The sequence below is a fragment of the Mesorhizobium sp. B2-8-1 genome (assembly GCF_006440955.1).
Lineage (GTDB): Bacteria > Pseudomonadota > Alphaproteobacteria > Rhizobiales > Rhizobiaceae > Mesorhizobium.
This window is the reverse complement of sequence record NZ_VFTX01000001.1, coordinates 112,008-167,654: the sequence shown is the minus strand read 5'-3', so window position 1 is coordinate 167,654 and position 55,647 is coordinate 112,008. Positions and strand designations below refer to the sequence as shown.

Below are 55,647 nucleotides of genomic sequence, written 5' to 3'. Positions count from 1 at the left end.
CAAGACAGACCAAGCAGGCGGCGTCGCGCCGGACGGCCGAGGAGCGCTCGGCCGCAGCCAAGAAAGCCTCGGAGACGAAGGGCACTGCAGGCCGGTCCGCCGCCGCACGCAAGGCGGTCCGCACCAAGGGTGCTGCCGGAAGAAAGAAAGCAGCGCAGAAGGCCGCCAGCACGCGTGCGGGCCGAACCTAGAAGGTCGAAAACCCGCTACGCACTCTCTCCAGCCGGCTGGTGAGAGGTAGCTGGACCGCAGCCAGCGTCAAGCGATGCGCACTGTCGGCTGGGACAGTGCGATCGTGTGAGATACGGCCGTCCTTGTCTTTGTCTCGATCCGGCGGGAACAACGGCCCGTGTTCAAGGTTATGGAAAGCTACACCGGTGGTGGAGCTTTCATGACAACCTTAGGGAGACGAAAACATGGCGACTGCGAAGAAGGCGGCGACGAAAGGGCTGGAAGCCCTGTTCCTCGACGGGCTGAAGGATATTTATTACGCCGAAAAGAAAATACTAAAGGCGCTGCCCAAGATGGCCAAGGGTGCCGAGTCCGAGGAGGTCGCGGCGGCGTTCGAGAAACATCGCGTGGAAACCGAAGGCCAGGTCGACCGCCTCGAACAGGTGTTCGACCTGATGGACAAGCCAGCCCGCGGCAAGACCTGTCCGGCAATCGACGGCATTCTCGAAGAGGGGTCGGAGATTCTCGACGACTATAAGGGCGACCCAGCATTGGATGCAGGACTGGTCGGAGCGGCACAGGCGGTCGAGCACTATGAAATCGCACGCTACGGCACGTTGATCGCGTGGGCTGAACAGCTTGGCAAGAGCGACGCGGTCAAGCTCCTCAACGAGACGCTCAAAGAGGAAGTGGCAACCGATGAAGCGCTTACAGGCTTAGGCGAAGGCGGGGTCAATGAGCGCGCTCTTGAGAAAGCCGCTTAGCCGCGGGGCGGCCCGGCGCTAAGCGCCCGGCAGCCTTCCTGTCCAGAGCGGGATGCGTTCGAGTTGAACTGCGGGTCCTGCTCTGGATTTGGCTGCCGGGACCTCGACAAAACAGGTTGTTAAAATCATCGAACCTTACAGGAGGATCCGCGCAATGCCGGAAGACCTGTCTCGCGAGGAAGAGCAACGCGGTACCGGAAAGCTCATCACCTGGGGTGTCGTGATCGCCGCCGTGTTTTTTATTGGCCTCTTGGCCATATTCGTCCTCAAGCCGCTTATGACGGGATCTTAGGATCCTTTCGAGCCGCAGCGCGCTTGAGCCGCGCCGGAACGTGCTCGCAAGCAATTCGGTGACCGCAAACAATTCCGGCACGCTTTGCGACGCGGCGGTAATGCGATCGAATGTTCCCCCAAAGGAGTGCGAACCATGCCCCTGACGCTCAGCAGCCCCGCCTTTGCCGACGGCGGAGAGATCCCCGAAGCCTATACTCGTGACGGCAAGAACGTATCTCCGCCTCTGAAGTGGGCCGGGGTACCGGACGGCACAAAGAGCCTCGTCCTTGTCGTTCAGGATCCCGACGCGCCGAGCGGAATGTTCGGCCATTGGGGGGTGTTCAACATTTCGCCGGAGGTGCAGGAGTTGCCCGAAGCGGAAAGCGGCAGACCGGGTCCACAGGCCCTCAGGCAAGCGCGGAACGATTTCGGTAACGCCTATTACGACGGCCCCGAACCGCCTGTGGGCCACGGTGTCCATCACTATCACTTCCGGCTGGCGGCGCTCGACACGCCGAACCTTGCTATCCCCGCAAGCACGGGCGTGGCGCGTATCTGGCAGGAGGCGCAAAAACATTTGCTGGAGCAGGCAGAACTCGTCGGAACCTACGAACGTGGCCGATAATTGAAGGCAGTTTGATCCAGACGCCGTCGCCCACGCGCGGAACGGTTCTTCTCCTTGCCGGTTGTGAGGGAAAGGAGACGTCCCATGTTTGAAAGCGTCATGTGGTTGATCGTCGTCGCCGGCGGGCCATTGTTGCTGCTCGTATTGCTGGCCTACGTCATTGTCACTCGACGTCGTCGCGGTCCCGCAGAACGCAGAGAAAGCGATCGAGCCACCGATCGGCTCTATCATCAGGACAAGGATTGATTGTAGCTACTGTGGCCCACAGCAAACTCGATCAACGGTCCAAACATCCCTCGTACATGTCCCGAAGATCAAATTTCGGGCGAGGCACCCACGCCGGCCTGGCTACAAAGTGCCCCGCCACCCTGGCAGGCTTGTTCTTCAGGGCCGGTTTATTGCCCTGCCGCCGTCGCGCTCAGGGGCATAGTCGCCCGCGTTGACGTCAAAGCCGGTCCAGCCATCCGCCTCGTATGCCCTGCGGCGTTCCATCACGTCAACCGAGCTGGTCTGACCCAGAATGTCCTCGGCTTCCGGAACAAGCTCATCGTCCACCTTGGCCGTCACCAGCGTACCGCCACGACGTACGCCCTCCGCATAGACATTTGCATCGTTTTCGGAAACGCCCGAATCCGTCAGAGCGCCAATGATACCGCCCGCCGCACCACCAGCCACCGCGCCGGCAACCGCCCCGGTGGCGGTAGCGGCAAGCCATCCGGCCGCAACCACAGGTCCGACGCCCGGAACGGCCATGACGCCCAACCCTGTCAGCAAACCGCCGGCGCCACCGACCACGGCCCCTATCCCTGCGCCGCTCGCGGCATCTTCAGCGGCTTCGGAACGATCTCTCTCGTACCAGCCATCCGAGTTGTTGGCGATGATGCTGATATTGGAATGTGGCACTCCGGACGCTTCCAGTTCGCCGACCGCGTCGGCTGCGTCGTCATAGTTGTCGAACAGTGCAGTTACGGTTTTCATTTTGATATCTCCTGATCGTGCTCATTTGCTGTCGGCGACGACGTTGCCCTGATAGTCGAGCCCGACGGCGACACTTTGGCCTGACTTGGTCGCCTGGCCGCGCCAGATGCCTTGATCGTCCTTGGCAAGCTTCGACACATTGGAATAGCCGGCATCCTCGATGCGGCTCTTTGCCTGGGTCTCGGTGAAACTGTTTGCGCCGGGCACCAGGGCTGCGGCATTGGGCGTGTTCGTGGTTTTCACAGCGGGCGTTGTCGCTCCCGTGATGGAGTCCTGGCCGGCGGCGATCTTTTCGATCATCTGCCGATGCATCTTCAACGTATCGACCGTCTGCTGGGCGAACGTCTTGAGGGCCGCGTTGTCGCCGTCGCGGGCGTAGCTTTCAAACAGATTGACGGCATCGGCGTGCGCCTTGCGCTGCATGTCCACATAGGCCGGATCGATTGGCGGCTGTGCGTTCTGGAGCTTATCCAGATCCGCCTGGTGCTGCGCATCGAGCGCCGTCGGCATCTTCAACTTCTGTTCGCCGGCAATTGTTTCCAGCTTGGCGTTGGCCGCGCCGTGGTCCCGGATCATCGTCTGCGCGAAATTCTTGATGCTTTGATCCTGGGCCTTGTCCTGGGCAATCTTGCTCGAATCGATCTCGAACTTGCCGCCGACGGCGGCCTTGTCGACGAAATCCTGGGCGCTGTCGGCAGCAGCCAAAGCAGGCATTGCGATAAGCATGGAAGCAGCGGCGAGCGAGGCAAGAAGGTGTCGCGTTTTCATTGGCTTTGTCCTTGTCGATGCGCGAACTTACGATGCGCCCTAACAAGCCAGGATGGGCTTTGTTCCGGCGCCGTGCGATGCGCTGCAAGCGCCTTCGGACAGGCCCCACAGCCGGCCAGGAGACCTTCAACATCGGGACCGCGGCGCGGAACAAATCGGCGGCTGCGAGATTTGATTTTAAATGCGACCCATGAGCGTCAATCTGTCGACCGAGCGAACTTGCCGAATTGGGTTCCGAGGAGAGTTCATGGCCAAGATTTCAAATTCCACACCTGCCGCAGCCAGGGGAGAAGTTCAGGCCGGAGCCACACGGGACAAAACGCCCGGATTCGATCCTGCAGTTGCCCCGTTCGAGACCGACGCCGAGGCGGCGGACACGCAGAACCCGGTCACTGAAGCAGGTCCGCAGCGTTCTCTCCGGCCAAAATTCGAAAACGATGCCAGCTTCGCCAACGCGATGCGGCCGGTGGAGAACGAGCCCGAACTGCAGCCCCGCAGCAACTGGCCGCTAATGATGATTGCGGCCGTCGTGCTGATAGCGGCCGCGGTGTTCCTGGCAGCCAGCCTGCTGCGATAAGGCGCATCATCCTGAGTGCAGACAGCATCAGACAACCCTTGGCTGAGTTCGAGCACTTTCGCGCGGCCGTCCGCCTGGGTCGTCATCGATCCTGCCTCGCTCGTGGATGAAATTCGGGGGCGCCCTTCATGCCGGAAAGTTCCGTTGTCGAACACAGCAGCCGCGGCCGTGCAGGATCGGAGATGTCGAGCTTGTCCCAGGGAATACGGTACAGGCCGTCGCGACGGCGAAGCCGGAAGAAATCCAGCACCGCCGTACCGATGGTCGAGGCCGAGAGACGCTCGAAAGCGGCGTAGATACCGACATGGAATTCGGTAACGACGAAGTCGTCGCCGGCCGGTTCGGCTCGTATCTCCTCGATATAGCCGATGCTTTCGCCTTGCCGCGAGAGAACGCGTCGTCCGGCCAGATGCTCGAGGTTGACGGTGGACATCATCAAGCTCCCGGAATGCGTCCGATGACATGGTCGCGCAGCCAGTCCTGCCAGGCGAAGATCGAGGTTTCGCGCACATCGATATCGAACTGGATGTCGACGCCTATGTCCTGGACCTTCTTCCAGGCGATCCGGTGCGGCTTGCGATGGCGTTTGCCGCCCCACGCTGCCGCGAGTTGCGTCATCCAACGCCCTGGCCGTACGCCCAGGCGACGCGCCAAGGTGACGGAGCCGAGCTCGACCGCGATGATCCTCGGCGGCTTGCCCGGCCGCAACTCCGCCACCAGCCCGTCGATCTTGCCGATCTTGACCTGCTCGCGGTCGACGATCTGCTTGTCGAGGATGTCGCGCAGCAAATCCATCACGTGCCTCCGAATATCTGCAAGGGAATGGTCACCACGGCGAGCACGAAACCAAGCCCGATGATGAAGATCACCGCGGCATTCGAGACAATGCCGTTGCGGTGCTCGCCGACATAGCGCTTGTCGTTCAGCAGGAAAAGGAAAGGAATTACCGTCAGCGGCAGGCTGGCGGCGGTCAGCGCCATGGAAAAAATGGTGAGCTTCAGCGGATCGAGCCCAAGCATGATGGGGATGGCGGCCAGAAACAATGATACCGTGTAGACGGCACTGAAGCCAGGATCGTCGCGTGGCTTGAGGTTTTCGCCCCAGTTCCATCCAAACCCTTGCGCCACCAGATAAGCCTGTTGCAGCCCAACCTCGAGTGCGGCGCCGAAGCAAGCGATGGCGAGCGAGGCAACGAACAGGACGAACCCCCAGAAGCCGAATATCGGGATCAGCATCAACGGTAATTGATGATAGTCGTCGACCTGATCGATGCCGTGCGTTGCAAGCACGAGCGCGGCCACCATCAAGACGCCGATCGAAATGGTGCCGCCAAAGGCCATGCCCAGTCCGGCGATGGCCCGATTGGTTCCGAGATAGCTTCTGTCCCACTGGTCCTCGATCGCCCCCGAGGAATAGAACATGAACAGGTAAGGCGATATCGAAGCGCCAAGGATGCTGACCGCCATGAACCAGTAACTCGCCGCATCATGGGTCGGCAGTGTAGGCACCGCGCCGGACGCGACAGCTGTCCAATCGGGCTTCAGCATCACCGCTGCGACCACGAAGCACAGCGTCACGAGGCCGAGTATCGACACGCCTTTCTCGATCAGCCCGAACGTGCCTTTCCACAGCAACAGCCATGCCATCAAAGTCACGGGTAAAGCCCACCATTGGAAGCCAATGCCGGTGGCAAGTTCGAGCGCGATGGCAACACCACCGATCTCGGCGGACAGCACCATGAAATTGACCAGCAGGGCGGCAAGCAATGGCCATAGCGAAACGTTGAAGCCAAATCGTTCCCGGATCCCGTCAGAGATCGTGTGATGGCTCACGGCGGCAAACCGGCCGGCCATCTCGACCAGAAAAATGATGCAGATGGTGCCGAGAACCACCGCCCAGATCAGCTGAAACCCGAAGGTCGCACCTGCCTGGGCTGCCGTCGCCATCGATCCGACTTCCAGGAAGCCGCCAACACTGGTGACGATGCCCAGCGATATTTCCAGGAGCTTCTTCATGGCTTCGGCGCGAAATATCTGAAGTAAGCGGCGGCCAGGGAGCGCGTGGCCGTCCGAATATCTTCTTGAGCCTCCTGCACTTGCGGGCGGCGGTCCGCTTGCACTCCCGCCTGGGCGCGGTTCACCGCGATCGACAGGTCCTTGACCGCCTCCGCCAACGCAGCCTGCTCGGCAGGTTCAGCCGTAGTGGCCGATCGGATCTTCGCGTCGATATCGGCCAGTGTCGTGCCGGCCGATTGCAGCGTGCCCGAAGCATATTTGGAAGGGGCAGCTCCCGCCGCCCAGGCATCAAGCGTCATTGATACGGTCTGCGCCGTCGAGGCGGCAGTTCGGGATTGCTGTTCGATCTGGTCCGAGGACGAGCACGCGGTCGACATGGCCATGAGCAACAGCAGGCATGCGCTGTTGCGGCCAAGGCGACGACCGCTAAGAATTAGATCCGGCGTTGGACCCGCCACACGAATGACCTCCCCCACCAACGAAAACCATGTTCGGCGTAAGTTTTGATCTAGCGCGCCCGCCCTCCCCGTCAACCGAGGCAGGGACCAGCGCGAGCGGAACAAAGGATCGGTAGCCGGATTAACGAGGAGGCGGCGGGGCGGTTCGATTTCCATCCTGATCGTCGCGCCCCCAAATGATCGACTGGCAGGGAAGGATCCTCAATGCCCCGTCTCATTGCCTGGATAGCCATTGTGGTGATTGTGCTTGTCGCGGCTTGGATATGGTTCGGTCGCGATACATCGGGCAGCGGGGGCGGCAGCCAGCCGGCGCCTCACGCGATAGACCAGAACGGGTAGTTCAGTCTGGATGATCCTGCTCGGCGGCGCTCCGGGTGCGCTCGGCTTTGTACTCGTGGATCAGGCCCAGAATCTGAGCCTTGACCGTCTCGCGCGCCTCAGGTTGGACGAAAGGCATCAGCCGTTCGACAATTTCGCCGACCGTCTGCGGGAGATCCGCGGCGGAATCGGTGAGCTGGCTGCCATGTTCGTAGACATTGTCCGTCAGTTTCTTGTCGAGGTCGGATAGAAATCCCATCATCGCACTCCCCATCGCTGCCATGCCCGCTCGCTCAATGGCCAGCCCGGCAGAAATGTTCCGCACAAGGATGCTGGCATTGCGGACCGGCGGGATATCCGACGCCGGCGGCTGGAGGGGTGCTGCCGCGCGATCCGTGTCAACGCCATGTCGTCTGGCCCGGATCTCCTCGCCTGGCCTTCGACGGGATCAGTTTCCCGGCATTGGCCCGCAATCCCCTGACGAGCTCTTCCAGATAGGGAAGCAGTTCGAAAAGCAGGATCACGGCCATCACGCAGGCAATGTAGATCACCGGCAGCTGCTGCGATTTCCAGACAAGTTCGAAGCGCGCGGTTTCCGTCCCTGCCCCGAACAAGGCCAGGAACTGTCCCCAGTGGAGGGAAATGACGCTGACCAGCCCCATCAGCGGGATCATCTCCAGGAAGCTGTGAACGTGCTGCTCGATCGGCGTGACGGTGCGGGCGGTGGTGGCGTAGCTGACGTCCCACATCGCTGTCGCCTCGTGGACGAAGAAGGTAACGATCATGACGAGAATGATGAGAGCATTCACGTCAAGAAACATGGCGGCCAGCAAAGGTATTCCGACCTCGGCGAACATCAGAAGGTGGATCAACGATTCCTTGGCCCCTGTCGTCGATTCGATGTGAGAGGCGCGATGGCAGAGCCAGTCGGCAAATCCGGCGGCCAACCAGGCCGGCAGCAGGAAATACATCAAGATCAGCACGGTAGGATCTGACAGCATGACATCCTTTCGCGCGGAATCCCGTTCGAGGTCGCTACTGCTGCCCCGGCATTTCGGTGTTTTCCTGGGGACTTTTCCGGACGCCCGCGGCTGGCGAAGTATCCGTCGGCGCGTTACCGCCCCGGTTCTGTTCAGGCGCCCGCTTCAGTGGCGAGGTATGCCAGCCCATGTCGGCATAGAGAAAGCCTATGAGGAAGCCGATGATGATGATGGCGGCTATCACGAGCGAAAGCACTGCATTGCGTCGCACCATTGCCAGGCTCCCTTCCCAAGCCGAACAGCCGATCACGAAAATAGTTCCACGACCGGCCGCGATCGCTCCTCGGCCGCGTCGGCTTCGACACGCAAGATTCGACGCCAACTCTGCACGGAGCCGCGGGAACAATCGGTGACGGGCGAGGTTCGGTATCGGTTCTTCAAGGACGATCTCGATGAAACCTGCCGTAACCGACCGTATCGAAACAAAAAAATACAACCATCCCACAGGCGGATGGGGATCCCTGAGGTCATTGGTCCGCAAGGCATACGGCGAAGGCCTGCTGATGTCGGGCATATGGAGCACGCTGCTCAAGCAGAACAAAGCCGATGGCTACATGTGCGTTTCCTGTTCATGGGCCAAGCCGGCCGATCCGCGGCCCTTCGAGTTCTGCGAAAATGGCGCGAAGGCGACCATGTGGGATCAGACGAAGCTGCGTTGCGGCCCCGATTTCTTCGCACGACATACGGTCACCGAACTGCTCGACTGGCCGGATCGTGACCTCGAAAAACAGGGCAGGCTTACGGATCCCCTGCGCTACAATGCCGTAACCGACCGCTATGAACCGGTTTCCTGGGATGACGCGTTCCTCGAGATCGGGATGGAGCTTCGGCGGCTCGATCCGAAATCGGTCGTCTTCTACACATCCGGCCGGGCCTCGTTGGAGGCTTCGTTCATGTATCAGCTCTTTGCGCGTATCTATGGCTCATCGAACCTGCCCGATTCTTCCAACATGTGCCACGAATCGACCTCGGTCGGGCTGCCCGAATCGATCGGCTCGCCGGTTGGAACCGTGCAGCTCGAGGACTTCTCCCAGTGCGACATGATGTTCTTTTTTGGCCACAACACCGGGGTGACGGCGCCGCGGCTGCTGCATCCGCTGCAAGAGGCTCGTCAACGCGGGGTGCCGGTGTTCACCTTCAATCCCTTGCCGGAAAGGGGGCTGAAGCGCTTCAAGAATCCGCAAGATCCCCTTGAGATGCTGTCGCCGGGGCCCGGCACGAAGATGTCCAGCGACTTCTTCCAGGTCCGCAGCGGCGGCGATATCGCCGCCATGACCGGCATCGCCAAGGCGGTGCTGGCGCTCGACGACGCGGCACGGGAACACGGGAATCCGCGCGTCCTCGACGTCGATTTCATTGCCGAGCACACGGATGGTTTTGCCGAATTCGAGGCTTACCTGCGGGCAGCCAGGTGGGACGAAGTCGTCAGGCGCTCGGGAATAGCGCAGGCGGATCTCGAACATGTTGCCGAGGTCTACAGCCGCTCCAATGCGGTGATCGGCAATTACGGCATGGGTTTGACACAGCACCGGCACGGTACCGAGAACGTGCAGATGCTATGCAACCTGCTGCTCATGCGCGGCAACATGGGAAAGCCCGGCGCCGGCATTTCACCGCTGCGTGGCCATTCCAATGTCCAGGGCCAGCGCACTGTCGGCATATCCGAAAAGCCCGAGCTCGTCCCGCTCGACAAGTTCGCCCGGTTCTATGATTTCGAGCCGCCACGCGAGAAGGGTCTCGACACGGTCGAGGCCTGCGAGGGCGTCATCGCCGGCTCGGTGAACGGCTTCATCGGACTCGGCGGCAATTTCGTTCGCGCCGTTCCCGAAACCGGCCTGATCGAGAAAGCATGGCGTCGGCTTGGGCTGCATGTCGAAGTCGCCACCAAGCTCAACCGCAGCCATCTCCTGCCAGGGGCGGTGACCTATCTGCTGCCCTGCCTGTCGCGGCTGGAAAGGGACCATCAGGCGAGCGGTGACCAGACCGTTTCAATGGAGGACTCCACCGCCTGTATCCACGGCTCCTTCGGTTCGCGTCCGCCGGCTTCACCGCATCTGCTTTCCGAACCGAAGATCGTGGCGGAACTGGCCAAGGCCACCGTATCGGGGGTGAGTTCGATCCCGTGGGATAAATGGGTCGCCGATTATTCCCTTATCCGCGATGAGATCGAGCGTTGTTACCCGCAGCATTTTCGTGAGTTCAACAAGCGGTTCCTGACGCCGGGAGGCTTTCACCGCGATATCAAGGCCTCGAAACGGGTCTGGGAGACGCCGAACAAGAAAGCCAATTTCAAGCTGCCGACGACGCTTGAAACAGACCCGGACATCGATGTTTCGGGTCACAATGTGCTGACGCTGATAACGGTGCGCTCCAATGACCAGTTCAATACCACCGTCTATGGGTACAATGACAGACTGCGCGGCATACACGGCACACGCATGGTCCTGTTGATGAACGAGGCCGACATTCAGCGGTTCGGATTGAGCGCCGGGCAGGAAATCGATCTGGAAACCCATGCCGATGATGGCGTGGAGCGGCGGGTTCGAGGTTTGCGCATCACCCCCTACTCCGTGCCCGAAGGCAACTGCGCCGGTTATTATCCGGAACTCAATCCCCTGGTTCCTCTGTGGCACCGGGCCAAGAAGGCTCACGTCCCCGCCGTCAAATCGGTACCCGTCAGAATTGTTGCCAGGGAACCCAGAACGAGAAGCTCGGCGCGCCACTAAAGCAATCCAGGAAAAGTGTGTACGGCTTTCCGGGGAAAAGCGCGGTGCGCTTTCCCTTAGGAATTGCGCAAAAACAACAACACAGAGTGGTTAGCCGTTTCCGCAGACGATGAACTGCTCTATGGCGGTCCCAGTCTGGTGGGCTAGGCCGGTAGCTAGCCGCCAGCCGGCTTAGGGGATGCCGGCTGGGCCGGTTGGGTGCCTTGCTGATCTCCGCCGGTGGTGGTTTGTGGGGTGGGGTTCGTGTCGGTTGTGGGGTTTTTGTCGACCGGCTGACTGTTCGTATCCGCTTTGGATTTGTCGGGATCGGGATTGTTGCACCCGGCCAGACAGACCAGTGCCAGCATCAGCAACACGGCTCTCATATCGATACTCCTTCGGTGGGAGATGGCGAAGCAGCCTGCCAAGCTTCCATCCGGTCGAATCGCACCGAAAGCCCCTGCCTGGCCGCGCTTCTGGCCAACATGCGATCCAGTTCGGCATCTTCGATCGGGCTGCGCATCACCTCACGAATGGCCCTGCAAGCCAACTCCGTCGACACGAAATCATATCGCCTGCTCCTGGTCAGCACATATTGCTCGACCAGCATTTTCACACGCCGGAGCGCGATCTTGTCAGCATGTTGCATCATGTTCCTCCTGCACGCGCCGAACTGCGGGACCATCCGGTTGTTCCCGCCCGAATTCCGAAAATCCATCGCCCGGCCAAGAGCAGAAGTCAGACTCCCGACAGGCGCCGACCGGACGATATCGATCCACGGAACAATCATCTCCTCTGCTGGTTCGGCCGGCACGACGGAGGAAATCATGACGGATGCAAAACTCGCAGTGGTCACCGGCGCCTCGAGCGGCATAGGCAAGGAACTTGCGAAACTCTGCGCGAAGGATGGCTACAATCTCGTCGTTGCGGCTGATGAACCGGCAATCCAGCAGGCCGCCGAGGCACTCGGCTCACATAATATCGCAGTCGAAGCCGTCGAGGCCGATCTCGCGACCGTCGAAGGCGTGGATCGGCTGATCTCCCGAATTGGCGAGCGTGACATCGACCTGCTGTTTCTCAACGCTGGACGCGGGCTCGGCAATGGCTTCGTCGACCAGGACTGGGGGAAGATCCGGCGCATCATCGACACCAATATCACCGGAACGGTGTATCTCGCGCATGAACTCGGCGCCAAGATGGCTCGCCGCGGGCGCGGGCGCATTCTTTTCACCGGGTCGATCGCCGGTTTCATGCCCGGGACTTTCCAAGCCGTCTACAACGGCACCAAGGCATTCATCGATTCCTTCGCGATCGCCTTGCGTCACGAATTGCAGGACACCGGCGTCACGGTGACCGTGTTGATGCCCGGCGCCACGCAGACACGCTTCTTCGAACGCGCCGAGATGATGGACACCAAGGTCGGCACCGACGAGAAGGACAATCCGGCCGACGTTGCCAAGGCCGGCTCCGAAGCGATGATGACTGGCGAAGAACAGGTGGTCAGCGGCTGGAAGAACAAGCTGCAGGTCGCCGCTGCGCATGTCACGCCAGCGGGTACGCTGGCCGAACAGCACCGCGAGATGGCTGCGCCGGGCTCGGCGTCCCAGGACTGACCGGCGGCATCTCCGGCGCCACGCACGAGAAACGCGCGTCTCACCAATGAAACGCACCCTCGAAACTCAGGAGCAACATCGTGAAAGCCCTTACATGGCACGGCAAAGGCGACATACGCTGCGACCAAGTGGCCGATCCCGTCATCGAGGATGACCGCGACGTGATCATCAAGGTTACCTGCTGCGCCATATGCGGCTCCGACCTCCACCTGATGAACGGTTACATGCCGACGATGAAATCGGGCGACGTGCTTGGCCACGAGACGATGGGCGAAGTGGTGGAGGTTGGTCAGGGCCATTCGAAATTCAAGAAGGGTGACCGGGTGGTGGTGCCGTTCAACATTTCCTGCGGCGAGTGCTGGTTTTGCCAGAACGGGCTGTTTTCGCTTTGCGACCGCTCGAATCCCAACGCAAAACAGGCCGCCGAAGCGATGGGTCAATCGCCGGCCGGCCTTTTCGGATATTCGCATCTTGTCGGCGGCTATTGGGGCGGACAAGCGGAATATCTGCGGGTTCCGTTCGCCGATGTCGGTCCGATCAAGGTGCCGGAGGGAATGGAAGATGAACAGGTGCTGTTTCTCTCCGACATCTTCCCGACCGGCTACATGGCGGCAGAGAACGCCGGCATCGAGCCGGGCGATACGGTCGCGATATGGGGTTGCGGCCCGGTTGGCCAATTCGCCATCCAGAGCGCGTGGATGCTCGGCGCCGGCCGCGTCATCGCCATCGACAAGGTGCCGGAGCGGCTGGCCATGGCGCGTGAACACGGCAAAGCCGAGACGCTCGACTTCAGCAATTCCAATATTTACGACGCACTGATGGCGATGACCGACGGCCGCGGCCCGGATCGCTGCATCGACTGCGTCGGCACTGAATCCGATCCCGGCGCCAGCGCCGACGCCATGCTCGACAAGGTGAAGGCCGCCGTCTATCTCGGCACCGATCGGCCGCATGTGCTGCGAGAGGCGATCTATTGCTGCCGCAAGGGCGGCACCATCTCGGTTCCCGGCGTCTATATCGGCCTGGTCGATCACATCCCGTTCGGCGCCGCGATGAACAAGGGGCTGACCTTCCGAATGGGCCAAACCCATACCCAGCGCTATCTCGAACCACTTCTGGCCAAGGTCCAGAATGGCGAGATCGACCCGTCTTTCGTCATCACCCACAGAGCCGAGCTCGAAGCCGGGCCGGACCTCTACAAGACCTTCCGAGACAAGCAGGATGGTTGCATCAAGGTGGTTATGCGGCCGCATGGCTGAGATGTCGCAATTCCAGAGGCAAGAGCTGTCTCATTCCCGGCATCCGTTGGACGCCCGCCCGATCGGCATTGGCAGTTCGGAACTTTCTGTTGTGTCGGCGATTGACCCGCTGAGTTCGGTTCGGAAGAAGGGGGCCGCCATGGCCAACGAGAATTCTCGCTCGAAACCCGTTATTCGGTCTCCGAACACCGATGGTTTGCCACACCCGAGGCGAGACGCCGGTGATACGGACGCAGGGGCGAAATCGCCGACGCCGAAGACTGCCGGAGGATCTCACCCTTCAGCCCCTCCCCTGGACAATCCCACAGCCAATCGAAATGCCGGTCGTCCCCGTCAACCCAGCACGACTCCGCGACCGACGGACAAGCCCTTGGACTGATCCTGTGGCGCCCTTCGAGTGCCCGTCAACGCGAAACGTCGCGCAGCGACCCCAGGTCGGCCAGCGCAGCCAGGATAGCTGCTTCAGTCGCCGGCTTGGGCACGAATTTGCAGTCGCGAAAGGATGCCGGTAGGTCGCGCGCGCCAAATCCCGTCATGAGGGCGAAGGGAACACCCTGCGCCTGCAATGTCTCCGCGAGGGGCAGGCTCGTTTCACCGTTCAACTGAATGTCCAGCAACGCCATGTCGATCTTGTCCGAGCCGACGAGACGAAGCGCCGCGGCTACCGAAGGCGCGGGACCGACCACCTGGTAACCGGCGCTACGCAGGACTAACGCGGTGTCTTCCGCGATCAGCCATTCATCCTCGACAACCAGGACGCGCGGTCCGTCGTTCACGACCCCTCCTTCCGGTTAACGGGAAATGCGATCTGAACGTTGAGGCCTTCCTTGCGAAAAACGGTTTCGACATGGCCGCCAAGCCTGTAGCCGATCTCTCCCTGCAGCAGCGTGAGGCCAAAGCCGCTGCCGACGGGTTCATTGACAGGGGGACCGTCCTTCTCGCGCCAGGTAAGCGTAAACATGTCGTCAGCGATCGACCACATCACCACCACCTTGCCACGAGGTTTGGAAAGAGCGCCATATTTGGCCGCGTTGGTGGCCAGTTCGTGGACGGCCATGCTAAGGGAAAGGCCCTGTTGCGGTCCAAGTTCTATCTCTTGGCCGTTCAGTTCGAACCGTTCAATGCCAAACGGTTCGAGTTCCTGGTGAAGCAGTTCGCTGACCGAAGCTTCCTTCCAGCTTTTCCGGCTCAACAATCCATAGGCCCGCGACATCGCATGCAAGCGTCCGATCAAGGCTTCCGCGAATTCATCCTTCGACACGGATTTCTCCCGCGTGCGGCTCGCAATGCTGACGATCACCGCCAACATGTTCTTGACCCGGTGGTTGAGCTCAGAGATGAGAACCTGCTGATGTTCTTCCGCCTGAGCCAGAGTGGTGACGTCGACCAGTGTCACGACCACACCCTGAACGCGGTTGCTCTTGTCCCGATAGGGATTGATATGGACCATGTGAAACCGCCCGGCGCTGTCGCGCGCAAGGTGGTGGTTCAGGGTCTCGCCTGTCTCGAACACCTCGGCGATATGCTGCTTCAACTCGGGATACTCCAACTGGCTCGACAGGTCCGTCAGCGGCCGGCCGACGTCGGAGGGTCGCAGACTGAAGAACGACGAAGCCGCGGGCGTGAAGGTCCGCACCACTAGATTGCGATCGAGGAAAATGGTCGCGATCTCCGTGCTTTCGAACAGGTTGCGCAGATCGCTGTTGGCGTGATCGAGTTCCTCGATCTTGTTCGTCAACTCGGCATTGATAGTGTTCAGTTCCTCATTGAGCGACTGCATTTCCTCCTTCGAGGCCTCAAGTTCCTCATTGGTCGACTGGGCCTCCTCGTTGACAGAGACGAGTTCCTCGTTGGACGATTTCACCTCTTCCAGTGCGGTCTCATATTCCTCGATCGTCGATTGCAGGCGCTCCCTCGCATCGCGCAGTTCTCGCTCCAGATCGGCGGTGCTGTCGGTGTCATGGCTGCCGCCTTGGTCTGTGCGGATCTGCGTAGGTCCCGACGGTTCGAACAGGACGAGATAGAGCGGCTCGCCATTGTCGCGTTCCGCCAGCGGCTCAATGGTGAGCTTGATCGGCTGGATCCGCTCATCATCCTCCTCGACCGTGAGATTTTCCCGTATGACGGTCCGGCGCGTCGACGTCGCTTCCCGCAGCGCGGCGCGCAGGTCGAGTCGCAGCCCACGGCGCGCCATTGTCAACAGTTGCCGGCTGGGAATGCCTTGCGGCGCTTCGAGATATTTGCCGGTGCGAGCTGAGTAGTAGACGACATCGCCCTCGGCGTTGACCAGCACATGCGGGGGGGCGAAGCGCTCCAGCACCTGCGCCTCGACCGCCTGGCGTAGGGGATAACCGGCGGCTCCCTTCCTCAAGCCAGTGCTCTCGGACGGGAATGCGCCTGAACGGCCATCGCCGATGAGGGCCGGCAGCCTGACATGCGGCGAGGCATGCTCCCGCGCCTGGAAGATGCGATGTTTCTTGTCGACGGTGGCGAACAGATCGTCGTTCTGTCCGACGCTCTCCGAGGTGCCGAGGAAAAGGTAACCGCCAGGCTTCAGGGCGTAATGAAAAATAGGAATGACCCGGCTCTGAATGGCTGGGCCGAAATAGATCAGCAGGTTGCGGCACGAGACCAGGTCCATGCGTGAGAAAGGCGGGTCGCGAACGACGCTGTGCGGCGAGAAGATGCACAGCTCCCGTATCTCGTTGCTGATGACATAGGTGTCGCCGTCGCCATTGAAAAACCGTTGGCGGCGTTCGGGGGAAAGTCCCTGCAGCAAGGCTTCGGGATAGCGCCCTGCCCGCGCCACCGCCAGCGCCGGTTCGTCGATATCGGTCGCGAATATCTGGATTCGCGGAACGACCGGGAGCTTTTCCACATGTTCGCGTAGCAGGATGCCGATGGAGAACACCTCTTCGCCTGTGGCGCAGCCGGGAATCCACACCCTGATGATGTCGTTGGCGGTCTTGCCTTCGAAGAGTTGCGGTACGATCTTTCGCTCGAGCAGTTCGAAGGCCTCGGGATCGCGAAAGAAGTTGGTGACGTTGATCAGCAGGTCGCGAAAAAGGTTCATCACCTCGCGAGGGTCCTTCTGCAGCCATTCCACGTATGCGCCAATGGATTGCATCTGCGCGATCTGCATGCGCCGCTTGATGCGTCGCAGGAACGTCTTGGTCTTGTAGCCCGAGAAATCATGGCCTGAGTGGCTGCGCAGGATGCCGTAGATCTGAGACAGGACCTTTTCCATACCCGCCGTGCGGACGCTATCCTCCTCCGCCAACCCATTCAACGCGTCGAAGCCGCGCGTGAAGGCTTCCAGTTTCGTGCCGATCTCCTCGGCGGGCGCGGCTATATCGATAAGTCCGCTGGTGATGGCGCTCTGCGGCATATCGGGGTTGCGCGGGCCGTAGCCGTCGGAGATCTGCGCAACGGTGAGCCCGCCATGCTCCTTGATCGCCTTGGCGCCCAAGGTTCCATCGGAATCTCCGCCCGACAGGATGACGCCGACGGCATGTTCGCCCTGGTCTTCGGCCAGTGCACTGAAGAAGATGTCTATGGGTTTGCGCTCCTGGCTGAACCCATTGGGCCGGCGCAGGCGCAGCATTCCCTTGTCGATGGTCATGGTCACGTTCTGCGGCATGACATAGACGTGGTTCGGTTGAACGACCATGCCGTCCGCCGCGATTTCGACCGCCATTTCGGTGTAGCGGCCGACGACCTCGTGCAACAGGCTCTCTCGCTTAGGGCTGAGATGAGTAATGACGACGAACGCCATGCCGGGCTGATCGGTCATCCCCTTGAACAGCCCTTCCATCGCCGGAATCCCGCCGGCGGACGCGCCGACGCCCACGATGGGAAATCTTTTCGCCTGGGCTGTCACTGGAAGTTCCCCTTTCGGCACCTGTGTGCGAAATCACTTATGAAGCAGGCTGGACAGCAGGTAAGCATAGGCGCGGCGGAGATACGGAACAAGTCGCGACGGATGGCGTTGAATTTGGAGTTCACGTGTTCAATGACCAAACGTCCATCTGAAACAAAGCTCCCGACGCACATGGAGTCAGCGGCGTGGAATTGCCGGGCTCGTGCCGAAACGCCAGCAGGCTCGGCGAGGGACACTGTTTCCACCAGATACTGCTCGAGAAAGGATGACCGGGTGCGCGATCTGCAAGGGGTGCATCTTCTGATCGTCGAAGACGAATGGATGGTAGCCGGAGATCTCGCCCGCTATTTCAGCAATATGGGTGCGATCATCCTGGGACCGGCAGCGACGGTCGAACAAGCATCATTGCACACTGAATCGGCCGAGGCTGCCATCCTCGACGTCAACCTCAACGGGCGACGTGTCTTTCCGATCGCGGACGAACTGATGCGCCGCGGCGTCCCGTTCGTGTTTTTCAGCGGTGACAGCGATATCGCCATTCCCGAACATCTCCGGCATGCCAGCAACCTGCGAAAATCCTCGGGCAGCGGGGCTGTATTCAACGCCCTTTTCCCGCCGCAAGGCCCGGCTGAGGCGAGCGGCTTTGTGCCAAGTTCGCCGGATGACGTGTTTTCGCTCCTGCCCAAGCTCAGGCTTGCGGCACGTCTGTTGCTGGGGGATGTGGAAGCCTCCGACCGGCTTGTCGAAAGGACGCTCGAGCGAGCGATCCGTGACATCGACCAAAGGCGGATCGGCCAGTCCACCGAAGACTGGCTTAACGCCATCATGCGCGATTTGGCAAAGTCCGGCGGCGCAAGGCTTCTGAACTGAGCCGAACCAGGTTTCCGATTGATCGCCAGCCGGCCCTCGGTCAGCCCTTTTGGTCACGCTCGACGAACTTGTTGAAACGGCTGGTTTGCCCGCCGCCGGTGTTGGCCTGGTAAAGAAAAGCCAGACGGTTCTCATCGAATATCCGAAAGAACTCATCCCATTCGACTGGTTCGAATGCCTCCTCGGGCTCGCCGAAATCGATCCGCAGGATGCCGCCCTCGCCCTTGGTTCGCACCACTGCCGGCCGGCCGTTCCGCTCCTCGGCCCATTTGCGAATCTCCTCGTGATTGGTGGTCGTCTGCGATTGCGACATTGAAATCTCCTTTCAGCCAGCTCTCTCGCCGCGCACGCACCGCGGCAACTGTTGAGCGTCCTAACAGCACACGGCAGGCAATGTTCCAGCACCCGTCGCGTGGTGCGATGCGCCTGCTGTCGAATGAAACCGCCAGGAGAACTTTGTTGATGCGCAGGGAACAAAGCTTTTGCCGAGAAGTTGGGGGCGCCGAGGTCACCAGTCCGAGGAGTTGTCGTGAAACGTATACTGGTCACAGGGGGCTGTGGTTTCATTGGTCGCCACGTCGCACAAGAATTCGCCGATCACGGTTATTCGGTTTGCATCTTAGATGCATTGCTGGATCAGGTGCATGCCGGCGAAGCGGTCAACCTTCCCGCTGGAGCCGAACTGATCAAGGGCGACGTGCGCGATCGCGAAGCCGTCACCAAGGCGCTGAAGGGCGTCGACGGGGTGGTTCACCTGGCTGCGGAAGTCGGCGTCGGCCAATCCATGTACGAGATCGCCCGCTATGTCGGCGCCAACGATCTCGGCACTGCAACACTGCTCGAGGTGTTGATCAAGCACCCGGTCGAGCGGATCGTCGTCGCGTCCTCGATGAGCGTCTACGGCGAAGGTCTGTACGCCACGCCCGACGGCCGGCGCGTCGGCAACGCCCGGCGCAAGGCCAACGACCTCAAAGGCGGACAATGGAATCCCTTGTCTGCGGACGGTGAACCTCTCTCGCCATTGCCGACAGACGAAGAAAAGCCGATCGATCTCGCCTCCATCTATGCATTGACGAAATATGCCCAGGAACGCGCCGTGCTGATCTTCGGCGAAGCCTATGGCGTCGATGCGGTGGCGCTGCGCCTGTTCAACGTTTTCGGCGCCGGACAGGCGCTTTCAAACCCCTATACCGGCGTGCTGGCCAACTTCGCCTCGCGTCTGGCCAACGGCAAGCGGCCGATGATCTTCGAAGATGGCCAGCAGAAGCGCGATTTCGTTCATGTACGTGACGTCGCCCGCGCCTTTCGCCTGGCACTGGAGCAACGCCAGGCAAAAGGCCACGTCATCAACATCGGAAGCGGCCGGGCTTATGCGATCCGCGATGTCGCGCGCCTGCTGGCCGAGGCCATGGGAACGCCGGACCGCTCGCCCGAGCTGCTCGGCAAAGCGCGTTCCGGTGACATTCGCAACTGCTTCGCCGACATTTCCAAGGCGCGCGAACTGCTGGGTTTCGAACCAGGGCGGCAATTGGAGAATTCGCTCGGCGACTTCGTTTCCTGGGTGCGCAACACGATTGCCATCGATCGGGGCGCCGACATGAAACGCGAGCTCGAAGAACGCGGGCTGGTGTCATGAAGCCGGGTAGGCCCAACCGTCGCGAAGCACCTGTCGCCATCGTCGGCGGCAGCGGCTTCATCGGGTCCAATCTTGCCGACAGCCTGTTGTCGGACGGCGAGCCGGTGCTGGTGATCGACAATCTCAGTCGCGCTGGTGTCGAACAGAACCTTGAATGGTTGTCGCACAAGCATGGAAGCCGCCTCACCGTGGAAACCGTCGATGTGCGCGACGCCAACGCCTTGGCTTCGGCCCTCACGGGGTCGAAAGCCATATTCCACCTGGCCGCGCAGACCGCCGTTACCACCAGCCTGGTTCGGCCGGGCGAGGATTTCGACATTAACCTTAGAGGAACTTTCAACGTCCTGGAGGCGGCGCGACAGAGCGGCGAACGAATCCCGGTGATCTTCGCCAGCACCAACAAGGTGTACGGCAGCCTCCCCGACATTGCGGTTCGCCCGGAGGGCGAGCGCTATGTGCCCTGCGACCCTGCGATCCGCACCGAGGGCATCGGCGAGGGCCGCAGCCTGGACTTTTGCACACCCTATGGCTGCTCCAAAGGCGCGGCCGACCAGTACGTGCTCGACTACGCCAAGTCCTATGGCTTGCCGACGGCGGTCCTGCGGATGAGCTGCATCTACGGCCCGCGCCAGTTCGGAACGGAGGACCAGGGCTGGGTTGCGCACTTCCTGCTTTGCGCGCTTTCGGGGCGGCCGATAACCATTTACGGCGACGGCAGGCAGGTGCGCGACATCCTGCACGTCTCCGATGCAGTTGCAGCCTACAGGGCCGTGCTCGACCGGATCGAGACGATCACGGGCCAGGCGTTCAATCTCGGCGGCGGACCGAAAAATGCGCTCAGCCTGCGCATGCTGTTGAGCGAGATCGGCAGCCTGACGGATCGAGCACTGTCGATCCGTTATGAGGCAGAGCGGACGGGCGACCAGCCCTTCTTCGTCGCCGATACCAGGAAGATGCAAACCACGCTTGGCTGGACGGCGCATGTTTCGTGGCGCGAAGGCATCCGCGACCTCGCCGAATGGTTGCAGCGTCACCGGCTCGAACCCCACGCCGAAGCCGAGAGGTACGTCGCATGAAAATCGCGTTGGTCAACCCATTCTGGACCTACGACGACAGCATCTATTTCGGCTGCCGCCAACCGCATCTACCCCTGGAACTCGGCTACTCGAAAGCCTTGCTCGAACGGGCTGGCCATGAGGTTCTGATGCTGGACGGACAGCTTCAGAAGCTTGACAATTCCAGCCTTTCCGAACGGGTGGCCGAGTTCGCGCCGGCAATGACGGTCGTCACCACCGCGCCGACCTATCTGTTCTGGCGCTGCGCGCCGCCGGAATTGCGCGTGCCGGCCGATTTTCTCAACCGCCTTGCCGGGCGGGGCGGGCGCACCGTCGCGGTCGGGCCGCATGGCTCGGCGACACCGGCGCCAACGCTGCGCAAGCTCGGCGTCGACATCATCGTGCGCGGCGAATGCGAGGAGGTCGTGGCCGACCTTGCACGGCGCGATGATTGGAGTGCGGTGTCGTCAACCGCCTACTTTAGCGAAGCAAGGCTGGTCTCGAACGGCGGCGTCCACGCCAGTTCGTTCATCGACCATCCGCCGCTCGAATGGCCATCGGACTGGATCGCCGCGCACGCGCACCACCATCACAGGTTCGACGACCACCAGGTGGGGTTCGGCGCGGAAGTCGAGGCGTCGCGCGGCTGCCCTTACAATTGCAGCTTCTGCGCCAAGATGGATTTCCGCGATGCCTATCGCCGCCGAAATCACGAGGCGGTCGTGACGGAAATAGACCGGCTGATCGCCCAAGGTGTCGGCTATATCTACTTCATCGACGAGATTTTCCTGCCGCAGAAAGCCTTGCTGGAGGCACTGGTCGACCGTGACGTGAAATTCGGCGTACAGACCCGCATCGACCTGTGGAAGCCCGAACTGCTGGAATTGCTTGGCGCGGCCGGTTGCGTGTCAATCGAAGCGGGCCTCGAAAGCCTGACAGTGGAGGGCCGGGCCATGCTGGCCAAGCGCTGCCGCCTGGGCACGGAGGAACTCGCCGCGCTGCTCGTCGATGCAAGACGCCATGTTCCGTTCGTCCAGGCCAATCTGATCGGCGTGGTCGAAGATGACCCTGCCCTGGTCGACTACTGGCGAAACCACCTGATCGACAACGGCGTATGGGCCAATGAGCCGGTACCGCTCTATCCCTACCCGAGTTCGCCCAGCTATCGCGAGCTTTGGGGCGAGCCCGATGACATCGCGTGGGAGCGCGCGCATGAACACTATCTCGCCTCGTTCCAAAAATTCAGCGACATCCAGGAGAAGCGCCCGCGTCCGCTGGCGGAACTGGAGGCGACATGTTGCGGACACTGACCCCGCGTTCGCGGCGCATCTTGATGACGGTCGATGCCGTGGGCGGCGTGTGGCGGTACGCGCTTGATCTGGCGCGGGAATTCGTGGATGGCGGGGACAGCGTTTTGCTCGCCGGTCTCGGTCCGGAACCATCCACGCAACAGGCCGAAGAAGCACGGTCCTTGGCGACACTGAGCTGGCTGAACACGCCGCCGGACTGGATGACCCGCAATGCCAACGACCTCGATGCGTTGCCGGGGGAGCTGCATGCGCCCATTCGTGACCACGCCATCGACCTTGTTCATCTCAATGCGCCGACGCAGGCAGTGGGGCTCGATGCGCCCTGCCCTGTCGTGGTGGTCTCGCATTCCTGCGTGGTCACATGGTTCCATGCCGTCAAGGGACAGGCGGTGGACAGAGCATGGGACTGGCAGAGGCAGCGCAACAGGCGCGGCTTCGACAGGGCCGACGCCGTCATCGCGCCGAGCCACAGCCACGCCGGCATGCTCGAAACCTGCTATGGACAAATCGCGCATCTTAATGTCGTCGCCAACGGCGCCCGCCCGGTAGCGAAAGCCGAAAAGCGTCAACCGCTCGTCTTCGCCGCCGCTCGCTGGTGGGATGAAGCCAAGAACGCCGCGGTGATCGACCAGGCCGCGTCGATAACGCAATGGCCCGTCTTTGCAGCCGGTTCCACGCTAGGTCCGGACGGCCAGCGCGCCGGCTTCAGCCATGCCGTCGCTCTCGGAGCGCTACCGCATGATGAGATGCGCTCCCTGATGGCACGCGCCGGAATCTTCGTGTCGCCATCGCTCTACGAGCCGTTCGGCCTGGCGACGCTGGAAGCGGCCATGTCGGCGACGCCGCTGGTTCTATCCGACATCGCCACCTACCGCGAGTTATGGGACGGGGCCGCGTTATTCTACGACGCGCGCGACCCGCACGACCTCGCCGCCTGCATCAACCGTCTCTCCGCGGATGCGCAGCACAGGCGGGAGCTCGGACGGGCAGCCCTGCGCCGGAGCCGCAGGTTTTCGCTGGCGAGGCAGGCAACGGCCATGCGCGACGTCTACGACAAAGCGGCCCTAGCGATGGCGGAGCGCTGATCATGCGCTTTCTGTTCTATACCCATTCGGTCGTTTCCGACTGGAACCACGGCAACGCACATTTCCTGCGCGGCGTCATGCGGGAGCTGGTCGCACGCCAGCATCAGGCGATCGCGCTGGAGCCGGCGGACGGCTGGAGCCGCTCGAATCTGCTGGCCGAGAAGGGCTCCTTCGCCATCGAGCGCTTCAGGAACGATTTCCCCGAGCTGATGCCGGTGACTTACGATGCCGGCTTTGACCACGAGGCCTGGATCACCGATGCGGACGTGGTGGTCGTCCATGAATGGACCGAGCCGGACCTCGTGGCGCGCATTGGTCGCGCCAGGGCCAGCGGCGGCAATTTCATCCTCCTGTTTCACGACACCCACCACCGCGCCGTGTCGGCGACCGAGGCGATCTCGGCGCTCCAGCTGGAGCATTACGACGGCGTTCTGGCCTTTGGCGAAGCGTTGCGCGAGAGCTACCTGCGCGCCGGGTGGGGCAAACGCGTCTTCACCTGGCACGAGGCGGCTGACGACCGCCTGTTCAGACCGCATCCTGAGATCCGCCCGACCTCCGATCTGATCTGGATTGGAAACTGGGGCGACGACGAGCGTACCGCGGAGCTCACGGAATTTCTGATCGAGCCGGTGCACGAACTCGGCCTCGATGCCACCGTTCATGGCGTGCGCTACCCCAGGCAGGCGCTCGCCGATCTCGCAGCCGCCGGCCTGCGCCATGAAGGCTGGATCGCCAATGCCGACGTGCCGAAAGCGTTCGCAGCGCATCGTGTCACGGTGCATGTTCCGCGCCGCCCCTATCGGGAAGGCCTGCCCGGCATTCCGACCATCCGCGTGTTCGAGGCGCTCGCCTGCGGCATTCCGCTGATTTCCGCCCCGTGGTCCGACACCGAGCAACTGTTCAGACCAGGCGTCGATTTCCTGTTTGCGGACAATGGCTCCCAGATGCGGCGACACCTCCGGGCCGTACTCGGCGACGCGGATTTCGCTGCCTCCCTGGCGGCGTCTGGTCTCGAGACCATCCGCCTGCGGCACACATGCCGGCACCGCGTGGACGAGTTGTTCGGCGTGCTCGCCGAATGCGGACCTCAACACATCACCAATCCGACCGCCGCAAAGGAAGCTGCTGAATGAAGATCGCTTTTTATGGATCGAGCCTGTTGTCGTCCTACTGGAACGGCGCCGCTACCTATTACCGTGGGTTGCTCAAGGCGCTTTCCCAACTCGGCTACGAAATCACCTTCTATGAACCTGACGTCTATGACCGCCGGAACAACCGCGACATCGAGGCGCCGGAGTGGTGCGCCGTCGTCGTGTACGAGGCGACCCGGCACGCGCTGATGCAGGTGGCGGCGCACGCCGCCGAGGCGGATATCGTCGTCAAGGCGAGCGGCGTCGGTTTTGAGGATGAGGCGCTGCTGCGCGCCGTGCTCGATCACGCGCGTCGTGACGCGCTCGTCGTGTTCTGGGACGTGGACGCTCCGGCGACGCTCGGCCAATTGCGCGATGAACCGGACCATCCGCTGCATGCCGCGCTGCGGCAAATCGATCTTGTGTTGACCTATGGCGGCGGCGACCCCGTGGTCTGGGCCTATCGCGCCATTGGAGCGAAGGAATGCGTGCCGATCTACAATGCGCTCGATCCTGAAACGCATCATCCAGTCGCCAGTCAGGCGCGTTTTGCTTGCGACCTCGCCTTCCTCGGAAACCGGCTGCCGGACCGTGAGGCGCGCGTCGAGGCGTTTTTTCTCGATCCGGCCAGCCGTTTGCAGGAGCAGCGTTTCCTGCTTGGCGGATCGGGCTGGGGCGACAAGCCGCTTCCCGGCAATGTCAGTTGGCTCGGCCACGTCGGCACCCGCGACCACAACGCCTTCAATGTCACGCCCAAGGCGGTGTTGAACATCAGCCGCGACAGCATGGCCGCAAACGGCTTTTCGCCCGCCACCCGCGTTTTCGAGGCGGCGGGCGCTGGTGCCTGCCTCATCACGGATGCGTGGCTGGGCGTCGAACTGTTCCTGAAACCCGGCGAGGAGATCCTGGTCGCACGCGACGGCGGCGATGTCGCCGAAATCATGCGCACCTTGACCCCCAATCGGGCAAAGGCGATCGGCGCGTCCGCGCTGCGCCGCGTCCGCGGTGAACATACCTACGCCATGAGAGCGGCCGTGACCGATACGGTCTTGAGGCGGCACTTCGAGCGCGGGACCGTGGAGGCGGCGTAATGACCAAGCGGCTCAACATCGTCTTTCTCGGCCTGTCCCTCTCCTCGTCCTGGGGAAACGGCCACGCCACGACATTTCGAGGCCTGCTGAAAGGCCTGCATGAACTCGGTCACCGCGTGACCTTCCTGGAGCGCAACGTGCCGTGGTATGCCAATCACCGCGACTTGCGCGATCCCGATTTCTGCACTCTGCGCTACTACGAAACGACGCAGGAGTTGCAACAGGACTGGGCACGATGCTTGCAACAGGCCGATGTCGTGGTCGTCGGGTCCTTCGTTCCGGAGGGGCGCGCGGTCATCGACATTGCCGTGGCGCTCTGCAAAGGGGCGCTCTGCTTTTATGACATCGACACGCCGGTGACCCTGGCAAAGCTTTCGACGGATGAATGCGACTATCTTAGTCGGCGGCAGATTCCGTATTTCGATGTCTATTTCTCCTTCACCGGCGGGCCGACGCTTGGCCGACTGGCGCAGGATTTCGGTGCGCGCCGTGCCGAACCGCTCTACTGTTCGGTCGATCCGCAACGGCATCACCGAACCGCCGACCCAGTCGGCTGGGACCTCGGTTATCTCGGCACCTACAGCACCGACCGGCAGGCAACGCTCAACGCGCTGTTGCTCGAGCCCGCACGGCGCATGCCGGAGCGCCGTTTCGTCGTCGCCGGCTCGCAATATCCGTCCGACATCGTCTGGCCCGAGAATGTCGAACGAATCGAACATTTGCCGCCGGCCGACCATGCCGCATTCTATAGCCGCCAGCGCTACACGCTGAACGTCACGCGCAGATCGATGATCGCCGCCGGATGGTCGCCCAGCGTACGGCTTTTCGAGGCTGCCGCTTGCGGCACGCCGATTATCAGCGATCGCTGGCCGGGTCTCGACAGCTTCTTTCCTGCTTCGGCGATCCGCACGGCCGACAAGGCGGATGACATCGTCGATATCCTGCTCAGGGAATCCGAGCGCGCCCGGCTCGCCATGGCCGGCCGGGCGCGCGAACTCGTCCTGGCAGCACATACCGGTGCGGCCAGGGCCCGCGAATTCGTGTCGCTGCTGACACGACCGAGAGCGGCGATGATCGATCTCGATATCGGAACCGCAGCATGACTGAAAGACAGGAGAAAACAGCGATGCGGCAAACAAGAAAAGCGCGAAGGGCGAAGACAGTGCTTGTCGCCGGCGGCGCGGGTTTCCTCGGCTCGCATCTTTGCGAAACGTTGTTCCGCAACGGCTGGCGTGTGATCTGCGTCGACAATTTCCTTACCGGCCGCATGGACAACATCGTCTCGATCATGGACCAGCCGCGCTTCCGGCTGATCGAGCAGGATATCTGCCGGCCGCTGAACCTCGGCGAGCCGGTCGATCGCGTTTTCAACCTGGCATGCGCTGCTTCGCCGCCGCGCTACCAGGCCGATCCGATACACACGACACGCACCTGCGTCATCGGAACGCTCAACCTGCTCGAACTCGCCGCCCGCAACAATGCGCGATTCCTGCAGGCGTCGACAAGTGAAGTTTATGGCGACCCGGAACAACATCCGCAACGGGAAGACTATGTTGGCCATGTGAACTTCACCGGCCCGCGCGCCTGCTACGACGAAGGCAAGCGCACCGCCGAAACGCTTTGCTTCGATTATCTGAGAGCAGCAAAAGCCGATATTCGCGTGGCTCGCATCTTCAATACCTACGGTCCCAGGATGGACCCCGCCGACGGCCGCATCGTCTCGAACCTGATCATGCAGGCGCTTGAGAAGCGCTCGATGACGATATTCGGTGATGGGTTGCAGACAAGGTCCTTCTGCTACGTCTCCGATCTGATCGAAGGTATGATGCGCCTGATGGATCTCGACCCCAATCCCGGAAAACCTGTCAACCTGGGCAATCCCGGAGAATTCACCATCATGCGACTGGCATCCATGGTGAGAGACATGACCGGAACCAAATCGGATCTGAAATTCCTGCCCTTGCCGCAAGACGATCCCCGCCGCAGGCAGCCCGACATCTCGCGTGCAAAGGCGCTGCTCGGCTGGACGCCGAAAGTGCCCCTCAGGCAAGGGCTGATGCAGACGATCGGATACTTCTCCAATCTCGAAACCAGCGAGATCGACGGCCGGATGACAGCTATTGCGACAAACGCAAGATCGGGCAGGTTGCAGGACCTTCCGGCCTGAGGCCAGGCCGCCGCAGCCACGTGTTCCGGCATGACCGCTTAAGCACGGTCATGCCTCCTGCCGCACTTTTGCGGATTGCGCGGAACATCCTGGCAAGCTCGGGGTTTGACGATGAGATCCCGCTATGGAGAACGGACCTGTGCAACCCAAACGATCCGCAAAGGATATCGAGCAGATTGCGGAAAGAGAGACGGCTGCCTTTCTGCGACGGGCCTCCATCACCTATCTCGAGTGCTGCGTCAGCCTGATGATGACGCATCTGCAGCGCGAGGAAGTGGCCACCATTCTCGAACGCGAAGCGGACATGCTGCGAAGACTGGACTGATCGTCACGGCCCGGACCTCTCCAGGAAGCGTAGCAGCCCTTTCTTGTACCGCGTTGCCGCAGCTACCAGCCTTGGCTTCTCCGGGCCATGCTCGGATCGGGCAGCAACGTTCCAGAGTCCCAATTGAAACGCCAGGTAGCAAGGTTCGAGATAGTCAATGAGGCCGGTATCGATATTGAGCCGCTCCCCGGCTTCCATGCGGTGGACCAACGTCGCTAGCTCGCTGTCGGAAAATCCATGTTCGACGCGAGCGCCGGCAATGTCCCATTCTATGGGCTGGCAGCCGATCAAATCATGCCCGCGGCAGTGATCGACGGCATCCGTCTTGATCAACATCCCGTCGGCAGAAACGAGAAACTCCCACGGGTGAAGCCTTCCGTCGATCTCGACCCGTGGCAGCGCTTGCGCAGGGGCACGCTTCGAGAACCAGTTCCGCAGCTCCGCCGCGCGCCGCTCACCCAGGGCTTCGGCGCCATTGTGGACGGCCATCTCAGCGAGTTCCGGCAATCTAGCACCCAGTTCCGGAGTTCTGAGATTGGCCGCACGCCAAGCGAGATAGCGTGCGAGCTCCGCGGCAAGCCTGTCTCTCGACAGGCTTGCCTGATCCATTGTCTTTCCCTCGATCCACCGTTCAACCAGAAAACCGTGACAAAGCCCGACGACCTGCGGTCCGAAGCCGGCTTCGTGCAGCATCTCCGCGGTTTGCATCTTGCGCTGCCCGGTTTGACCGAGGCCGGCAAATTTGACGAGCCACCGATCGCGTCCCGCGGACGCCAGGAATTTTCGCCGCTCGATGCCGCGTTGACTCGGCGGCCAGAGCCTCTCCTCGGCGTAGTGGAGGTTTCGCCACTCTCCAGCGGATATTTCGGTCAGGGCCAAGTGCGGGCTGCCGGCAGCCTCCGCCACCCAATCGCGCAGCGTCGGCATTTGCGCGCCGCCCGGGAAGGTGCGTTCGAAGGCCCGCGCCACATGTTTTCGGCAACCCGACCATGTCTCACGAACCTCCTTAGAGGCTTCGGCACCCGGGCCGCCGGAATGGCTCGGGAACAGGTGAATGCGATCCCTATCGATGCCCAGCCGCCGCAGCCATGCGACGACGGCGTGCATTGAACTGCCCGACAGGCCGGGGCCCTCGTCGACGACAGCGAAGCAAGCCGACGGCTTGCCCCTCCAGGCGCCGATCAATTCCGGATCGGCGTTGACATACCTGCGGAAAGGATGGCCGATCGGGCGCACGCTGATGGGTGCCGGCGCGTCGATCGCCGCGGCGACCAAGGCGGCAAGCCCGAGGCCAATGCTGCGGATGCCGATGACGCATGTATTCGAGTCGAGGCCTGATGCCCGCCCCGCGCCGAGATAGCTTTCAGGATAGAGCGCATAATGGGCGTATCCCTCGGCCGCGCCGGTAAGAACCTCGCCCCGGCAGTCGAGCGCGGCCAGCATATGCCTCAGCATGGGATCGACGGCGCCGGTCACTGTGAAGCCGCTTCGCCAGGACCTCGCCACTTCCGCCGCAAGGCCGACCAGCAGCTTGGCACCTTGCCGCTGCCTCGGCGAAGGGGTGTCCCCGCCGCGGGCCTCGAACTCGACATCGGCCAGTGCCTGGACCAGTTCCGAGACCTTGACGAACAACCCTACCAGCGCAGCGTGGCGTTGAATGCCGCAGGGCCTGCAATCGAGGCTTTCAGCCATTTCGCTTGCAGCCTCGCGAAGCTGTCGCGCGTCTTCCGTTCGTTTGTGGTCGCCGTAGACGATCATCCACCGATTCCAAGCTCGCCGTGCGCCAACGCGGCATGCGCGGCTTTGATCCATCCTGCCGCGCGCAATTTTTCCACATGCCAAGGAACATTCCGGCAAGCTGACGGTTCGGGCCCAGGAACTTACCTTGGACAGCACAGGACGGCAGTTTCGTGGGATCGAAGAAAGTTCGTGTCGGTATCGTCGGTGTAGGCAATTGCGCATCCTCCCTGGTGCAAGGCCTTTCCTATTACCGAGACGCAAAAGGCAACGAGCCGATCCCCGGGCTGATGCACGCCGATCTCGGCGGGTACCACGTCGATGACATCGAGGTCGTCTGTGCGTTCGACGTCGCCAAGGGCAAGGTCGGGTGCGACGTGGCCGAAGCGATCTACAGCGCCCCGAACAACACGTTCCGTTTTGCCGATGCGGTTGCAACCGGGGTTCGCGTGGAGCGTGGCCCCACGTTGGACGGCATCGGCAAATATCTGCGCACGGAAATCGAGGAAGCGCCGGAGCCGGTTGCCAATGTCAGCGAAATCCTGCGGAACAGCGGTGCCGATGTGCTCGTCTCGTACCTGCCGGTGGGGTCGGAGGAAGCGACGCGCTTTTATGCCGAATGCGCCCTCGAGGCCGGCTGCGCCTTCGTCAACTGCATACCGGTTTTCATCGCGTCACGGCCCGAATGGCGCCTGCGTTTCGAGGAACGCGGGCTGCCGCTGGTCGGCGACGATATCAAGAGCCAGGTCGGCGCGACAATCGTGCATCGGTTGCTGGCCAATCTCTTCCGCGAGCGCGGCGTCCGCATCGACCGCACTTATCAGTTGAACTTCGGCGGCAACACCGATTTCCTCAACATGCTGGAACGCGAGCGGCTGGAATCGAAGAAGATCTCGAAGACGCAGTCCGTGACCAGCCAGTTCGATGTTCCCCTGGAGCCGGGCAACATTCATGTCGGCCCCAGTGACCATGTGCCATGGCTCACCGATCGCAAATGGGCCTACATCCGGGTTGAAGGCACGACCTTCGGTGGAGTGCCGCTCAACGCCGAACTCAAGCTGGAAGTCTGGGATTCGCCCAATTCGGCCGGCGTGGTCATCGACGCCGTGCGCTGCGCCAAGCTGGCGCTTGACCGCGGCATCGCCGGCGCGCTGACCGGTCCGTGCAGCTATTTCATGAAGTCTCCGCCTGAGCAGTTCACCGATGCCGAAGCTCGGCAGCGCACGCTCGCATTCATCACAGGCAGGGACGAGCCTATGCTCGATGCCGCGGAATGACGACGACCTTCTTCCTGATCCGGCACGCGGCACACGACAATGTCGGCTCCTATCTGGCCGGACGGATGGGCGGAGTTCGCCTTGGCGAATCCGGCAGGGCTCAGGCGGCGCATCTTGGCCGCCGCATGGCCCGCGAGCCGATTGCCGCTATCTGGTGCAGCCCACGCGAGCGCACGCAGGAAACCGCCAAGCCGATCGCGACTGCCTGTAATGTCGGCGAAATCGCGATCTGCGCCGAACTCGACGAGATCGACTTCGGCATCTGGTCGGGAAAGACGTTCGAGGAGCTGAACGGCGATGCCGGCTGGCAGGCGTGGAACAGCCGGCGGCAGGAAGCAAGCACCCCAAGCGGCGAAACCATGCTGGATGTCCAACAGCGTATCGTCTCGCTGATGGATCAGGCTCGCGAGCGGCATCAGAATCAATGCGTCGCGCTGATCAGCCATGCCGACGTGATCAAGGCAGCCATCTGCCATGTGCTTGGTCTGCCCGTCGGCGACAGCTTTCGCTTCGATATCGACCCCGCTTCCGTCACGACGATCGTGTCTGGAGACTGGGGAGCAAAGCTCATCCGCCTGAACGAACTTGCCTGACGAGGACTTGCCGGATGCAGATGGTCATTTTCGGTCTCACCGTCACGTCCTCATGGGGAAACGGCCACGCCACCCTGTGGCGCGGGCTGATCCGGGCGCTGGCCCGGTACGGCTGGTCCATCACCTTTTTCGAGCGCAACACCCCCTACTATGCCGGTGCACGGGACCTCGACCAGCTGGACGGCGGCAACATCGTGCTCTACCCGGACTGGGAGGACATCCGGAGGGTCGCGGAGCAGACGATCAAGCAATCGGACGTCGTCATCGTTACCTCCTACTGCCCCGACGCCGTGGACGCTGCGCGCCTGGCGCAGCAGGCATGCCGCGGGCTGCGCGTCTTTTACGACTTGGACACTCCGATCACGCTGGCGCGCCTCGATCAAGGTGAACGCCCGCCCTATTTCGGGCCCGAGGGGCTTGCCGATTTCGATCTCGTCCTGAGTTACACGGGCGGCTCGGCAATCGATGCACTCAAGTCGGTTCTCGGTGCACGCCACGTGGTGCCGCTCTATGGCCATGTCGATCCCGACCAACACCGGCCGGCAGTACCTAGGCCGGAATTTGCGGGCGATCTGTCCTATCTCGGGACCTATGCGACAGATCGCCAGGCCGGCGTCGAGAAACTGCTGGTCCGTCCGGCCGCACTCCTGCCTGACCACCGCTTCATCATCGGCGGTGCACAATATCCACAGGAATTCCCGTGGAGCGACAACATCTTCTTCGTCAGGCATCTTCCGCCGGCAGATCATCCAGCCTTCTTTTCGTCGTCCCGCCTGACGCTGAATGTGACGCGCGAGGCGATGGCGCAAAAGGGGTGGTGCCCTTCGGGCCGGCTGTTCGAAGCAGCGGCATGCGGCGTACCGATCGTCACCGACACCTGGCCGGGCCTCAGCAGTTTCTTCGAACCCGGTAGCGAGATCCTGCTGGCGTACGACACAGACGACGTGATCGCGGCGCTCAAACTGCCATCGCACGAGCTCGATGCAATTCGAAGCCGTGCGCGTGAACGGGTTCTGGACGAACACACATCCACGCGGCGCGCGGCGGAACTGGATCGCATCCTGAACGAAGCCCTGCAGGGGTCGGCCGGCGAACCGATGAAGGAAGCAGTCTGATGTTGGGCATCGTGCCCGCTGCCGGACGCGGCAGCCGCATTCAACCGCTCGGCTTCTCGAAAGAGCTGCTGCCGGTCGGGAGCCGGATCGATGGACAGACGGAGCGCCCATGTGCCGTAAGCGAGTACCTGGTGCGGCGGATGGTGCGCGCCGGCGTCGACAAGGTCTGTTTCATCATCGGATCGGGTAAATCCGACATTCTCGAATACTATGCCGCGGGCTACGGAGCGGCGACCGCTCTGTTCGTGGTACAACCCAACCCCGTTGGCCTTTGCGACGCCATCTTCCGGGCAGCACCCCTCGTCGCACCGGACGAGACGGTGTTGATCGGGCTTCCCGATACGATCTGGTTTCCCGAAGACGGCTTCTGCCGTCTGCCGGACGACCGGCTGTCATTCCTGCTCTTCCCGGTGGATCGGCCGGAATTCTTCGATGCCGTGGTTCTCGACGAGGAGGGCCGGGTGCGGGAAATCCAGGTCAAGCGGCAGGACGCGGCGACGAACTGGATATGGGGCGCGTTCAAGATGCCGGGCCATGTCCTGCACCAGCTCGCGGCACTCTGGCGCGAGCGGGATTGCTATGACGAATATATCGGCACGTTGATCAACGCCTACCTGACGGCGGGCGGTCAGGCGTATGGGGCGAAGGCAGGGGCCGCCTACGTCGATGTCGGCACTTTCAACGGTTATCGCGCGGCCCTTCGGCTGCTCGACGACGATGCTGCGTCCAAACAGCACCGGCCCACGATGATCGCGCCTACGGCACATTCGCATGCCGTTCCGGGCGAAGGAGCTTAGCCATGCTGCATTCCCATGCTGAAATCCAACGCCGTATCGATGCCCTCGGCCCATGGTTCCACAACATGGAACTGGCCGGCGTCGAAACTGCTCCGGACCATTTTCTCGGTAACTACCCGCTGGTCAAATGGCGCAAGTTCGCCTATGCCATTCCAGCCGACCTGTCCGGCAAGTCCGTGCTCGATATCGGCTGCAATGCCGGTTTCTATGCCATCGAAATGAAACGGCGCGGCGCCGGTCGCGTCCTCGGCATCGATTTCGACGAGGCCTATCTGGCACAGGCGCGCTTTGCCGCCGAGATCGCGGACTGCGACATCGAGTTCCAGAAGCTTTCGGTTTATGACGTCGGCGCCCTGCGCGAGACATTCGACATCGTGCTGTTCATGGGGGTTCTTTACCACCTGCGCCATCCCCTGCTCGCGCTCGACCTGATCCGCGGGCATGTCGCCGGCGACCTGATGATCTTCCAGTCCATGCAACGCGGCAGCGCCGATCTGCCTGCGCTTGAGCAGAATTATCATTTCTGGACGCACGACCTGTTCGAGCGGCCGGAATTTCCGAAACTGCATTTCATCGAACATCGATATGCCGACGATCCGACCAATTGGTGGATTCCCAACCGCGCCTGCACCGAAGCGATGTTGCGCAGCGCCGGCTTCGAGATTTTTTTGCACCCCGAGCAGGAGGTTTATTTTTGCCGTTCCGCCGGCGATCCGGCCGGCGGCGGCGCCGTCTACCCGTCGAAAGGACAGATCCATGATTGAAGCCGCGATGATCTGGAACGAGCCCAACAACAAATCGCATTGGGATCCCGAGCTCGACCCCGATTGGAGCCGCTTCGCCGCCATGGCAATGTTGTCGGCGGATGCGATAGCGTCCGAGAACCCGGCCCTGACCAAGGTGCTCGGCGGCATCTCTCCGATCGACCCCGGCTTCGTCACGCGCATGAAGGAACTCAGATTGCTGGACCACGTCGATGCCGTCGCGGTGCATGGCTTTCCGCTCGACTGGAACCTGTGGCAGATCCAGGAATGGCCACAGAAGATCGGTGAGATCGCGGCCGTCACCGATCTCCCGATCTGGGTCAGCGAAGTTGGCGTATCGACCTTCGGCGCCGACGAGATCCAGGTCTGGGGCCTCAGGCGCACCGCTGAATTGCTGCTCGGCAACGCTCCGCGCATCCAGTGGTACAGCCTTTATGATCTTCCGCGCGAATGGGAAGCAACAACGCGCCATCGCGAAGCGGAAGGCTCCTCCTACTATCGTCACTTCCATATGGGGCTGCTGCGCCAGGACGGCACGCCAAAACCGGCACTGGAGGAATTCCTGCGCCATACGCCCGAGATGGGGCTGGTGCAGTGGTTTCATTTCGAGGACCCGCGGCTGGACGACGCCGTCGCCTGGATGAAGCGGCTCGGGGTCACCAATATGCGGACCGGACTTTCCTGGGCCGACAGTTTCAGGCCGAATGCATTGAACTGGTTCGACCGACAGATGGAAGCGCTCGCCGATTTCGACGTGACCGTCACCTTCTGCTTCACGCCAGAGCATCGCGGGATGATGCCTCACCACACCAGTCCGCCGCTGGTGCCGGAGGAATTCGCCGAATTCTGTGCAACCATGATCCGCCGCTACGCGCCCGGCGTGGCTTCCACGTCGAAGCGGCGAGCCTCGGCAGCGTGAGGCTCCCATGCATCAACCATCGGCAACCCTGGGCGAATTCGCGGCCCTGTTGACGGGCAGTGACGCAGCACATGGCTCCGCCCTCATGGTCGTCGTCGCGCATCCGGACGACGAGACAATCGGCATCGGCGGGCATCTTGCCGGACTGCGGTCATGCCGCATCGTCCATGTCACGGACGGAGCACCACGCGATCTTGCCGACGCGCAAGCGCATGGTTTCGAGACATGGCAGGACTATGCCGATGCCCGCCGTGCGGAACTGACGGAAGCCTTGGCCGCGGCCGGCATATCGCCATCGGGCCTGACCGCTCTTGGCTATCCCGACAAGGAGGCTGCGGCGAATCTCGTGGCGCTCGCGCAGGAACTCGCCTGCCTTGTTTGCGAACCCGACATCCGCTTCGTCTGCACACATCCTTTCGAGGGAGGCCATCCCGACCACGACGCGACCGCTTTTGCCGTTCACGCGGCCTGCCATCTTCTGCGCCGTGACCGCCGGCCCGTGCCCACCATCATCGAAATGGCCTTTTATTCGGCTGGCCCGGACGGCCCGGTATTTCAGGATTTCGCCAGCGGCACCGGCAGTGATTGCATAGAGGTCTGCCTGACCGAAGCGGCCTTTCAGCAAAAGCAGCGCATGCTGGCCAGCCACCTGACGCAGCAGCGGACGCTGGCGCCGTTCTCGACCCACACCGAGCGTTTCCGGCTGGCGCCGACCTATGATTTCCTGAAGCTGCCCAACGATGGCAGGCTCTACTATGAATCGCTGCCGCTGGGTTTCGAGCCCGGCACCTGGCTGCATGCAAGCGCCCGTGCTCACGAGGCGCTCCGGCTCGACCAGCCATGACGCTCACAGTGCTCAATGTTGCCTATCCTCTCGCGCCGGTGGGACCGAACGCCGTTGGCGGCGCCGAGCAGGTGCTGTCAATGCTCGATCAGGCCCTGACCCGCGCCGGTCACCGGTCCATCGTCATCGGCTGCCAGGGTTCCAGTGCAAGCGGCATTCTGGTGGAAACGCCCGCCGAAGCCGGCGTGCTCGACCAGTCAGCAAAAAACCGGGCACAGGAGTCCCATCGCGCCGCGATCGCCGCTGCCCGCGCCCAATGGCCGATCGACGTGGTTCACCTGCATGGCATCGACTTCGACGCCTACCTGCCTGCCGACGGTCCGACCCTGGTGACGCTTCACCTGCCGCTCGACTGGTACCCGGCCGGGGCGCTGCGCCCAGGGCGCGACGATCTCTGGCTTCACGCCGTCTCGTCAGCCCAGCAAAGAACCGCACCGCCGGACGCAAGCTTGGTTGCCCCGATCCCGAATGGTGTCGATATCGACGCGCTGAACCAGCCGCGGCCCAGGGGCGACTTCGCCGTCGTGCTCAGCCGCATCTGCCCGGAAAAGGGCATACACCTGGCATTGGATGCCGCCAGGCAGGCTGATGTGCCGCTGGTCATCGGCGGGCGGGTCTATCCTTACGAGACGCATACCCAGTACTTTCGCGATGAGGTCGAACCTCGCCTCGATCGTCGGCGCTGCTTCCTCGGTCCGCTCGGCTTCGCCGCCAAGCGGCGCTTGCTCAATGCAGCACGCTGCCTGGTCGTTCCGAGCCTCGCCGCCGAGACCAGTTCGCTGGTCGCGATGGAAGCACTCGCCTGCGGCACACCGGTGATCGCCTTTCCAAATGGTGCGCTTCCCGAAGTGGTCGAGCACGGCAAGACCGGCTTTATCGTCAACAATGTCGACGAGATGGCGCAAGCAATTGTCGCGGCACCCAGCCTTGATGCCGAGACGTGCCGAAGCGAGGCGCGCCGGCGGTTTTCGCTCGAGCGCATGGTCTCGTCCTACATGAGCGCCTATCTGGCGCTGGCCCGGCTCGGCGCCGACCGCAGGCGTCTCGCCGCGGTGCGGTGAAAGAGCAGATGCTGCGCAGCGAGATCATCGGCGATCCAGAGCAATTGCATGCACTGGCGCCGCACTGGTGGAACCTGTGGGAGCAGAGTTCGTCGGCGACGCCCTTTCAATGTCCCGCCTGGCTGCTGCCGTGGTGGCGCACATTCGCTCCGGGGGAGCTGGCGACGGTCGCCATCTGGCGCGGCAACGATCTGGTGGGCCTGGCGCCGCTCTATCTCGAACATGGCACGGAAGGCTCGAAACTGCTTCCGATCGGCATTTCCCTCAGCGACTATCTGGACGTGCTGTGTGTGCCCGGCAGCGAGGCCCAGGTCGCCGCTGCCCTTGCAGAGAAGATACTCTCGATCGAGTGGTCGCAGTGGATCCTGCCGGATCTGCCGCAAGGCAGTGCCGGTCTGGCGATCGAACATCCCGAATTGAAAGCCGATGGACTGGTCGGCCACGCCGTTTGTCCCGTGCTTGCCACCGACGGCGATGAAACGCTGGCGGGCTGCGTCCCTGCCCGGCGCAGACGCCAGTTGCGCCGGGCGCGCCGCGCCGCATCCAGACGCGGCCGGGTCGAGTTGTCGCCGGCACGAGGCGATCCTCAACTGTTCCTCGACCACCTGATAGGCCTGCACGGGGCGCGCTGGGCCGGAAACGGAGGCGGCGTGCTGGCCGACCCCGCCGTCGAGCAATTCCACAGGTGCTCGCTTCCCCTGCTCGACGCTCGAGACCTGACCCGATGCTGGGTGCTCGCCATCGACGGCAAGCCAATCGGCGTCTACTACGGATTTCACCATCGCGGCCGTGCCTATGCCTATCTTGGCGGTTTCGATCCTGCCTATGCCGAGGAAAGTCCAGGCGCGATCCTGGTCGGCCACGCAATCGCCGAATCGATCCGCGAAGGTGCGCGCGAGTTCGACTTCCTGCGCGGCCAGGAGCCGTACAAATATGGCTGGGGCGCTGGCGACAGGTGGACGATGCGAAGGACTTGGACGCGGAAATGAGACCATGGTTTCGATGGAACCAACATCCGTGCGCCGCCGGATAGCGGTCAGGCTGGCGGTCGAGGGCTGTATGGCGGACGCTGTCAGTGCCGAGGCCGTCATCGCCAGGCTGGCGCTGCATCTCCACCCAGGCATCGGGGCAGTCGAATTGGCGGAGATCGTGGCGGAGATCGATCCGGTCGATACTCGAGACAGGGAAAGGCTCCAGCAGATAGCCGGGCTGCTTCGCCGCGGATCGGAGGTTTTTGCCACGTTGCAGAAAACGGGTTCTGCCGTTCGTCACGAACGCGACGACGACGAGACGGATGCAGATGTCGTGACGCGGCTGGCCTCGGGCTTTGATGCCGCGGCAGCGATTTCCCGGGTGGCGAGTGTCCAGTTGGCTTCCCTTGGCGATGAGGAAAGGCTGGCAGCCACGACCGACGAAATCGTTGCATGGCTGACAGCGCAAGACTTCACCGGTGCTGGACGCAACATTCTGGACATCGGTTGCGCCATCGGGCGTTTCGAACGCGCGCTGTCGGCATCCTGTGGGCGGGTCGTCGGTATCGACATATCGTCGAGAATGATATCGATCGCCCGTGAGCAATGCGCAGCGCTTGGCAATGTAGAGTTGCGGCGGACCTCAGGCCTGGATCTGGCGGAGTTCGGCGACGCGAGTTTCGACTGCGTTCTGGCGGTCGACAGTTTCCCCTATCTGGTGCTAGCCGGCGTGGCGGAGCGGCATTTCGGCGAAATTGCGCGCGTCCTCAAAAGGCCGGGCAGGCTGGCCTTGCTGAACTACTCATATCGCGAATCACTGTTTTTGGACCGCTCCGATATCCGTCACCTGGCGCAACGTCACGGATTGCAGGTCGTCATCGATGGCGAAAAAGCGTTTCGGCTGTGGGACGGCGACGCCTTCCTGCTTGCCGGCGTGACGGAACATTACCAGCCAATGCCAGTTCGGGCGTCGAACACAGCGACGCTGAAGAGCGGCGCCAATTCGAAGGAGGACAGCATGGCATCCGGCAGCAAGAAACATATCGGCCGTGGCAGCCACGGCAAAGGGGCCGGCGCCGGAGCAATGACCGAACTGGCCAAGGACAAGATCGAAGAGAATGCCGTTTTATCCAACAGGGACAAGAAGCAGCACAGCGAGGAACGCGGCCTGGACGGCAATCAGATCAAGTCCGATCAATATCAGGATCATGCCGCAAATCGATTGCCGAAGGACTGAAAGCGCCGCAGTGGATCTGTGACCTCGGCAATCGAGAGTGGAAGAAAAACCTGTGCAAGGGCTGCCGGCAACGGTTTCGGCACCGGGCATCTCCTTGTAATGGCGGTTGCTTGTCATCACAATAGGATGACGGACTGCCATCCATCCAGCCAGGGAATACGATGTCTCGTTCGAGCGATGATAGAATGGACCCGCGCGCAGGAATGGCGATGGATCAGGAGATTGCCTCTCTGCTGATCGCGATCGAGCAGGAAAAGGTTCCTGATCGCTTGACCAGACTGGCGATCGAACTGCAAAACGCGCTCCTTGCGAAACGCCGGCGCGACATAAAGAACTGACTATCTGCGGCTGTCGGCATCAATATCGATCTGCCCGTCCGACAGATGATTTCGTCTTTCCATCAGCGTCTGCAGCGAACTCTCCCCCAGGAACTCAAGAACGGCGGCGCGGGCACGGTTGAGCCGGCTTTTGACCGTTCCCACCGCACAGCCACATATCTCGGCCGTCTCCTCATAGCTGACACCTAAGACGCCGATCAGCATCAACACCTCGCGCTGGTGTTCAGGGAGCCTCTGGATGGCGCCGTGAACTTCCTTGCTCTGAACGGTCCATTCCTGTGTGGCTTCCGAAATCGGCCTCGAGGACGCGCAGTCGAGCAGGCCAGGCGCTTCCCTGGCCGCGACCTTGACCCGGGTGTAGTAGGTGTTGCGCATGATGGTGAAGAGCCACGACTTCATGCGCGTGCCGGGTTCGAACTTGTCGATGTTGGCAAGGCCCTTCGTCAACGTCTCCTGCACCAGATCGTCGGCATCGTCGGGGATACGGCAGAAGGTGCGCGCGAAAGCCCGTAGCGCGGGTATCAGGTCAACGATGGAAACTTCATGGGTTTCCTGGTCGGCCAAAAGATAGCCTTCGCCTGACAATGGTCCAGCTCCCAGAAAGAAGTATGAATGCAGACCCCAGCTAAATGCATGGACGTTTGTATCGTTCCGGACGTTGAAGACAACTCTCCAGAAAATTCTGATGCGGCCGAACGATCCTGCTGCGGCCGCGCCCCCCTTGCGCGCCGTCCACCAGCGTGTTCGCGCTGGCTTAGGATAGGCGCGACGCGCCGTTGTGCGGGAACAAAGCCATGCACCGGCAGTTCGGCGCCTTGAGCCAAGTCAGCCCACGGGCGTCAATCGAGGAAAAAATCATGGCCAAATCCGCACACCGTTCAGCTCCCAAATCGGCGCGTATGCACGATCAGAATGCCGCGCGCGGAAATGGCGGCGAATTGCACCAGATCGCGGAAGCCGACACGCCTGTTCTCACGACTGCCCTGGGAACGCCTGTCTCCGACGACCAGAACACATTACGGATTGGCGAGCGCGGACCGTCTCTGATCGAGGACTCCCACTTTCGCGACAAGATCTTCCACTTCGATCACGAACGCATCCCGGAAAGGGTGGTGCATGCCCGTGGTTACGGCGCTCATGGCTATTTCGAGACTTATGAATCGCTGGCCAAATACACGCGTGCCGACATTTTCCAGCGCGCCGGCGAAAAGACGCCTGCCTTCGTGCGGTTCTCGACGGTTGCCGGCAACAAGGGCTCGTTCGACCTCGCCCGAGACGTGCGCGGCTTTGCCGTCAAGCTCTATACCAAAGAAGGCAATTGGGACCTCGTCGGCAACAATATTCCCGTGTTCTTCATCCAGGACGCCATCAAATTTCCGGACCTCATCCATGCTGCCAAGCAGGAGCCAGACCGGGCTTTCCCGCAGGCCCAGACCGCACATGACAATTTCTGGGATTTCATCAGCCTGATGCCGGAATCGATGCACATGGTCATGTGGATCATGTCGGATCGAGCGATACCGCGCTCCTTCCGTTTCATGCAAGGCTTTGGCGTCCACACGTTCCGCCTCGTCAATGCCAACGACGAATCCACATTCGTCAAATTCATCTGGAAGCCGAAACTCGGCATGCAGTCGGTGATCTGGAACGAAGCGGTCAAGATCAATGGCGCCGATCCCGACTTCCACCGCCGCGACCTGTGGGAAGCGATCCAGTCAGGAAACTTCCCGGAATGGGAGCTGACGGTGCAATTGTTCGACCAGGATTTTGCCGACAGCTTCGACTTCGACATCTTGGACGCCACGAAGATCATCCCTGAAGAGATCATCGAGCCAATCCCGGTCGGGCGGCTGGTGCTCGACCGCATGCCGGAGAATTTCTTCGCCGAGACCGAGCAGGTTGCATTCATGACCCAGAACGTGCCGCCCGGGATCGACTTCTCCAACGACCCGCTTCTGCAGGGCCGCAACTTCTCCTATCTCGACACCCAGTTGAAGCGGCTGGGCAGCCCGAACTTCACCCATATTCCGATCAACGCTCCGAAATGCCCCTTCGCACATTTTCAGCAGGACGGGCACATGGCCATGCACAACCCGGTCGGCCGCGCCAACTATGAGCCGAATTCGTGGGGCTCGGGTCCCCGCGAGGATCCGCAACGCGGCTTCCGCTCTTTCGCCGACGCCGAAGAGGGGCAGAAGGTGCGTCTGCGGGCGGAGAGCTTCGCCGACCACTACAGCCAGGCGCGGCAATTCTTCAACAGCCAGACAGCGCCGGAGCAACGCCATATCGCCATGGCGCTGACATTCGAATTGAGCAAGGTGCAGGCACCGGCGATCCGCGAACGCATGGTGGCGCATCTGCTGAACATAGACGAAACGCTGGCGACTCAAGTCGCCGACAAGCTTGGCATTCGGAACATGCCCGACCCCGCCGAGACCGCCATCCCGCCGCGCGACGACCTGCCGCCGTCTCCGGCTCTCAGTATCATCGAGAACGGCCCCGACAGTTTCAAAGGCCGCAAGGTCGGCGTCTTGCTGAGCGACGGGGCCGACACGGCCCTTTTCGAACAACTTCGCTCGGCCATCGAAACGGAAGGCGCGGTCATGGAGGTGATAGCGCCCAAGGTGGGCGGCGTCGAGGCCGCAGACGGCACCCACATCGAAGCCAGACACATGATCGACGGCGGTCCGTCGGTCCTGTTCGACGCCGTGGTACTGCTCCTGTCCGAGCCGGGCGCCGAGTTGCTGGTCAAGGAAGCAGCCGCGAAGGACTTCGTGTCGGATGCCTTTGCGCATTGCAAATTCATCGGCTTCACACCGGGAGCCGCGCCTCTCCTGGCCAAGGCAGGCGTCGCAGCCGATGCCGATGAGGGATTGATGCGGCTGGACTCCGCAGCCTCCGCCAACACATTCGTGCAGGCTTGCCGCAAGCTGCGGCTGTGGGCCCGGGAAGCGGCCGTCAAGCTGTGACGCTATCGACCGGCACGGATTCCCGTCCGTGAGCGGCGGTTCGGCCAGCGGGATTCCAGTCGGTGCGGGCTAGGGGCGGTCTTGCTCCTTGGCCTCCCGCTGTTTTCTCAGCACTTCGTCGGTTCCGACCAGCTTCTTGGCTCCGCCTGGAATGGAGGTGGACACCACCGCTGGCGGGTCGCTTGCGGGAAAGGAATCTTCCAGACCGGCCTGCAGCTGATCCTCCAGCGTTTGCGGCTCTTCCGAGCGGCCGGGGGTTCTGCGGTCCTCTATCTTTTCCAGCGGTTGCTTCTTATCCGGCGATTCGTTCGCGTTCCTGATCCAGGCATAAAGCTGTTCGATCGCGAATTCCTTGATTGCCTCGAAATCGGCTCGATCGTCCTTGGTCGCCTCGATCTGATCGACCATGGCTTTCTCGAACCGGGCAAGGCTATCACCCCCGCAGGCCCGGGAAAGACGCAACAATGCCTCATGCAGCATCATCGGGGCGAAACGAGCCGAAGCCTCGAGTCTCAGTTGCTCTAGATGCTCTTGAGTGGCGGCTTGGAGCTTTGACATGGACAGCCCTTTCTCTCACACGCATTTCAACGAGAGTTGACCGTGGATGTTCCACTGCGCCTGAACGTCCTTCCGCGCCGGCGAACTACATGAACCAGGTCGCCACCAGTCCCGCGGACGCCGCAAAGACCGCTATGGTCGTCACGCCGCCCAGAATGTTGGTGGCCCTGCTGTTGACCTTGTCGCCCATGATCTTGCGATTGTTGGTCATGATGAGCATGAGAAGCAGCAGAGGTGGCGTCGAAAAACCCTGCACGATGCCGGACCAGACCAAGGCTTTCATCGGGTTGAAGCCAAAGAAATTGAGGCCCACCGCCACCAGGGTGATCACTCCCGTCGCGATGTAGAATTTGGGCGCATGCCGGGGCTTGGCGTTCAAGCCATTCTTCCACCCCATGGCCTGCGCGAAATCGAAAGCGGCGCCGGCCGTCATGACCGGCACCGCCAGGAAGCCGACGCCGATCACCCCGGCCGCAAAGAGAATTCCGGCCGCGTCGCCCGCAAGCGGCCGCAGCGCTTCGGCCGCCTGCGCTGCCGTTTCGATCTGGGTATGCCCCGCCTCGTACAGCGTCGATCCGGTCGAAAGGATGATGAAATACATGATCAGGTTGGAAAAGATCATGCCGATCAGGATATCGCGCCGGGACCGGCGGAGTTCACCCTCGGTGGCTCCCTTGCGCTCTTCGAGGCTCGTCCTGCCCTTGGCGATCTCCTCCTCCACCTCCTGATTGGACTGCCAGGTGTAGAGATAGGCGGACAGCGTCGTGCCGATGATGGCGACGATGATGGACAGATATTCGCGGCTGAACTCGATTTTCGGCAGCAAGGTGCCGCGCAGCACCGAGACCACATCCGGCTTGGCGAGCACAGCGGAGACCACATAGGCGAGCAGGGCCAGTGCCAACCATCGGAATATGTTGCGGATTAGCTTGTAGGATCCGAACATCTGCAAGGCAAGAATAATCATCGCGACACCGATGACGACCGAGTTTGAAGGCAGCGGAACGAACAGCACGACAGCCGCCGACATCGCGCCAAGGTCGGCGGCTGCCTCGATCGTGTTGCCGATCAGCACGCCCACCAGCACGGACCACAGCAGCCAACGCGGATAGAAATCGGAAATGACCTTGAAAAGACCACGGCCCGACACCTGGCCAAGTTTGGACGAGAGATAGACGACGATGTACATCATCGGGAGAGTGACAGGAGCCGTCCACAAAAGGTCGGGCCCGAACCGGGCTCCGGCACTCGCATAGGTGCCAATGGCCGAGCAATCGTCGTCAGCCGCCCCAGTGATCAGTCCGAGCCCGAGAGCGCGTGTGATGCCGCCGTCTTTTCGCTCTCCCTCGCTTCGGCCGGCATCGTCAGCTGCTCCACTCATGGGAGATGCGTGTCCAACGAGACCACACGGGAAAAAATCATGTCGATTGTTCCGACCAAGTGCCGATGCCGAGATTGAGGTTCGAACCTCCGGTCAAGCTTTTTGTTCCTGTGGAAGCCAACCGCCAATGAAACGCAGCGCCCGGCTTGGCCGTTGATGCGGCTGGAGCCGCATCGCCTTGAAGATCGACATGGAATATGCCTGGGGCCGACGGTCGAAAAGAGTGCGGTGAGGCTCTTCACCCGCACCTTCCCCTCGCCGGCCTGATCTATGGCGGGGCGGCGCTGCTCATGGCGACCCTCTGGATCCGGGAAAGTGGAAGGCGGCAGGCCCGACACGACCTGCGTGCCGTCTGACACCGAAGAATCGAAACAAAAAGCCAACCGCGGGGCGATCCACAGCCGCTGTCAGGCGGAACCTCGTCCCGGTAATTGCGTCTCTTCGCTGACCTGCTTCCGCAGCTCCTCACGCGCGCGTTCCACCTGGCCCTCGCCCGCGGATTGCGAGGCGCTGCGCCCCGACCGATCCAGCCTGTCCAACTCGTGCTCGACCGTTTGGCGAGAGCCCTCCGCCGGATCCTCTTCCGGATGGCTGTCCGCAGCCTGTTCCTGCCGCGTCTCTTCCCTGCCTCGGCGGTCGGTGCGCGTCGCGTCCTGGCTGCGATCGTCCTTGCCTGCGACGCTTCGATTTCCGCCGGCCGTTTTGTCTGTGTTGCTCATGGCTAGTTCCTAAGCTTTCGCGGCGTGGAACCGTCCGATGCGCGTCCCGCGCCTTTGCCTGGAGAAACGGACATATCCGCCATTTGGTTGCGCTCCCGGCGCGCAAGCATCGGCCCGGCGCCAATCGCATGGCGGAGAAAAGCCGGCCATCGTTGCCAAGCATCCTTTTACAGCGATTCGCGTTATCGCCTTGGCATCCATGGGGATTTCACATGGCAAGATGCACGGGCCCGTCCATCCGCCTGCGGCAACGGCGGCAATGGCCCATTGCGTCCGCCTTTGCACGTCCAGCTCGAAGCACGTCCGGCAGCCGTCTTCCAGGCGTCCTGAAATGGCTCGGCCTCGCGTCTACAGTGGTCTCGGCACCGGTCCTGAGCGGGTGCAGCGGCTGGCAATCCGCACTCCACGCACATGGTGCGAATGCCCGTGCGATTCTCGATCTCATCTGGTCTTTTGGCGCGGTGGCGACCATCACCTGGCTGCTCGTCATGCTGGCCCTGGCAATGGCGCTCTTCCATCAGCGCCGGGCACAAGCAGGACCCCCGCCGCTGGTCATCGACAGCCATCAGGAGCACAGGTATAGCCGCGCGGTCGGAAGCGCCGTCGCGGCGACCGTGCTGGTTCTCGCCGCGCTGACGATAACGAGCTTCTTCGCCGGCAAATCCATTGCCTCGCTGGGCGGAAAGGAGGCGCTCACCATCCGCATCACAGGGCATCAATGGTGGTGGGAAATACGCTATCACAACGATGATCGGTCGCGCATGATTGTCACGGCGAACGAGATCCATCTTCCCGTCGGCGAACGGGTAAAGGTGGAACTCGATTCGACCGATGTCATTCACAGCTTCTGGGTGCCAAGTCTCGCCGGTAAAAGGGACCTCATTCCGGGCCGGCCGAGCGAGATCACCCTCATTGCCGACAGGCCTGGTGTCTATCGCGGCCAGTGCGCCGAGTTCTGCGGCTACCAGCATGCTCACATGGCCGTCACCGTCATCGCGGAAAGCCGCGAAGCGTTCGAGGCATGGCGGTCCAGACAAGACGCCGCCGCCATCGCTCCTGCCAGCGAGGAGGAACGCCGCGGCCAGCGGGCTTTTCTTTCCACCGGTTGCGCGCTCTGCCACACGATAAGGGGGACGCCGGCCAAGGGAGCGGTCGGGCCCGACCTTACCCATCTCGCAAACCGGCGTGCATTGGCCGCCGACACGCTGGCCATGACACCCGGCGCGCTCGCCGCGTGGATCGCCGATCCGCAATCCACAAAACCCGGCGCGAAGATGCCGCGCATTGCTCTCAGCGCCGACGATCTTCGTGCGGTCGTCGCCTATCTTGGAAGTCTTGAATGAGTGGCGTTGCCGGGAAGACGGCTAGGCGAAAACAGGAAGCGGCCCTGAAAGGCATCCGCGACACCGGGCTCGACGAGGCAAGACTGCACGACTATCTGGCGCATGCCTGGCGGACGCCGAACGGCCTCTATGGTTGGCTGGTCACGGTCGACCACAAGCTGATCGCCCGGCGCTATATGGTGACGGCCTTCCTGTTCCTCGCCCTTGCAGGCCTGTCGGCACTTGCCATGCGGTTCCAGCTTGCCACGCCGGAGGCACGCCATATCGGCCCCGATCTCTACAACCAGCTCTTCACCATGCATGGCACGACGATGATGTTCCTGTTCGCCGTACCGGTCATGGAAGCGTTCGCCATCTACCTGGTGCCGCTGATGATCGGCAGCCGAAACGTCGCCTTCCCGCGGCTCAACGCCTTCAGCTACTGGGTCTATCTCTCCGGTGGGTTGATGATCTGGATCGCCTTCGCTTTCGACACCGGCGCGGATGCCGGCTGGTTTTCCTACGTGCCGCTCGCCGGACCTGAATATGGGATCGGCAAGCGCCCCGATTTCTGGGCGCAGATGGTGACCTACACCGAAGTGTCCGCACTCGCGGTCGCCGTCGAGATCATCGCGACTGTGTTCAAGCAGCGCGCCCCTGGCATGTCGCTCGATCGCATCCCGCTCTATGTCTGGTCAGTCCTCGTCATGGCTTTCATCATATTGTTCGCCATGCCCGCGGTGATGGTGTCGAGCACCATGCTGATCCTCGACCGGCTGGTCGGCACCAGGTTCTTCGACCCGGCGGCGGGGGGCGACGCACTGCTCTGGCAGCACCTGTTCTGGTTCTTCGGCCACCCGGAGGTCTATATCATCTTCATTCCCGCGACCGGCTTCGTCTCGGCTATCCTGCCGAGCTTCGTGCGCCGTCCGGTCTTCGGCTATCTCGGGATCGTGCTGTCGCTGATCGCGATCGGCTTTCTTTCCTTCGGCCTGTGGGTGCACCATATGTTCGCCACGGGCCTGCCGCAGCTCGGCGAAAGCTTCTTCACCGCCTCCTCGATGATGATCGCCATTCCGAGCGGCATCCAGATCTTCTGCTGGATTGCGACGATCTGGGGCGGCCGGCCGATTTTTGCCACGCCGCTGCTTTTCGTGCTCGGCTTCATTTTCACCTTCGTGATTGGCGGGCTGACCGGGGTCATGGTCGCCTCGGTGCCGCTCGACCTGCAGGTGCACGACACCTATTTCGTCGTCGCGCATTTCCACTATGTGCTGGTCGGCGGCGCCGTCTTCCCCCTGCTCGGCGCCGTCTACTACTGGTTTCCCAAGATCACTGGCCGCATGCTGTCCGAAAGGCTCGGCTGCTGGAATTTCTGGCTTGTCTTCATTGGCTTCAATCTCACCTTCTTCCCGATGCACATCCTTGGCTTGCAAGGCATGCCGCGGCGCGTCTACACCTATCCGCCGGCGAGCGGCTGGGGCGGCACGAACCTCTTCATCAGCATCTCGTCGCTGGTGGTGTTCGCCGGCTTCGCGCTTCTCGTCCTGAACATGCTGCTCAGCCTTCGCAACGGCCGCATCGCGGGCGACAATCCGTGGGGGGCGAGCACATTGGAATGGGCAACGACGTCACCGCCGGCTTCCTACGATTTTTCGCGCCTGCCAGTGGTGACCCACAGCGAGCCGCTCTGGGCCGAAGCAGACATACTCCCTGTGGTCGAGGGCCTGCGCGTCGACGCGCGCGAAGTGCTTGCCGGCTCGGTCGCCGATGCGGTGCCGCAACTGCGCGTGCCATCGGCCGACAATTCGATCTGGCCGCTGCTCTCGGCCATCGCCGTGGGTGGCGCGTTTCTGGGCTCGATATACACGCCATGGGCGGTGGTCTGGGGCGCGATACCGGTCTCGATCGGCTTTATCTGCTGGTTCTGGCCGAAAGGCGAGCCGGAGGACGAAGAATGAGACACCGGCCAACCGTCGACGTCAGCCACCTGCCCACCTATGATTTTGGATCGGCAAGCCCGATCTGGTGGGGAACGGTGGCCTTTATCGCCCTTGAAGCAACCGGTTTTGCCCTGGCGATCGGTACCTATTTCTACCTGGCTGTGCAGGCGCGGCATTGGCCGATCGGAGCGCCGGCACCCGATCTCCTGCCGGGCACGGCAATATTGATCATTCTGCTTGCCAGCGCCGTCCCCAACCGTCTGATCGATCTTTGGGCGCGGCGGCAGGACCTTGTGAAGGTGCGCATCGGCATCGTCGTCATGTCGATCGCCGGAATTCTTCCCCTGATCGTGCGCATCTGGGAATTTCCCGCGCTCCGGATCTCCTGGGACCAGAACGCCTACGGGTCGATCGTCTGGTTCCTGCTCGGCCTGCACACGACACACCTCCTCACCGATGTCGGGGACACGATCGTGCTCGCCGTTCTCATGTTCACCAAGAAAGGCAACACCGGACGCCACTTCAGCGACGTGTCGGACAATGCCTTCTACTGGGACTTCGTGGTCGTCTCATGGGTCGTGCTCTATCTCGTAATCTACTGGGTTCCGAGGATGTAACATGCAGGCGATCCGCACGGGCGTTTCCTGGGCAGGCATGGCCACCGGACCAACGGCGTGGGCGATATCGCTGCAGCTCGACTATTCAATCGCATATTGGCAATGCGACGCCGGGTTTCGGCCCACTGTTCTGTTCTCGCTGACAGGCGCCGCCGTCGCGGCGCTGGGCGTCCTGTCGTCACGGCGCGCCGTTCATGATCCAGGGCACGGCACGAGCCCGCCCCTGAAGGCGCGCACGCGCGCGTTTCTGGCCAGGACTTCGGTAGGCATCGGGGCCCTGTTCACGCTCGTCATGCTGGCGCAAATGGCGGCCGGATTGATCTTCAGCGGATGCGAACTGTGACTGTGCAGCGGAGCCGACGAGCGGTCATCCGCCATGGGCAGCGTTTGCGTTGGCCTGCTGCAAGCGTTCCGTTCCTCGCCGTTCTCCTACGAATCGCGGCCGTCATGGCGTCGCTGGCGCCTGGCACGCCGCTGCGGGCGAACGAGATCCAGAAAGGCGAATATCTTGCCCGAGCCGCCGATTGCGTCGGCTGCCACACGTCCAATCCGAGCCGGCCTTTCGCCGGAGGCTATCGGGTGCCGACGCCGTTCGGCGATGTCTATTCCACCAACATCACACCGGACCCCGACACAGGCATCGGGCGCTATTCCGCCGACGAATTCGTGCGAGCCGTGCAGAAAGGCGTCAGACGCGACGGGGCCGATCTCTATCCCGCCATGCCATATGACAGCTTCGTCGGGATGAACCGCGAGGATGTGCTCGCGATCCGAGCCTACCTGCTCACGACCGCGCCGATTTCTCAGCCGCCGCCGCCAAACATACTGCCCTTTCCATTTAACCAGCGCTGGACGCTCTGGTTGTGGAAACTTGCCAACCTCCACGCCGGCGGCTTCGGACCAAATCCAAGCCGAACCGGCGCATGGAACAGGGGCGCCTACCTGGTGGAGGTGCTTGGCCACTGCGGCGCCTGCCACACTCCAAGGAATACGACGTTCGGCATGGATGAAGATCGCAAGCTTGCCGGCGGCAGCGCCGGTATCTGGCAGGCGTTCAACATCAGCGGCGACAAGATCGCGGGCATAGGCGGCTGGAGCGATGAGGAGCTGTTTCGGTTTCTCAAGACCGGCGCCATGCCTGGAAAGGCATATGCGGGCGGTCCGATGGCGGAAACGGTCATGAACAGTCTGCAATATCTTTCGGACGACGACATTCATGCCATCGTCGCCTATCTCAGGACCGTGCCCGCCCAATCGGGAGACGAGAAGCGGCCGCGCTTCGCGTGGACCAATCCGCCCGCAGCCGCCCGCGATGCCGGGACGAAGACCAGCGTGGAGGGCAGCGGGGTCGCGGTGGGCGACGATCTCTACCGGTCGCTCTGCTCGGGATGTCATGGCCTGAATGGAGGCGGATCGGCGGATGGCACCTATCCATCACTGACCAACAACAGCACTCTCGGCGTAACCTCGCCTGAGAATGTCGTCATGACCATCCTTGAAGGCGTCAAGGCAGGCGGCGTCGCGGGCCGCAAATCGATGGCGGCCTTTGACGGCTGGCTGGACGACGGCCAGGTGGCGGCCCTTGCAAACTATGTGACAGCGCGCTTCGGAAACCCGCAAGTCAGCGTCACGGCAGCCGATGTGCGCCAGATGCGGGCAGGCTCGACGACAGAGCAGACGGTGCTGGTTCTGGCGGCCCAGGCGCTGGTGGCGGGCGGCATCGTATTTGCGCTTGGTCTGGCGCTTCTGCTCGCCAGACGCCTTCGCCTGAGAATGCACCAGAAGCATCTCATATTCGTGTCGAGGGGCAGGCCATGAGACGGTGTGCCGAAGCGTGGCGTACCTGTTCCGCCTTTCCGTGCAACGATGAACTGCCTCAGCTTGATATCTCGACCGAGCCCTTCTGAGAGGAACTCCCGGCAACGCCGCGAGGGGCCCGAAAAACCTCCGCCAGCCAATCAATGAACACCCTGATCCGCGAAGACAGATGGCGGCTCTGGGGATAGAGCACGGATACGGGTATCGGCGGTGGTGGGAAGGCTTCCAGTATCGGAACCAATTGCCCGGTGGCGATCTGATGCTCTACGCGATAGCGCGGGACCTGTATCAACCCGAGCCCGGCGACGCCGGAGGCCGTGTAGATTTCGGCGCCCCGGACGACGATATCGTAGGGCAGTGGAACCTCCCTTGCCGCGCCGTCCTTATAGAATTCCAGCGGGTACGGCTGCCCTGTCGCGGAGGCGGTATAGGCAACCATGCGATGGCCGCCGAGATCATCCGGTGTTGAAGGGACGCCGTGACGTTCAAGATAGGCTGGGTTCGCCAGGGTGAGTTGCTCGAATGCGGTTATGCGGCGACCGATCAGAGACGAGTCGGACAGTTCGCCGGCTCGCACGACGCAATCGACGCCTTCAGTGATGAGGTCGACCATCCGGTCGCCTTCGCTGAGGCTGAGCGAGATGCCGGGATAGCGCATGATGAACTCGGGCAAGACAGGCATGACGAAAAACCGCGCGATGGTCCCCTGCATATCCAAACGAAGCGGACCCTTGGGTTCGGCATTCCTGAAGACGCTCTCCACCTCATCCAGGTCCGCAAGGAGCCGGATGCAGCGTTCATGGTAGAGTGCGCCATCGAGCGTCGGCCTCACATTTCGAGTTGTCCGTTCGAGGAGCCGAACGCCGAGATCCGCTTCCAGGCGCTGGATCGCATGGGTGGCGGTGGGCCGCGGAACCTGCAGGTCCCGCGAGGCCTGGGCAAAGCTCCCACGCTCGACGATCCTGACGAAGAGCCGCATGACGTCGATACGATCCATGACCATCTCGTAGTCGATTGTTATGGTTTTTGAAATGGTGATGTTGAAATCGGCTTTCTAGTGCTAGTTTTAAAAACGGCTACCTTCACACCATTCAAGTCCTCAGATCGACAGGAGTGAAGATCATGCCTTTCGTCAATTTCAAGGTCCCCGAGGCGGCGCTGAACCGGGCCCAGAAAGAAGAGATCGTCCATCGGGCCACCGCGATGCTCGTGGAATATTTCTCCGAGGCCGCTCGGCCGCATACCATGGTCCTGATCGAGGAGGTCAAGGACGGCGGTTACGCCCGCGCCGACGAGGTCTTCGTGATCCCGCAGGAATATCGAGCGAAGGATTGATGTCGGCAACAACACGGCAAAGGAACAACGACAATGACCACCTCAACGAACAAAGTTGCGATCGTCACGGGAGCGTCTCGTGGCATTGGAGCGGCCATCGCCCGCCGGCTGGCGAGCGACGGCCTCACGGTCGTCATCAACTATGCAGGTAGCACCAAAGCGGCCGCCAAGCTGGTGGACGAGATCGAAAAGGCCGGCGGTCGGGCCACCTCCTTCCAGGCCGATGTCAGCGACCCCCAAGCTGTGAGACGGATGTTCGATTCCGCCGAAGCGGCCCATGGCGGCGTCGACGTGCTGGTGAACAATGCCGGCATCATGAAGCTCGCGCCGGTCGCTCAATTTGATGATGCGACTTTCGATCAGACCATCGCGATCAATCTCAAGGGCACGTTCAACGGCCTTCGCGAGGCGGCGAGGCGCCTGCGCGACGGCGGCCGCATCGTGAACTTCTCGACCAGCGTCGTCGGACTCTACCAGCCGACCTATGGCGTTTATGCGGCCACCAAGGCCGCGGTCGAAGCGCTCACCCACATTCTGGCGAAGGAGTTGGGATCCCGCGCCATCACGGTCAACGCGGTTGCGCCGGGGCCGGTGGCCACCGAGCTTTTTCTCGAAGGCAAGGATCAGGCGACGCTCGATCGTATCAAACAGATGAACCCGCTCGGCCGTCTGGGCGAGGTCGACGACATCGCGCGCGTCGTCTCCCTGCTGGTCGGACCGGACAGCGGCTGGATCAACGGCCAGATCGTCCGAGCGAATGGCGGGGTCATCTGAGGAACAGGATCATGAAGCAAGTCCGGCTCGGATAGGGGAAGGCTTTCCGTGAACGGGCTGCCTCGGACGGAGGTCGACAAGAGCGGCCTGATGGTCGCATGCCAAGGAACCCGATCGCGCCGTCCTCGTTGGGCAGGGATGCAGACCCACGCGTGCTTCATCATGCCGTCAACCGCGGCCACAAATGCTCGACATCGCCTTTCTGGAGGAAGGCGCGAAGCATGACACAGCGGCTTTGCTGCTGCACGGCTGGCCTGACGACGCTACCACCTGGGTTTCTGTCGCCGAGAGATTGTCCAGGGCCGGAATTCGCACCATCGCACCCTGGCTGAGAGTTTCGGTCCGACCCGCTTCCTGTCGGATTCCTCGACAAGTCTCTGGATACGGAGGACGAGATGACTGCGAACTGGACTCTGCCTGAACGCTTCATCTACCGCGGTCATGCGATCGCCTGGGGCACGCTCGGCGAGGGACAGGCTGCGATCCTCCTGCACGGCTCGCCATTTTCCTCGCTGGTGTGGCGGCGAATTGCACCGTGGCTCGCGCGGCACCGTCGGGTTTTCTATTATGATTTGCTGGGTTTCGGGCAGTCCGACAAGCCGGACGCCGACGTTCTGCACGGTCTTCAGAATGGACTTTTCGCGGCGCTGGTAAAGCACTGGGGTATAGAGCGCCCGGACGTCGTCGCGCATGACTTTGGCGGGTCTGCCGCGCTGCGCGCCCATCTCATGGACGGCATCGATTACAGCAGCCTCATGCTGATCGATCCTGTCGCAATCAGCCCGCAGGGATCCGCGCTGGTGCAGGCGGCCAAGACGCACCAAGACGTTTTTGCCGGTCTACCGGCTTATATCCATGAAGCCGTCCTGCGCGCGTATATCGGTGCCGCTGTGAAGCACGGATTGCGCGAAGAAGAGATGCGGCTTTATCTCCAGCCCTGGCTTACCGAGGAGGGCAAGAAGGCGTTCTGGCGCCAGGTGGCGCAGATGGACGACAAATACAGCGAGGAGATCGAGGATCGTTACGGCGAAATCCGCTGCCCCGTGACCATTCTTTGGGGCGCCGAGGATGAATTCATCCCGCTGAAAGATGGTGAGGAACTCGCACGGCGCATCCCAAACGCTCCATTCATTGTCGTACCGGATGCGAAGCATCTTGTTCAGGAGGACGCGCCAGAGGCTATCACCGCAGCCGTTCTCGACTTCTGGCACCGGGACGGCGCGCGTCACGATGCAGCGCGGACGCCGCCGTTTTCCGAGCCTCGAAGAACGGCCCGGGCAGGCCCGCAGGCCGGAGCGAATAGATGAGCTGAAGCGTATCGGCGATGTCTGTGACTTGACGGTCGATGATCGGTCGCACCGCCGTCGCCACGCAGGGCCTGCGAAGAGTGCGCTCGCTGTCAGCATTCGCATCCAGGAAGGGGCCGTCTGCACTGGCCCGCTTTGGTAATTTAGAATGTGTCGACCAAGGGACGAACGAAGCGCTCGAAATCCTTGTCGAGCGGCCAGAGCGGGCGCGGCGCGTGGATATAGGGACGCCGTTCTGCCCGCGGCGTTGCCAGCGCGCCCGCATCGCAGACGATGACCTTGCCCGATATCGGCTCGAATGCCGCCCGGAAATGCTGCATCGATTTCAGGACCAACACGCGGCGAGCCGTCGGTTCTATCCCGAAAGCGCGCAATTGCTGAAGGTCGACCATCTGCTGCGCTTCTGAAACGACCAGGACTTCGATCCCGTCGACATCGATTACGGCGGTGGGTCCGAAATTATGGGTGAGCCCGCCTTGAATCGGTCCGTCACCGACATAGCTGCCCTCCGAAAGCCTGGTCAGCACACCCGTCACTGTTAGCGGGCCACCGCCGAAATTGGGGTCGCCCCTGCCGCCAATCGTCACCGTCACAGTCTCGCCTTGCCGGTGACGGTGCAATTCATTTGCCGCTTGAGGATCGATCATCGGCGCGAGTACCGCACCCTTTACTCCCGCATCAAGCAGGCCCTTCAACAGCGCGGTCGAGTCGCCGTAGGAACCGGCGCCGGGATTGTCGGCGTAATCGGCGATGACAAGTGGCTTGTCGCCGCGCCAGGCATGCGCCTCGGCAGCAGCCTCGTCGACCTCGATGAAAACATTGCGCTTCCTGGTACGGCCCTGCCAGATCTTGTCCGCAATTTCCTCTGTCACACGCATGGCGGCTGGCTTGGCGCCGGGATCACGGCTGTCATAGGTTGCGAGCACGGTGGGACCGACGCAGGACACGTCGGCGCCCGTGAAGGCTGCATTGACGGAAACCGCGAGCAAGCCCTCGGCCTCGGCCTCGCGGGCGCGGTCATAAAGGGCCAGCGTCTCGGGAATGTCGGTGCGGCCGGAATTCGCTTCGTCCAGCATCGGCACATGCGCCCTGACGGTCCGGGGCGCGATTTCACCTTTCATTGCGCGATCCAGGATAC

58 protein-coding genes and 1 pseudogene (2 of these 59 running past the window's edge) are annotated in these 55,647 nt (G+C 62.1%); 40 read left to right on the top strand and 19 right to left on the bottom strand.

Annotated features, from left to right (window positions below; genetic code table 11):
* The 5 genes from FJ428_RS00865 to FJ428_RS00850 all read left to right on the top strand — a co-directional run.
* Window positions 1-191, top strand: the 3' end of a protein-coding gene (locus tag FJ428_RS00865) for a DUF6496 domain-containing protein (protein ID WP_140878758.1). The gene continues 358 nt to the left of window position 1, outside the view; 191 of the gene's 549 nt are visible here — the last part of the coding sequence; the start codon falls outside the window, past its left edge; its stop codon occupies window positions 189-191.
* A gap of 225 nt (window positions 192-416) precedes the next feature.
* Window positions 417-935, top strand: a complete 519-nt coding sequence (locus tag FJ428_RS00860; RefSeq protein WP_140497458.1) for a ferritin-like domain-containing protein — start codon at window positions 417-419, stop codon at window positions 933-935.
* A 154-nt stretch (window positions 936-1,089) separates the two neighbouring features.
* Entirely contained in the window at window positions 1,090-1,227 is a 138-nt protein-coding gene (locus tag FJ428_RS30160) for a hypothetical protein (RefSeq protein WP_181167175.1), read from the top strand.
* 135 nt (window positions 1,228-1,362) lie between these two features.
* Window positions 1,363-1,833 (top strand): YbhB/YbcL family Raf kinase inhibitor-like protein, encoded by a 471-nt coding sequence (locus FJ428_RS00855; protein ID WP_140878757.1) that lies wholly within the window; start codon window positions 1,363-1,365, stop codon window positions 1,831-1,833.
* Window positions 1,834-1,917: 84 nt separating this feature from the next.
* Entirely contained in the window at window positions 1,918-2,079 is a 162-nt protein-coding gene (locus FJ428_RS00850) for a hypothetical protein (protein ID WP_140497454.1), read from the top strand.
* A 138-nt stretch (window positions 2,080-2,217) separates the two neighbouring features.
* Here FJ428_RS00850 and FJ428_RS00845 read toward each other — a convergent pair whose 3' ends face one another.
* Both FJ428_RS00845 and FJ428_RS00840 read right to left on the bottom strand, forming a co-directional pair.
* The gene (locus FJ428_RS00845; RefSeq protein ID WP_140878756.1) at window positions 2,218-2,811 is read right to left on the bottom strand and encodes a general stress protein; all 594 of its coding nucleotides are present in this window, start codon (window positions 2,809-2,811) and stop codon (window positions 2,218-2,220) included.
* 21 nt (window positions 2,812-2,832) lie between these two features.
* Entirely contained in the window at window positions 2,833-3,579 is a 747-nt protein-coding gene (locus FJ428_RS00840; protein ID WP_140564412.1) for a DUF4142 domain-containing protein, read from the bottom strand.
* A gap of 247 nt (window positions 3,580-3,826) precedes the next feature.
* Here FJ428_RS00840 and FJ428_RS00835 point away from each other — a divergent pair, with 247 nt between their 5' ends.
* A complete protein-coding gene (locus FJ428_RS00835; RefSeq protein ID WP_140515219.1) occupies window positions 3,827-4,156 on the top strand; it encodes a hypothetical protein in 330 nt (109 codons plus the stop codon).
* 82 nt (window positions 4,157-4,238) lie between these two features.
* Here FJ428_RS00835 and FJ428_RS00830 read toward each other — a convergent pair whose 3' ends face one another.
* From FJ428_RS00830 to FJ428_RS00800, 7 genes are all read right to left on the bottom strand, one after another.
* Window positions 4,239-4,589, bottom strand: a complete 351-nt coding sequence (locus tag FJ428_RS00830; protein ID WP_140525121.1) for a hypothetical protein — start codon at window positions 4,587-4,589, stop codon at window positions 4,239-4,241.
* Between the two features lie 2 nt (window positions 4,590-4,591).
* Complete coding sequence (locus FJ428_RS00825; RefSeq protein WP_140515218.1) at window positions 4,592-4,951, bottom strand: hypothetical protein; 360 nt, start codon at window positions 4,949-4,951, stop codon at window positions 4,592-4,594.
* Complete coding sequence (locus FJ428_RS00820) at window positions 4,951-6,171, bottom strand: Nramp family divalent metal transporter (RefSeq protein WP_140628919.1); 1,221 nt, start codon at window positions 6,169-6,171, stop codon at window positions 4,951-4,953. Before FJ428_RS00820 ends, FJ428_RS00825 begins: the two co-directional genes overlap by 1 nt.
* Window positions 6,168-6,785 (bottom strand): hypothetical protein, encoded by a 618-nt coding sequence (locus FJ428_RS00815; protein WP_224519080.1) that lies wholly within the window; start codon window positions 6,783-6,785, stop codon window positions 6,168-6,170. The genes FJ428_RS00820 and FJ428_RS00815 overlap by 4 nt, the downstream gene beginning before the upstream one ends.
* 184 nt (window positions 6,786-6,969) lie before the next feature.
* Complete coding sequence (locus FJ428_RS00810; protein WP_140515215.1) at window positions 6,970-7,209, bottom strand: hypothetical protein; 240 nt, start codon at window positions 7,207-7,209, stop codon at window positions 6,970-6,972.
* A gap of 136 nt (window positions 7,210-7,345) precedes the next feature.
* On the bottom strand, window positions 7,346-7,948 hold the full coding sequence (locus tag FJ428_RS00805; protein ID WP_140878755.1) for a diguanylate cyclase: 603 nt from the start codon (window positions 7,946-7,948) through the stop codon (window positions 7,346-7,348).
* A 34-nt stretch (window positions 7,949-7,982) separates the two neighbouring features.
* Entirely contained in the window at window positions 7,983-8,201 is a 219-nt protein-coding gene (locus FJ428_RS00800; protein ID WP_140555671.1) for a hypothetical protein, read from the bottom strand.
* Between the two features lie 178 nt (window positions 8,202-8,379).
* On the opposite strand from FJ428_RS00800, the gene FJ428_RS00795 reads away from it, so the two are divergent.
* From FJ428_RS00795 to FJ428_RS00775, 3 genes are all read left to right on the top strand, one after another.
* Window positions 8,380-10,713 (top strand): FdhF/YdeP family oxidoreductase, encoded by a 2,334-nt coding sequence (locus FJ428_RS00795; protein ID WP_140525124.1) that lies wholly within the window; start codon window positions 8,380-8,382, stop codon window positions 10,711-10,713.
* An 806-nt stretch (window positions 10,714-11,519) separates the two neighbouring features.
* Window positions 11,520-12,305 (top strand): SDR family NAD(P)-dependent oxidoreductase, encoded by a 786-nt coding sequence (locus tag FJ428_RS00780; protein WP_140878754.1) that lies wholly within the window; start codon window positions 11,520-11,522, stop codon window positions 12,303-12,305.
* An 80-nt stretch (window positions 12,306-12,385) separates the two neighbouring features.
* Window positions 12,386-13,564, top strand: a complete 1,179-nt coding sequence (locus FJ428_RS00775) for a zinc-dependent alcohol dehydrogenase (RefSeq protein WP_140497428.1) — start codon at window positions 12,386-12,388, stop codon at window positions 13,562-13,564.
* A gap of 404 nt (window positions 13,565-13,968) precedes the next feature.
* On the opposite strand, the gene FJ428_RS00770 is transcribed toward FJ428_RS00775, so the two are convergent.
* Complete coding sequence (locus tag FJ428_RS00770; protein ID WP_140515210.1) at window positions 13,969-14,340, bottom strand: response regulator; 372 nt, start codon at window positions 14,338-14,340, stop codon at window positions 13,969-13,971.
* On the bottom strand, window positions 14,337-17,444 hold the full coding sequence (locus FJ428_RS00765; protein ID WP_140497424.1) for a CheR family methyltransferase: 3,108 nt from the start codon (window positions 17,442-17,444) through the stop codon (window positions 14,337-14,339). The genes FJ428_RS00770 and FJ428_RS00765 overlap by 4 nt, the downstream gene beginning before the upstream one ends.
* Window positions 17,445-17,717: 273 nt before the next feature.
* Here FJ428_RS00765 and FJ428_RS00760 point away from each other — a divergent pair, with 273 nt between their 5' ends.
* Window positions 17,718-18,314: a response regulator gene (locus tag FJ428_RS00760; protein ID WP_140497422.1), complete on the top strand. Its 597-nt coding sequence runs from the start codon at window positions 17,718-17,720 to the stop codon at window positions 18,312-18,314.
* Between the two features lie 40 nt (window positions 18,315-18,354).
* Here FJ428_RS00760 and FJ428_RS00755 read toward each other — a convergent pair whose 3' ends face one another.
* The gene (locus FJ428_RS00755; protein WP_140497420.1) at window positions 18,355-18,627 is read right to left on the bottom strand and encodes a hypothetical protein; all 273 of its coding nucleotides are present in this window, start codon (window positions 18,625-18,627) and stop codon (window positions 18,355-18,357) included.
* A 216-nt stretch (window positions 18,628-18,843) separates the two neighbouring features.
* On the opposite strand from FJ428_RS00755, the gene FJ428_RS00750 reads away from it, so the two are divergent.
* The 9 genes from FJ428_RS00750 (at window position 18,844) to FJ428_RS00710 (ending at window position 28,113) form a co-directional block, all read left to right on the top strand.
* Window positions 18,844-19,950 (top strand): SDR family NAD(P)-dependent oxidoreductase, encoded by a 1,107-nt coding sequence (locus FJ428_RS00750; protein WP_140663342.1) that lies wholly within the window; start codon window positions 18,844-18,846, stop codon window positions 19,948-19,950.
* Entirely contained in the window at window positions 19,947-21,026 is a 1,080-nt protein-coding gene (locus FJ428_RS00745) for an NAD-dependent epimerase/dehydratase family protein (RefSeq protein ID WP_140673595.1), read from the top strand. Before FJ428_RS00750 ends, FJ428_RS00745 begins: the two co-directional genes overlap by 4 nt.
* Window positions 21,023-22,315, top strand: coding sequence for a TIGR04295 family B12-binding domain-containing radical SAM protein (locus FJ428_RS00740; RefSeq protein WP_140525127.1), 1,293 nt, complete (start codon window positions 21,023-21,025; stop codon window positions 22,313-22,315). Before FJ428_RS00745 ends, FJ428_RS00740 begins: the two co-directional genes overlap by 4 nt.
* Entirely contained in the window at window positions 22,300-23,400 is a 1,101-nt protein-coding gene (locus tag FJ428_RS00735) for a glycosyltransferase family 4 protein (RefSeq protein ID WP_140878753.1), read from the top strand. Before FJ428_RS00740 ends, FJ428_RS00735 begins: the two co-directional genes overlap by 16 nt.
* Window positions 23,401-23,402: 2 nt before the next feature.
* Window positions 23,403-24,533 carry a glycosyltransferase gene (locus tag FJ428_RS00730; RefSeq protein ID WP_140628904.1) on the top strand — a complete coding sequence of 377 codons (1,131 nt, stop codon included), beginning with the start codon at window positions 23,403-23,405 and terminating at the stop codon, window positions 24,531-24,533.
* Entirely contained in the window at window positions 24,530-25,621 is a 1,092-nt protein-coding gene (locus FJ428_RS00725) for a glycosyltransferase (protein ID WP_140878752.1), read from the top strand. The genes FJ428_RS00730 and FJ428_RS00725 overlap by 4 nt, the downstream gene beginning before the upstream one ends.
* Window positions 25,621-26,724 (top strand): glycosyltransferase, encoded by a 1,104-nt coding sequence (locus tag FJ428_RS00720; RefSeq protein WP_140497406.1) that lies wholly within the window; start codon window positions 25,621-25,623, stop codon window positions 26,722-26,724. The genes FJ428_RS00725 and FJ428_RS00720 overlap by 1 nt, the downstream gene beginning before the upstream one ends.
* 23 nt (window positions 26,725-26,747) lie before the next feature.
* Window positions 26,748-27,788, top strand: coding sequence for a UDP-glucuronic acid decarboxylase family protein (locus tag FJ428_RS00715; RefSeq protein WP_140525130.1), 1,041 nt, complete (start codon window positions 26,748-26,750; stop codon window positions 27,786-27,788).
* Window positions 27,789-27,927: 139 nt separating this feature from the next.
* A complete protein-coding gene (locus FJ428_RS00710) occupies window positions 27,928-28,113 on the top strand; it encodes a hypothetical protein (RefSeq protein WP_140497402.1) in 186 nt (61 codons plus the stop codon).
* Between the two features lie 3 nt (window positions 28,114-28,116).
* Here FJ428_RS00710 and FJ428_RS00705 read toward each other — a convergent pair whose 3' ends face one another.
* Window positions 28,117-29,556, bottom strand: a complete 1,440-nt coding sequence (locus FJ428_RS00705) for a hypothetical protein (protein ID WP_224519078.1) — start codon at window positions 29,554-29,556, stop codon at window positions 28,117-28,119.
* A 467-nt stretch (window positions 29,557-30,023) separates the two neighbouring features.
* On the opposite strand from FJ428_RS00705, the gene FJ428_RS00700 reads away from it, so the two are divergent.
* The 12 genes and pseudogenes from FJ428_RS00700 (at window position 30,024) to FJ428_RS00650 (ending at window position 39,766) form a co-directional block, all read left to right on the top strand.
* The gene (locus FJ428_RS00700) at window positions 30,024-31,127 is read left to right on the top strand and encodes an inositol-3-phosphate synthase (RefSeq protein ID WP_140515202.1); all 1,104 of its coding nucleotides are present in this window, start codon (window positions 30,024-30,026) and stop codon (window positions 31,125-31,127) included.
* Window positions 31,124-31,720 (top strand): histidine phosphatase family protein, encoded by a 597-nt coding sequence (locus FJ428_RS00695; protein ID WP_140564422.1) that lies wholly within the window; start codon window positions 31,124-31,126, stop codon window positions 31,718-31,720. Before FJ428_RS00700 ends, FJ428_RS00695 begins: the two co-directional genes overlap by 4 nt.
* A 14-nt stretch (window positions 31,721-31,734) precedes the next feature.
* Window positions 31,735-32,835, top strand: coding sequence for a glycosyltransferase (locus tag FJ428_RS00690; protein ID WP_140878751.1), 1,101 nt, complete (start codon window positions 31,735-31,737; stop codon window positions 32,833-32,835).
* The gene (locus FJ428_RS00685; RefSeq protein ID WP_140878750.1) at window positions 32,835-33,632 is read left to right on the top strand and encodes a sugar phosphate nucleotidyltransferase; all 798 of its coding nucleotides are present in this window, start codon (window positions 32,835-32,837) and stop codon (window positions 33,630-33,632) included. Before FJ428_RS00690 ends, FJ428_RS00685 begins: the two co-directional genes overlap by 1 nt.
* A gap of 2 nt (window positions 33,633-33,634) precedes the next feature.
* Window positions 33,635-34,396 (top strand): TIGR04290 family methyltransferase, encoded by a 762-nt coding sequence (locus FJ428_RS00680; protein ID WP_140673587.1) that lies wholly within the window; start codon window positions 33,635-33,637, stop codon window positions 34,394-34,396.
* Window positions 34,389-35,315: a beta-xylosidase gene (locus FJ428_RS00675; RefSeq protein ID WP_140497390.1), complete on the top strand. Its 927-nt coding sequence runs from the start codon at window positions 34,389-34,391 to the stop codon at window positions 35,313-35,315. The genes FJ428_RS00680 and FJ428_RS00675 overlap by 8 nt, the downstream gene beginning before the upstream one ends.
* 7 nt (window positions 35,316-35,322) lie before the next feature.
* On the top strand, window positions 35,323-36,159 hold the full coding sequence (locus tag FJ428_RS00670) for a PIG-L family deacetylase (protein WP_140878749.1): 837 nt from the start codon (window positions 35,323-35,325) through the stop codon (window positions 36,157-36,159).
* Window positions 36,156-37,220 (top strand): glycosyltransferase family 4 protein, encoded by a 1,065-nt coding sequence (locus FJ428_RS00665; protein ID WP_140525135.1) that lies wholly within the window; start codon window positions 36,156-36,158, stop codon window positions 37,218-37,220. The genes FJ428_RS00670 and FJ428_RS00665 overlap by 4 nt, the downstream gene beginning before the upstream one ends.
* Before the next feature lie 8 nt (window positions 37,221-37,228).
* Entirely contained in the window at window positions 37,229-38,209 is a 981-nt protein-coding gene (locus tag FJ428_RS00660; RefSeq protein WP_181165408.1) for a GNAT family N-acetyltransferase, read from the top strand.
* Window positions 38,154-38,996 (top strand): annotated as a pseudogene (locus tag FJ428_RS30545) (methyltransferase domain-containing protein); the annotation flags it as partial. The gene FJ428_RS00660 and the pseudogene FJ428_RS30545, both read left to right, overlap by 56 nt.
* A 213-nt stretch (window positions 38,997-39,209) precedes the next feature.
* Window positions 39,210-39,428 carry a hypothetical protein gene (locus tag FJ428_RS30540; protein WP_224519089.1) on the top strand — a complete coding sequence of 73 codons (219 nt, stop codon included), beginning with the start codon at window positions 39,210-39,212 and terminating at the stop codon, window positions 39,426-39,428.
* A gap of 185 nt (window positions 39,429-39,613) precedes the next feature.
* On the top strand, window positions 39,614-39,766 hold the full coding sequence (locus FJ428_RS00650) for a hypothetical protein (protein WP_181165412.1): 153 nt from the start codon (window positions 39,614-39,616) through the stop codon (window positions 39,764-39,766).
* On the opposite strand, the gene FJ428_RS00645 is transcribed toward FJ428_RS00650, so the two are convergent.
* On the bottom strand, window positions 39,767-40,330 hold the full coding sequence (locus tag FJ428_RS00645; RefSeq protein WP_140498076.1) for a sigma-70 family RNA polymerase sigma factor: 564 nt from the start codon (window positions 40,328-40,330) through the stop codon (window positions 39,767-39,769).
* Window positions 40,331-40,623: 293 nt separating this feature from the next.
* Here FJ428_RS00645 and FJ428_RS00640 point away from each other — a divergent pair, with 293 nt between their 5' ends.
* Complete coding sequence (locus tag FJ428_RS00640; protein WP_140735087.1) at window positions 40,624-42,735, top strand: catalase; 2,112 nt, start codon at window positions 40,624-40,626, stop codon at window positions 42,733-42,735.
* 69 nt (window positions 42,736-42,804) lie between these two features.
* Here FJ428_RS00640 and FJ428_RS00635 read toward each other — a convergent pair whose 3' ends face one another.
* The 3 genes from FJ428_RS00635 to FJ428_RS00620 all read right to left on the bottom strand — a co-directional run bounded on the left by FJ428_RS00635 (window position 42,805) and on the right by FJ428_RS00620 (window position 45,393).
* On the bottom strand, window positions 42,805-43,293 hold the full coding sequence (locus FJ428_RS00635; protein WP_140497376.1) for a hypothetical protein: 489 nt from the start codon (window positions 43,291-43,293) through the stop codon (window positions 42,805-42,807).
* An 85-nt stretch (window positions 43,294-43,378) separates the two neighbouring features.
* A complete protein-coding gene (locus FJ428_RS00630) occupies window positions 43,379-44,674 on the bottom strand; it encodes an Nramp family divalent metal transporter (RefSeq protein WP_140663360.1) in 1,296 nt (431 codons plus the stop codon).
* Between the two features lie 407 nt (window positions 44,675-45,081).
* Window positions 45,082-45,393, bottom strand: a complete 312-nt coding sequence (locus FJ428_RS00620) for a hypothetical protein (protein ID WP_140878747.1) — start codon at window positions 45,391-45,393, stop codon at window positions 45,082-45,084.
* A 128-nt stretch (window positions 45,394-45,521) separates the two neighbouring features.
* Here FJ428_RS00620 and coxB point away from each other — a divergent pair, with 128 nt between their 5' ends.
* The 5 genes from coxB (at window position 45,522) to FJ428_RS00595 (ending at window position 51,093) form a co-directional block, all read left to right on the top strand.
* On the top strand, window positions 45,522-46,736 hold the full coding sequence (coxB, locus tag FJ428_RS00615) for a cytochrome c oxidase subunit II (protein ID WP_224519077.1): 1,215 nt from the start codon (window positions 45,522-45,524) through the stop codon (window positions 46,734-46,736).
* Window positions 46,733-48,676: a cytochrome c oxidase subunit I gene (ctaD, locus tag FJ428_RS00610; protein ID WP_140878746.1), complete on the top strand. Its 1,944-nt coding sequence runs from the start codon at window positions 46,733-46,735 to the stop codon at window positions 48,674-48,676. The genes coxB and ctaD overlap by 4 nt, the downstream gene beginning before the upstream one ends.
* Window positions 48,673-49,275 (top strand): cytochrome c oxidase subunit 3, encoded by a 603-nt coding sequence (locus FJ428_RS00605; RefSeq protein ID WP_140878745.1) that lies wholly within the window; start codon window positions 48,673-48,675, stop codon window positions 49,273-49,275. Before ctaD ends, FJ428_RS00605 begins: the two co-directional genes overlap by 4 nt.
* Window position 49,276: 1 nt before the next feature.
* Window positions 49,277-49,618: a hypothetical protein gene (locus FJ428_RS00600; RefSeq protein ID WP_140878744.1), complete on the top strand. Its 342-nt coding sequence runs from the start codon at window positions 49,277-49,279 to the stop codon at window positions 49,616-49,618.
* Window positions 49,619-49,722: 104 nt separating this feature from the next.
* Window positions 49,723-51,093 (top strand): cytochrome c, encoded by a 1,371-nt coding sequence (locus tag FJ428_RS00595; protein ID WP_140878743.1) that lies wholly within the window; start codon window positions 49,723-49,725, stop codon window positions 51,091-51,093.
* Window positions 51,094-51,151: 58 nt separating this feature from the next.
* Here the strand turns inward: FJ428_RS00595 and FJ428_RS00590 are convergent, their stop codons facing one another.
* Window positions 51,152-52,090 carry a LysR family transcriptional regulator gene (locus tag FJ428_RS00590; RefSeq protein WP_140878742.1) on the bottom strand — a complete coding sequence of 313 codons (939 nt, stop codon included), beginning with the start codon at window positions 52,088-52,090 and terminating at the stop codon, window positions 51,152-51,154.
* A gap of 125 nt (window positions 52,091-52,215) precedes the next feature.
* Here FJ428_RS00590 and FJ428_RS00585 point away from each other — a divergent pair, with 125 nt between their 5' ends.
* The 3 genes from FJ428_RS00585 to FJ428_RS00575 all read left to right on the top strand — a co-directional run bounded on the left by FJ428_RS00585 (window position 52,216) and on the right by FJ428_RS00575 (window position 54,509).
* On the top strand, window positions 52,216-52,428 hold the full coding sequence (locus FJ428_RS00585; protein WP_140497359.1) for a 4-oxalocrotonate tautomerase family protein: 213 nt from the start codon (window positions 52,216-52,218) through the stop codon (window positions 52,426-52,428).
* A gap of 33 nt (window positions 52,429-52,461) precedes the next feature.
* The gene (locus FJ428_RS00580) at window positions 52,462-53,202 is read left to right on the top strand and encodes an SDR family oxidoreductase (RefSeq protein WP_140525147.1); all 741 of its coding nucleotides are present in this window, start codon (window positions 52,462-52,464) and stop codon (window positions 53,200-53,202) included.
* 395 nt (window positions 53,203-53,597) lie between these two features.
* On the top strand, window positions 53,598-54,509 hold the full coding sequence (locus FJ428_RS00575) for an alpha/beta hydrolase (RefSeq protein ID WP_140878741.1): 912 nt from the start codon (window positions 53,598-53,600) through the stop codon (window positions 54,507-54,509).
* Window positions 54,510-54,652: 143 nt separating this feature from the next.
* On the opposite strand, the gene FJ428_RS00570 is transcribed toward FJ428_RS00575, so the two are convergent.
* Window positions 54,653-55,647: the 3' portion of a M81 family metallopeptidase gene (locus FJ428_RS00570; protein WP_140878740.1), read on the bottom strand. It continues 532 nt past the right edge of the window; 995 of the gene's 1,527 nt are visible here — the last part of the coding sequence; its start codon lies off the right edge, out of view; its stop codon occupies window positions 54,653-54,655.

What these genes read in the sequence shown, in the direction of transcription:
- FJ428_RS00860 (WP_140497458.1), top strand. Translation starts at nt 417, where the DNA reads ATGGCGACTGCGAAGAAGGCGGCGACGAAAGGGCTGGAAGCCCTGTTC.
- FJ428_RS30160 (WP_181167175.1), top strand. Translation starts at nt 1,090, where the DNA reads ATGCCGGAAGACCTGTCTCGCGAGGAAGAGCAACGCGGTACCGGAAAG.
- FJ428_RS00855 (WP_140878757.1), top strand. Translation starts at nt 1,363, where the DNA reads ATGCCCCTGACGCTCAGCAGCCCCGCCTTTGCCGACGGCGGAGAGATC.
- FJ428_RS00850 (WP_140497454.1), top strand. Translation starts at nt 1,918, where the DNA reads ATGTTTGAAAGCGTCATGTGGTTGATCGTCGTCGCCGGCGGGCCATTG.
- FJ428_RS00845 (WP_140878756.1), bottom strand. Translation starts at nt 2,811, where the DNA reads ATGAAAACCGTAACTGCACTGTTCGACAACTATGACGACGCAGCCGAC.
- FJ428_RS00840 (WP_140564412.1), bottom strand. Translation starts at nt 3,579, where the DNA reads ATGAAAACGCGACACCTTCTTGCCTCGCTCGCCGCTGCTTCCATGCTT.
- FJ428_RS00835 (WP_140515219.1), top strand. Translation starts at nt 3,827, where the DNA reads ATGGCCAAGATTTCAAATTCCACACCTGCCGCAGCCAGGGGAGAAGTT.
- FJ428_RS00830 (WP_140525121.1), bottom strand. Translation starts at nt 4,589, where the DNA reads ATGTCCACCGTCAACCTCGAGCATCTGGCCGGACGACGCGTTCTCTCG.
- FJ428_RS00825 (WP_140515218.1), bottom strand. Translation starts at nt 4,951, where the DNA reads ATGGATTTGCTGCGCGACATCCTCGACAAGCAGATCGTCGACCGCGAG.
- FJ428_RS00820 (WP_140628919.1), bottom strand. Translation starts at nt 6,171, where the DNA reads ATGAAGAAGCTCCTGGAAATATCGCTGGGCATCGTCACCAGTGTTGGC.
- FJ428_RS00815 (WP_224519080.1), bottom strand. Translation starts at nt 6,785, where the DNA reads ATGGAAATCGAACCGCCCCGCCGCCTCCTCGTTAATCCGGCTACCGAT.
- FJ428_RS00810 (WP_140515215.1), bottom strand. Translation starts at nt 7,209, where the DNA reads ATGATGGGATTTCTATCCGACCTCGACAAGAAACTGACGGACAATGTC.
- FJ428_RS00805 (WP_140878755.1), bottom strand. Translation starts at nt 7,948, where the DNA reads ATGCTGTCAGATCCTACCGTGCTGATCTTGATGTATTTCCTGCTGCCG.
- FJ428_RS00800 (WP_140555671.1), bottom strand. Translation starts at nt 8,201, where the DNA reads ATGGTGCGACGCAATGCAGTGCTTTCGCTCGTGATAGCCGCCATCATC.
- FJ428_RS00795 (WP_140525124.1), top strand. Translation starts at nt 8,380, where the DNA reads ATGAAACCTGCCGTAACCGACCGTATCGAAACAAAAAAATACAACCAT.
- FJ428_RS00780 (WP_140878754.1), top strand. Translation starts at nt 11,520, where the DNA reads ATGACGGATGCAAAACTCGCAGTGGTCACCGGCGCCTCGAGCGGCATA.
- FJ428_RS00755 (WP_140497420.1), bottom strand. Translation starts at nt 18,627, where the DNA reads ATGTCGCAATCGCAGACGACCACCAATCACGAGGAGATTCGCAAATGG.
- FJ428_RS00745 (WP_140673595.1), top strand. Translation starts at nt 19,947, where the DNA reads ATGAAGCCGGGTAGGCCCAACCGTCGCGAAGCACCTGTCGCCATCGTC.
- FJ428_RS00740 (WP_140525127.1), top strand. Translation starts at nt 21,023, where the DNA reads ATGAAAATCGCGTTGGTCAACCCATTCTGGACCTACGACGACAGCATC.
- FJ428_RS00735 (WP_140878753.1), top strand. Translation starts at nt 22,300, where the DNA reads ATGTTGCGGACACTGACCCCGCGTTCGCGGCGCATCTTGATGACGGTC.
- FJ428_RS00730 (WP_140628904.1), top strand. Translation starts at nt 23,403, where the DNA reads ATGCGCTTTCTGTTCTATACCCATTCGGTCGTTTCCGACTGGAACCAC.
- FJ428_RS00725 (WP_140878752.1), top strand. Translation starts at nt 24,530, where the DNA reads ATGAAGATCGCTTTTTATGGATCGAGCCTGTTGTCGTCCTACTGGAAC.
- FJ428_RS00720 (WP_140497406.1), top strand. Translation starts at nt 25,621, where the DNA reads ATGACCAAGCGGCTCAACATCGTCTTTCTCGGCCTGTCCCTCTCCTCG.
- FJ428_RS00715 (WP_140525130.1), top strand. Translation starts at nt 26,748, where the DNA reads ATGCGGCAAACAAGAAAAGCGCGAAGGGCGAAGACAGTGCTTGTCGCC.
- FJ428_RS00705 (WP_224519078.1), bottom strand. Translation starts at nt 29,556, where the DNA reads ATGCTGGCCGCGCTCGACTGCCGGGGCGAGGTTCTTACCGGCGCGGCC.
- FJ428_RS00695 (WP_140564422.1), top strand. Translation starts at nt 31,124, where the DNA reads ATGACGACGACCTTCTTCCTGATCCGGCACGCGGCACACGACAATGTC.
- FJ428_RS00690 (WP_140878751.1), top strand. Translation starts at nt 31,735, where the DNA reads ATGCAGATGGTCATTTTCGGTCTCACCGTCACGTCCTCATGGGGAAAC.
- FJ428_RS00685 (WP_140878750.1), top strand. Translation starts at nt 32,835, where the DNA reads ATGTTGGGCATCGTGCCCGCTGCCGGACGCGGCAGCCGCATTCAACCG.
- FJ428_RS00680 (WP_140673587.1), top strand. Translation starts at nt 33,635, where the DNA reads ATGCTGCATTCCCATGCTGAAATCCAACGCCGTATCGATGCCCTCGGC.
- FJ428_RS00675 (WP_140497390.1), top strand. Translation starts at nt 34,389, where the DNA reads ATGATTGAAGCCGCGATGATCTGGAACGAGCCCAACAACAAATCGCAT.
- FJ428_RS00670 (WP_140878749.1), top strand. Translation starts at nt 35,323, where the DNA reads ATGCATCAACCATCGGCAACCCTGGGCGAATTCGCGGCCCTGTTGACG.
- FJ428_RS00665 (WP_140525135.1), top strand. Translation starts at nt 36,156, where the DNA reads ATGACGCTCACAGTGCTCAATGTTGCCTATCCTCTCGCGCCGGTGGGA.
- FJ428_RS00660 (WP_181165408.1), top strand. Translation starts at nt 37,229, where the DNA reads ATGCTGCGCAGCGAGATCATCGGCGATCCAGAGCAATTGCATGCACTG.
- FJ428_RS30540 (WP_224519089.1), top strand. Translation starts at nt 39,210, where the DNA reads ATGGCATCCGGCAGCAAGAAACATATCGGCCGTGGCAGCCACGGCAAA.
- FJ428_RS00650 (WP_181165412.1), top strand. Translation starts at nt 39,614, where the DNA reads ATGGACCCGCGCGCAGGAATGGCGATGGATCAGGAGATTGCCTCTCTG.
- FJ428_RS00640 (WP_140735087.1), top strand. Translation starts at nt 40,624, where the DNA reads ATGGCCAAATCCGCACACCGTTCAGCTCCCAAATCGGCGCGTATGCAC.
- FJ428_RS00635 (WP_140497376.1), bottom strand. Translation starts at nt 43,293, where the DNA reads ATGTCAAAGCTCCAAGCCGCCACTCAAGAGCATCTAGAGCAACTGAGA.
- FJ428_RS00630 (WP_140663360.1), bottom strand. Translation starts at nt 44,674, where the DNA reads ATGAGTGGAGCAGCTGACGATGCCGGCCGAAGCGAGGGAGAGCGAAAA.
- FJ428_RS00620 (WP_140878747.1), bottom strand. Translation starts at nt 45,393, where the DNA reads ATGAGCAACACAGACAAAACGGCCGGCGGAAATCGAAGCGTCGCAGGC.
- coxB (WP_224519077.1), top strand. Translation starts at nt 45,522, where the DNA reads ATGGCGGAGAAAAGCCGGCCATCGTTGCCAAGCATCCTTTTACAGCGA.
- ctaD (WP_140878746.1), top strand. Translation starts at nt 46,733, where the DNA reads ATGAGTGGCGTTGCCGGGAAGACGGCTAGGCGAAAACAGGAAGCGGCC.
- FJ428_RS00605 (WP_140878745.1), top strand. Translation starts at nt 48,673, where the DNA reads ATGAGACACCGGCCAACCGTCGACGTCAGCCACCTGCCCACCTATGAT.
- FJ428_RS00600 (WP_140878744.1), top strand. Translation starts at nt 49,277, where the DNA reads ATGCAGGCGATCCGCACGGGCGTTTCCTGGGCAGGCATGGCCACCGGA.
- FJ428_RS00595 (WP_140878743.1), top strand. Translation starts at nt 49,723, where the DNA reads ATGGCGTCGCTGGCGCCTGGCACGCCGCTGCGGGCGAACGAGATCCAG.
- FJ428_RS00590 (WP_140878742.1), bottom strand. Translation starts at nt 52,090, where the DNA reads ATGGATCGTATCGACGTCATGCGGCTCTTCGTCAGGATCGTCGAGCGT.
- FJ428_RS00585 (WP_140497359.1), top strand. Translation starts at nt 52,216, where the DNA reads ATGCCTTTCGTCAATTTCAAGGTCCCCGAGGCGGCGCTGAACCGGGCC.
- FJ428_RS00580 (WP_140525147.1), top strand. Translation starts at nt 52,462, where the DNA reads ATGACCACCTCAACGAACAAAGTTGCGATCGTCACGGGAGCGTCTCGT.
- FJ428_RS00575 (WP_140878741.1), top strand. Translation starts at nt 53,598, where the DNA reads ATGACTGCGAACTGGACTCTGCCTGAACGCTTCATCTACCGCGGTCAT.